This is a genomic window from Candidatus Chlorohelix allophototropha (assembly GCF_030389965.1).
GTDB classification, from domain to species: domain Bacteria; phylum Chloroflexota; class Chloroflexia; order Chloroheliales; family Chloroheliaceae; genus Chlorohelix; species Chlorohelix allophototropha.
Window position 1 is genome coordinate 1,326,446 of the sequence record NZ_CP128399.1, and the last position, 57,671, is coordinate 1,384,116.

The 57,671-nt window shown below is 46.8% G+C and carries 48 protein-coding genes (2 of these 48 running past the window's edge); 29 read left to right on the forward strand and 19 right to left on the reverse strand.

Features of this window, described 5'->3' with window-relative positions; translation table 11 throughout:
- On the forward strand, positions 1-693 hold the 3' end of the coding sequence (locus OZ401_RS05565) for a glycosyltransferase family 87 protein (RefSeq protein WP_341469715.1). It extends 1,620 nt beyond the left edge of the window; the window shows 693 of its 2,313 coding nt (coding positions 1,621-2,313); its start codon lies beyond the left edge, outside the window; the stop codon is at positions 691-693.
- Positions 694-717: 24 nt separating this feature from the next.
- On the opposite strand, the gene OZ401_RS05570 is transcribed toward OZ401_RS05565, so the two are convergent.
- The 7 genes from OZ401_RS05570 to OZ401_RS05600 all read right to left on the reverse strand — a co-directional run bounded on the left by OZ401_RS05570 (position 718) and on the right by OZ401_RS05600 (position 10,907).
- On the reverse strand, positions 718-1,545 hold the full coding sequence (locus OZ401_RS05570; protein ID WP_341469716.1) for a hypothetical protein: 828 nt from the start codon (positions 1,543-1,545) through the stop codon (positions 718-720).
- Positions 1,546-1,880: 335 nt separating this feature from the next.
- Complete coding sequence (locus OZ401_RS05575) at positions 1,881-2,735, reverse strand: fumarylacetoacetate hydrolase family protein (RefSeq protein ID WP_341469717.1); 855 nt, start codon at positions 2,733-2,735, stop codon at positions 1,881-1,883.
- A 48-nt stretch (positions 2,736-2,783) separates the two neighbouring features.
- Positions 2,784-3,926 carry an MraY family glycosyltransferase gene (locus OZ401_RS05580; protein ID WP_341469718.1) on the reverse strand — a complete coding sequence of 381 codons (1,143 nt, stop codon included), beginning with the start codon at positions 3,924-3,926 and terminating at the stop codon, positions 2,784-2,786.
- A complete protein-coding gene (locus tag OZ401_RS05585) occupies positions 3,923-7,135 on the reverse strand; it encodes an O-antigen ligase family protein (protein ID WP_341469719.1) in 3,213 nt (1,070 codons plus the stop codon). Before OZ401_RS05585 ends, OZ401_RS05580 begins: the two co-directional genes overlap by 4 nt.
- The gene (gene recN, locus OZ401_RS05590; RefSeq protein WP_341469720.1) at positions 7,132-9,057 is read right to left on the reverse strand and encodes a DNA repair protein RecN; all 1,926 of its coding nucleotides are present in this window, start codon (positions 9,055-9,057) and stop codon (positions 7,132-7,134) included. Before recN ends, OZ401_RS05585 begins: the two co-directional genes overlap by 4 nt.
- 79 nt (positions 9,058-9,136) lie before the next feature.
- Positions 9,137-9,844, reverse strand: a complete 708-nt coding sequence (locus OZ401_RS05595) for a hypothetical protein (RefSeq protein WP_341469721.1) — start codon at positions 9,842-9,844, stop codon at positions 9,137-9,139.
- 124 nt (positions 9,845-9,968) lie between these two features.
- On the reverse strand, positions 9,969-10,907 hold the full coding sequence (locus OZ401_RS05600) for a Ppx/GppA phosphatase family protein (protein ID WP_341469722.1): 939 nt from the start codon (positions 10,905-10,907) through the stop codon (positions 9,969-9,971).
- Between the two features lie 286 nt (positions 10,908-11,193).
- On the opposite strand from OZ401_RS05600, the gene OZ401_RS05605 reads away from it, so the two are divergent.
- The 8 genes from OZ401_RS05605 to OZ401_RS05640 all read left to right on the forward strand — a co-directional run bounded on the left by OZ401_RS05605 (position 11,194) and on the right by OZ401_RS05640 (position 21,235).
- Positions 11,194-12,993, forward strand: a complete 1,800-nt coding sequence (locus OZ401_RS05605; protein WP_341469723.1) for an ABC transporter ATP-binding protein — start codon at positions 11,194-11,196, stop codon at positions 12,991-12,993.
- A gap of 508 nt (positions 12,994-13,501) precedes the next feature.
- Positions 13,502-14,656, forward strand: coding sequence for an ABC transporter ATP-binding protein (locus OZ401_RS05610; RefSeq protein ID WP_341469724.1), 1,155 nt, complete (start codon positions 13,502-13,504; stop codon positions 14,654-14,656).
- Between the two features lie 5 nt (positions 14,657-14,661).
- Complete coding sequence (locus OZ401_RS05615; protein WP_341469725.1) at positions 14,662-15,642, forward strand: NAD(P)H-quinone oxidoreductase; 981 nt, start codon at positions 14,662-14,664, stop codon at positions 15,640-15,642.
- A 117-nt stretch (positions 15,643-15,759) separates the two neighbouring features.
- Positions 15,760-16,821, forward strand: a complete 1,062-nt coding sequence (mltG, locus tag OZ401_RS05620; RefSeq protein ID WP_341469726.1) for an endolytic transglycosylase MltG — start codon at positions 15,760-15,762, stop codon at positions 16,819-16,821.
- A 121-nt stretch (positions 16,822-16,942) separates the two neighbouring features.
- Positions 16,943-17,851, forward strand: a complete 909-nt coding sequence (gene aroE / locus OZ401_RS05625; RefSeq protein WP_341469727.1) for a shikimate dehydrogenase — start codon at positions 16,943-16,945, stop codon at positions 17,849-17,851.
- Positions 17,791-18,732, forward strand: coding sequence for a prepilin peptidase (locus OZ401_RS05630; protein ID WP_341469728.1), 942 nt, complete (start codon positions 17,791-17,793; stop codon positions 18,730-18,732). The genes aroE and OZ401_RS05630 overlap by 61 nt, the downstream gene beginning before the upstream one ends.
- A gap of 315 nt (positions 18,733-19,047) precedes the next feature.
- Positions 19,048-20,532: a carboxylesterase/lipase family protein gene (locus OZ401_RS05635; protein WP_341469729.1), complete on the forward strand. Its 1,485-nt coding sequence runs from the start codon at positions 19,048-19,050 to the stop codon at positions 20,530-20,532.
- A 319-nt stretch (positions 20,533-20,851) separates the two neighbouring features.
- Entirely contained in the window at positions 20,852-21,235 is a 384-nt protein-coding gene (locus OZ401_RS05640) for a hypothetical protein (protein WP_341469730.1), read from the forward strand.
- A 2-nt stretch (positions 21,236-21,237) separates the two neighbouring features.
- On the opposite strand, the gene OZ401_RS05645 is transcribed toward OZ401_RS05640, so the two are convergent.
- Positions 21,238-22,263, reverse strand: a complete 1,026-nt coding sequence (locus OZ401_RS05645; RefSeq protein WP_341469731.1) for a lysylphosphatidylglycerol synthase transmembrane domain-containing protein — start codon at positions 22,261-22,263, stop codon at positions 21,238-21,240.
- Positions 22,264-22,382: 119 nt separating this feature from the next.
- Here OZ401_RS05645 and OZ401_RS05650 point away from each other — a divergent pair, with 119 nt between their 5' ends.
- Genes OZ401_RS05650 through rimI form a run of 5 tightly spaced genes read left to right on the forward strand, consistent with a single transcriptional unit; the run spans position 22,383 to position 25,686 of the window.
- The gene (locus OZ401_RS05650) at positions 22,383-23,534 is read left to right on the forward strand and encodes a glycosyltransferase family 4 protein (protein WP_341469732.1); all 1,152 of its coding nucleotides are present in this window, start codon (positions 22,383-22,385) and stop codon (positions 23,532-23,534) included.
- A gap of 15 nt (positions 23,535-23,549) precedes the next feature.
- Positions 23,550-23,762: a hypothetical protein gene (locus OZ401_RS05655; protein WP_341469733.1), complete on the forward strand. Its 213-nt coding sequence runs from the start codon at positions 23,550-23,552 to the stop codon at positions 23,760-23,762.
- 21 nt (positions 23,763-23,783) lie between these two features.
- Positions 23,784-24,326 (forward strand): tRNA (adenosine(37)-N6)-threonylcarbamoyltransferase complex ATPase subunit type 1 TsaE, encoded by a 543-nt coding sequence (gene tsaE, locus OZ401_RS05660; RefSeq protein WP_341469734.1) that lies wholly within the window; start codon positions 23,784-23,786, stop codon positions 24,324-24,326.
- Entirely contained in the window at positions 24,323-24,991 is a 669-nt protein-coding gene (tsaB, locus tag OZ401_RS05665) for a tRNA (adenosine(37)-N6)-threonylcarbamoyltransferase complex dimerization subunit type 1 TsaB (protein WP_341469735.1), read from the forward strand. The genes tsaE and tsaB overlap by 4 nt, the downstream gene beginning before the upstream one ends.
- Before the next feature lie 11 nt (positions 24,992-25,002).
- On the forward strand, positions 25,003-25,686 hold the full coding sequence (rimI, locus tag OZ401_RS05670; protein ID WP_341469736.1) for a ribosomal protein S18-alanine N-acetyltransferase: 684 nt from the start codon (positions 25,003-25,005) through the stop codon (positions 25,684-25,686).
- Positions 25,687-25,709: 23 nt separating this feature from the next.
- Here the strand turns inward: rimI and OZ401_RS05675 are convergent, their stop codons facing one another.
- Both OZ401_RS05675 and OZ401_RS05680 read right to left on the reverse strand, forming a co-directional pair.
- Positions 25,710-26,147 carry a MaoC/PaaZ C-terminal domain-containing protein gene (locus OZ401_RS05675; protein ID WP_341469737.1) on the reverse strand — a complete coding sequence of 146 codons (438 nt, stop codon included), beginning with the start codon at positions 26,145-26,147 and terminating at the stop codon, positions 25,710-25,712.
- 12 nt (positions 26,148-26,159) lie between these two features.
- On the reverse strand, positions 26,160-26,606 hold the full coding sequence (locus OZ401_RS05680; RefSeq protein WP_341469738.1) for a MaoC family dehydratase N-terminal domain-containing protein: 447 nt from the start codon (positions 26,604-26,606) through the stop codon (positions 26,160-26,162).
- Positions 26,607-27,033: 427 nt separating this feature from the next.
- Between OZ401_RS05680 and deoC the strand changes: the two genes are divergently transcribed.
- On the forward strand, positions 27,034-27,699 hold the full coding sequence (gene deoC, locus OZ401_RS05685; RefSeq protein ID WP_341469855.1) for a deoxyribose-phosphate aldolase: 666 nt from the start codon (positions 27,034-27,036) through the stop codon (positions 27,697-27,699).
- Between the two features lie 79 nt (positions 27,700-27,778).
- Here deoC and OZ401_RS05690 read toward each other — a convergent pair whose 3' ends face one another.
- Positions 27,779-29,581: a DUF3352 domain-containing protein gene (locus tag OZ401_RS05690; RefSeq protein ID WP_341469739.1), complete on the reverse strand. Its 1,803-nt coding sequence runs from the start codon at positions 29,579-29,581 to the stop codon at positions 27,779-27,781.
- A gap of 390 nt (positions 29,582-29,971) precedes the next feature.
- On the opposite strand from OZ401_RS05690, the gene glsA reads away from it, so the two are divergent.
- The 5 genes from glsA (at position 29,972) to OZ401_RS05715 (ending at position 35,808) form a co-directional block, all read left to right on the forward strand.
- Positions 29,972-30,979, forward strand: a complete 1,008-nt coding sequence (gene glsA, locus OZ401_RS05695) for a glutaminase A (protein WP_341469740.1) — start codon at positions 29,972-29,974, stop codon at positions 30,977-30,979.
- Positions 30,980-31,009: 30 nt separating this feature from the next.
- A complete protein-coding gene (locus OZ401_RS05700; RefSeq protein ID WP_341469741.1) occupies positions 31,010-31,786 on the forward strand; it encodes a MinD/ParA family ATP-binding protein in 777 nt (258 codons plus the stop codon).
- Between the two features lie 10 nt (positions 31,787-31,796).
- On the forward strand, positions 31,797-32,576 hold the full coding sequence (locus OZ401_RS05705) for a Crp/Fnr family transcriptional regulator (protein WP_341469742.1): 780 nt from the start codon (positions 31,797-31,799) through the stop codon (positions 32,574-32,576).
- A 164-nt stretch (positions 32,577-32,740) separates the two neighbouring features.
- On the forward strand, positions 32,741-33,010 hold the full coding sequence (locus tag OZ401_RS05710; RefSeq protein WP_341469743.1) for a hypothetical protein: 270 nt from the start codon (positions 32,741-32,743) through the stop codon (positions 33,008-33,010).
- A gap of 155 nt (positions 33,011-33,165) precedes the next feature.
- Positions 33,166-35,808 (forward strand): cellulase family glycosylhydrolase, encoded by a 2,643-nt coding sequence (locus OZ401_RS05715; RefSeq protein WP_341469744.1) that lies wholly within the window; start codon positions 33,166-33,168, stop codon positions 35,806-35,808.
- A gap of 52 nt (positions 35,809-35,860) precedes the next feature.
- On the opposite strand, the gene OZ401_RS05720 is transcribed toward OZ401_RS05715, so the two are convergent.
- The 5 genes from OZ401_RS05720 to OZ401_RS05740 form a co-directional block, all read right to left on the reverse strand.
- A complete protein-coding gene (locus OZ401_RS05720; protein WP_341469745.1) occupies positions 35,861-39,322 on the reverse strand; it encodes a CHASE4 domain-containing protein in 3,462 nt (1,153 codons plus the stop codon).
- Between the two features lie 109 nt (positions 39,323-39,431).
- Positions 39,432-41,825, reverse strand: a complete 2,394-nt coding sequence (locus OZ401_RS05725; RefSeq protein WP_341469746.1) for a hybrid sensor histidine kinase/response regulator — start codon at positions 41,823-41,825, stop codon at positions 39,432-39,434.
- A gap of 285 nt (positions 41,826-42,110) precedes the next feature.
- Positions 42,111-43,475, reverse strand: a complete 1,365-nt coding sequence (locus OZ401_RS05730) for a serine hydroxymethyltransferase (protein ID WP_341469747.1) — start codon at positions 43,473-43,475, stop codon at positions 42,111-42,113.
- A gap of 12 nt (positions 43,476-43,487) precedes the next feature.
- Positions 43,488-44,168 carry a GntR family transcriptional regulator gene (locus tag OZ401_RS05735; protein ID WP_341469748.1) on the reverse strand — a complete coding sequence of 227 codons (681 nt, stop codon included), beginning with the start codon at positions 44,166-44,168 and terminating at the stop codon, positions 43,488-43,490.
- Between the two features lie 208 nt (positions 44,169-44,376).
- Positions 44,377-45,015 carry a class I SAM-dependent methyltransferase gene (locus OZ401_RS05740; RefSeq protein ID WP_341469749.1) on the reverse strand — a complete coding sequence of 213 codons (639 nt, stop codon included), beginning with the start codon at positions 45,013-45,015 and terminating at the stop codon, positions 44,377-44,379.
- A gap of 147 nt (positions 45,016-45,162) precedes the next feature.
- Here OZ401_RS05740 and OZ401_RS05745 point away from each other — a divergent pair, with 147 nt between their 5' ends.
- Entirely contained in the window at positions 45,163-45,756 is a 594-nt protein-coding gene (locus tag OZ401_RS05745; protein WP_341469750.1) for a TetR/AcrR family transcriptional regulator, read from the forward strand.
- Positions 45,757-45,864: 108 nt separating this feature from the next.
- Here the strand turns inward: OZ401_RS05745 and OZ401_RS05750 are convergent, their stop codons facing one another.
- Positions 45,865-47,226, reverse strand: coding sequence for a Rieske 2Fe-2S domain-containing protein (locus tag OZ401_RS05750; protein ID WP_341469751.1), 1,362 nt, complete (start codon positions 47,224-47,226; stop codon positions 45,865-45,867).
- 348 nt (positions 47,227-47,574) lie between these two features.
- Here OZ401_RS05750 and OZ401_RS05755 point away from each other — a divergent pair, with 348 nt between their 5' ends.
- The 5 genes from OZ401_RS05755 (at position 47,575) to OZ401_RS05775 (ending at position 52,364) form a co-directional block, all read left to right on the forward strand.
- Positions 47,575-48,321: a response regulator transcription factor gene (locus OZ401_RS05755; RefSeq protein ID WP_341469752.1), complete on the forward strand. Its 747-nt coding sequence runs from the start codon at positions 47,575-47,577 to the stop codon at positions 48,319-48,321.
- The gene (locus tag OZ401_RS05760) at positions 48,308-49,903 is read left to right on the forward strand and encodes a sensor histidine kinase (RefSeq protein ID WP_341469754.1); all 1,596 of its coding nucleotides are present in this window, start codon (positions 48,308-48,310) and stop codon (positions 49,901-49,903) included. The genes OZ401_RS05755 and OZ401_RS05760 overlap by 14 nt, the downstream gene beginning before the upstream one ends.
- Positions 49,904-50,251: 348 nt before the next feature.
- Positions 50,252-51,100, forward strand: a complete 849-nt coding sequence (locus OZ401_RS05765) for a PHP domain-containing protein (RefSeq protein ID WP_341469756.1) — start codon at positions 50,252-50,254, stop codon at positions 51,098-51,100.
- Positions 51,101-51,161: 61 nt separating this feature from the next.
- Positions 51,162-51,698 (forward strand): hypothetical protein, encoded by a 537-nt coding sequence (locus tag OZ401_RS05770; RefSeq protein WP_341469757.1) that lies wholly within the window; start codon positions 51,162-51,164, stop codon positions 51,696-51,698.
- Positions 51,699-51,797: 99 nt separating this feature from the next.
- Entirely contained in the window at positions 51,798-52,364 is a 567-nt protein-coding gene (locus OZ401_RS05775) for a hypothetical protein (protein WP_341469758.1), read from the forward strand.
- 98 nt (positions 52,365-52,462) lie between these two features.
- Here the strand turns inward: OZ401_RS05775 and OZ401_RS05780 are convergent, their stop codons facing one another.
- Positions 52,463-53,479 (reverse strand): aldo/keto reductase, encoded by a 1,017-nt coding sequence (locus tag OZ401_RS05780; protein WP_341469759.1) that lies wholly within the window; start codon positions 53,477-53,479, stop codon positions 52,463-52,465.
- Between the two features lie 356 nt (positions 53,480-53,835).
- On the opposite strand from OZ401_RS05780, the gene OZ401_RS05785 reads away from it, so the two are divergent.
- From OZ401_RS05785 to OZ401_RS05795, 3 genes are all read left to right on the forward strand, one after another.
- On the forward strand, positions 53,836-54,228 hold the full coding sequence (locus OZ401_RS05785; RefSeq protein WP_341469760.1) for a hypothetical protein: 393 nt from the start codon (positions 53,836-53,838) through the stop codon (positions 54,226-54,228).
- Between the two features lie 315 nt (positions 54,229-54,543).
- The gene (locus tag OZ401_RS05790) at positions 54,544-56,271 is read left to right on the forward strand and encodes a sialidase family protein (RefSeq protein WP_341469761.1); all 1,728 of its coding nucleotides are present in this window, start codon (positions 54,544-54,546) and stop codon (positions 56,269-56,271) included.
- Between the two features lie 335 nt (positions 56,272-56,606).
- Positions 56,607-56,909, forward strand: a complete 303-nt coding sequence (locus OZ401_RS05795; RefSeq protein ID WP_341469762.1) for a thiamine-binding protein — start codon at positions 56,607-56,609, stop codon at positions 56,907-56,909.
- A gap of 118 nt (positions 56,910-57,027) precedes the next feature.
- On the opposite strand, the gene OZ401_RS05800 is transcribed toward OZ401_RS05795, so the two are convergent.
- Positions 57,028-57,671: the 3' portion of an ATP-dependent helicase gene (locus tag OZ401_RS05800; RefSeq protein ID WP_341469763.1), read on the reverse strand. Its footprint extends 1,585 nt past the window's final position; only the last 644 of its 2,229 coding nucleotides appear in the window; its start codon lies off the right edge, out of view; it ends in the stop codon at positions 57,028-57,030.

A 57,671-nucleotide genomic window follows, 5' to 3' on the forward strand; every position in this document is an offset into this window, starting at 1 on the left:
GGGCTGCTTTTATTTCCCGCTGCGCTGTCATTCTATTTCGTTCTCACCAAACGCTGGCGCGGTCTGGTAAGTTTGGGAGTAGGTTTTTTGGGAGTGGGGTTGTTAGGGCTAATAGCAATGGGCTGGGATAACTTTATTCTCTATTTCAGAGCCGTTGGTATTATCCTGACAAGACCGGACATGGATATTTCTAACCAATCAATCTTCGGCGCATTGGCGCGATTGAGCATTCCCGAAATAACCTTGAGCTACCGAGGTGATTATCCTTTCTGGGCATTGTTTATGGGATATGTTTGCTCATTTGGGCTAATCGCTTTCACCATTAGGCGGCTATGGCAAATCCGGCACGAGGTGGATAAGCCCTCTACGGCAAGGTTACTGCCCGGTATTCTAATCCTGACCGGACTGATTGTGCCACCTATTGCCCTGATGAATAATGAAATGTTGGCGTTACCGGCGTTGGCGCTTTTATTGCAAGTGTTGAGCAACGCAAAGACCCCTCGCTGGCAGTTATTGGTGTTTGGGGTATGTTTCGGGCTGTTGGGATACGGCAGTACCTATGATTTCTTTCCGGGTGAAGCGGTAGGTCTGGCGCGACTCGGCGCAAGTTATCGCCTTGCCGCGCTGCTAACCCTGTGGGGCTTGTACCTGTGGCTGATTAGGTGCTCTAATCAGAATAAGAATAGATACTAGCGAATCCGTGCTTCGATTTTCTTTCTAATCCTCGCTAGTTTTCACAATGAGTTTTCTTTCTCTTAGCTCATTAACAAAATCACCAATAAGCTTGATCGACATTTCCTTGTAGTCACTATCGGGCTGACTTTTCAGCCCCTCTAACTCCTGAATAAAGAATAGCCCAATCTGTGACCAAGTTGCAGCACCTAAAACCAGTTGCCCAAGAGTTTCCTCTACCGCCGGTTTAAGTTCTTCGTAGGGGGCTAAAAGTTTTGGCGGCAGCAACTCATGCAGTTTGTACTTCAGTTGAGCCAAATCAAACAAAGCACTAGAGCCTGTAAAGAACTTTTCTCGCTCAGCCTTATTCCACTGAAGCCCAAGCTCTTTTTTCGTTACAAAGAATAAGCAAGGCTTTTTAGAGGGGGAATTGATTTTATTCCAGTGCGCCAGAAGCAGGATATATTTAATAAACTGCTCTACTTCAATAACGGCAGCTACTTTTAGTTCCAAAAATGTTCTTGTTTCCGCGCTCTCCAAAGTGACATCCGGTTGTATGAAGTCTATCTTGGAGTCAATTTGCTCAAGAAAATCAAAAATAGACCATGTACTAGGATTGAAGCTTTTTTGTCCTTCAATCTCAAAGCAATTCAAGAACCTCGTAATCGTACTGCTGGGCAGTAGCCTGAGTAAAACCGTCAGAACCCCATTAAGTGGTACTTCCGAGCGGTAGATACCCTTTCTCAGATCCTCAATTGAAGAAGCCCGATTGAAATGTTGACGCTCCCAGTAATAGTGTTCGATAAAGTAATGATAACTATGCTTAACCCATGAGTTACCGACTATACCTTCTTTGTGTCCATCCGTATCCATCCAACTACCTCCCTTTTTTCATTTATAGGTGTTGCGATTACTAAGTTACTACTATGCTACTCTGGTGGAATCTGGCAGTTTTTTGGAATATTAACAATAAAAACTTTTTCCTAAAGCATGGGACACTGGTTTACCAAAGCTACCCATCCAGTTCAAGAACGTAGGGAGCAAAAAGGGCTGATGCAAAAATAGCGCATTGCAGTGCTACAAACTAGTATAGCCTAAGTAGTCAAGCATAGTTCATTATATGTAGGTTAGAATGAATAATGTGTGGTTCAGGCGAGGGGCAATAACCCCTCGTCTCGAAGTACATGTTGGCAAAGGTTGGCGTATTGCTAGGCTTCAGGCGCAACAAATAAATTTCTTAGCATGCCCAATCCCTCAATCTCTACTTCACACACATCACCGGGTTGCAAATAACAGGGAGGGTTGAGAGTAAAGCCGACTCCCGGAGGTGTACCGGTCAAAACAACATCGCCCGGTTCAAGAGTGATGCCATCGCTGAGAAACGCTACTAGCGCGGGAATCTTGAAGATAAGCTGCGCGGTGTTTGAATCCTGTCGGGTTTGTCCGTTTACCCGGCACTGGATTCGCAGGTTATGGGGGTCGGAAATTTCATCGCGAGTGGCAATATAGGGACCAAGCGGGCAGAAGCCGTTAAGCGACTTGCCGCGCACCCACTGGCTTTGCGAGAATTGCAGGTCGCGTGCGCTCACATCGTTGGCGCACAAATAGCCCGCGATGTACTCGAAAGCGTTTTCCTCTTTTACCTGATAAGCAGTTTTACCAATTACAAAAGCTAACTCTGCCTCATAATCCACCCTCTGAGTAGCTTTATCCACTACGATTTCCTCAGTCGGTCCCGACAACGTGTTGTGCCATTTGGAGAAAATAACCGGCTCAGTGGGTACTTGCGCCTTAACCTCAAGCACATGATCCATAAAATTCAAGCCTATACAAATTATTTTACCGGGCGTTGGTAATGGATTATGTAAAGTCACCTCGTCTAAATCCGGTAAGGTCGTTACATCCAACGCATTTATTTCGCTTAACATCTGCTCAAGTTGGGCATCGCTCAGGTCATTATAGCCGCCGGAAACAGGTGCAACCTTCTGACCGCTTGCGGTCTCTATTAAAGCCCCGCGCTGTGGGCGAGGGTTTTTCTTAGCGCTAAAGCTCACCAGCTTCATAATATATCTTCTCCTAAAATTTATTTTGGTTTTTTAAGCTTGATTAAATTATTTAATTTCTGGTTTTGTCGTTTCTGCATTATTTTTCAAGCCTTTGCCGCTTCCTTTTACCGCCGGGTTGGTATTCACCAACGGGACATGCTCAAGGCGCAACACTGCCCATCCAGCAAGCACCGCCACTACCCCACCCACCACATAACCATCCCGTACTGAAGCGCCCATAATAACCAGCGCAGCAACGCCCAACGCACCGCTCGCCATCCAGAGGATCAGCACCGCCTCACGACTCGACAGCCCCAACGCTACTAACCGATGGGAAGTGTGGTCTTTACCGCCTCGCGCTATGGGCAAACTGCGTCTGAGCCTCGATAATGTGACAAGCGTTATATCGAACAACGGCACACCTAGCACCAGCACCGGAACCATCCATGTTACAAAATCGGTATTGGGAAAGCGCAATTTGATGCCGCATGCTGCTAACAAGAAGCCCATAAAAAGTGAACCACTATCACCCATAAATATTTGGTGAGGCGATTTCTGCGAGAATATCCCGAAATTATGATAAACAAAACCTGCCCCTGCACCCGCCAACGTTGCACCCAATGCCCCTACCAACCACTGCCCACTCTGGTAGGCGGAAAGGAAGAAAAATGCAGCGGCGATTACGCTAACGCCACCTGAAAGCCCATCCATATTGTCCAGAAAATTCATGGCGTTAGTAATAGCCACTACCCACAAGAGCGTAATCAATACATTTAAAACCGAGACGCGAAACACCTCAATTTGTACACCGCTGATAATCAGCCACAAACCTACCCCCAGTTGTGCCAACAGCTTTACCAAAGGGGGCAAACCATACTTGTCATCCAGAAACCCAGTAATACTCATCAAAGTTGCGCCAAACAAAATCGCGGCTAACTGCAAGAAATAAAACGGCAGTATCCAGCCGGTCAAGCCCAACAGCGCCAGCGTAAAGGCTAGGTAGATTGCTACTCCACCTAATAAAGGTACGGGCGAGCTATGTATCTTGCGAAGACCGGGCGCATCTACAATCCCGGACTTTAGCGCAATCCGGCGCACCAGAGGGGTAATCAACAGCGCCAGCAACAATGCCCCCACAAACAACGCCAGATAAAAACCCATACCCGGATTTTCGGGAGCAGACTGAATTGTCGCCTGCTGATATATCATGCCTTAAAATAGTTGGACAGGAAGCCTTGAATTGTCACTTTTGTATCGGTGTTTTGCGCCGAAAGGTCTAAAGCCTTCTGGTACTCTTTTTGCGCCAAATCGGTACGCGCGGTTTTCTGGTAAATTGCAGCAAGGTAAGCGTGTGTATAAGCGCTGGTAGCATCTAGCTGGTTAGCCAGATTTAGGCGTTGTTCTGCCTCTGACAGCCGCTCAAGATGGAACAGGTAAATCCCGGCAGTTTGATTGTAATAGGCTTTATCCGGGTCGGTAGGAGGGGTTGTCACGTAGGGTCTGGGTATTTCCAAGCAAGAATTGGTAAATTGCCCGATTTGAGAAGATTGGATTGCAACGGGAGCAAGCGGCTTTAACAAGGTTTGAACCATCAACGCTTGATCGATCTGCTTACTTTGCGCCATAACCTGAATTCGCTGCAAATAGCGTTGGTTATTGATTAGTTCTTTTGGATTCAGGTCGGATAGGTAGCCGAATTGGATTGCCGCATCGTCATTGCGACCAGCACCAAGATAAATATCGCCTAACACCCAACGCCCGAAGTCGTAACAGCGGTCTATCTTCACCGACTCCTCACCCGTCTTGATAGCGTGATCCTGTACCGCTTGATCAACTGAGCCATCGGTAGCACGACTGGAGTTGATCAGAGCAATTGCATATTCCGACCACACCCGAACATTGCGGGGGGCATATGCAACCGCTTTATCGTACCAATCAAGTTGTTTTGCGACCAGTTCCTTACGTTTTGTCGGTTCATAGGTTACCCATGAACCATACATACGCGCCAAGTTGGAATAGTGGTCGGGATTCAGGGGGGCGAGGTCACGGGCGCGAAGCAGTTCGTTTTCGGTTGCGTGCAGATAGCCAAGAATCTGGTTTTGAGCATTGGGGTCAGCTTGTTGGTTTTGTGCCTTTTTTTGCTGATCAGCTTGTCGTACTTTATCGGCAAGATCAACATAGGCTTGACCCAAAAAAAGCGCATAACGGTCTTCAGTAGGAGCGGTGCTGGCAGCTTGCTTGTAATAAATAGCGGCTTCTTCAGAGCGTTTGGAAAAAAACAGGTTTTGACCCTGCTTAAAGGCAACATCGGCAACTATCGGCATCCAGTTGATAACAACCGTAAAATAGAGCGTAAGGACAATAACCGCCCCGCTTACAGTCCAGAACCATACCTTGAGGCTAGACTCCGGCACATTCAGCAGCGCGGTATCGAAATAACCCTGACCAGAAACCGCCGAAGAACCACGCACAGTTGTGACACGCGCAGGCGCAACGACTCGTTCATTTCCGCGAGTGCGCTTCGAGCTTGCCGCAACCTTTTCAACTACCTTCTCCTCTACCGGAACGGGCATAGTTGCTTCCACGTTAGAGGCATGGCTACCCTGTACCAACCCACCCAAAACTGCGACCAGTCCGGCAAACAGGAAAAACATCATGAAGCTACTGACCACTTGGATTCCGGTAAATATTTCCACCAAATGCGAAAGCATGCCCGCTATAAGGCATGCCAGCAAAACCCGATATTCATATCGGCGCGAACGGCGCAAGAATTTTACACTGTAATAGAAGAATAACAGCACAAAGCCCAGATATGCCACAAATCCAAAGATTCCGGTATTCACCAACGCATCTAGATAGGCATTGTGCGAACGATCGGGAATAGCGTTGCGAGCTTCAAACCAGCCTAGTTCCGGTTGATAAAATTGGGGGGAGATGTAATACATAGATTCGGGACCATGCCCAAGCAAAAGACGCAAAGGGTCTTTGGCAGCAGTATCACCCAGTAGTTCAAAATCGGTCTGCCAAATCAACCGCCTAACCCTACCGGTACCGTCCTCTGTCTGTAAAAACTCGCCAAAGCGGGCAATTTCCGGGTTCTGTCGAAGTGTAGAAAATACTGGCTCAAGCGGGGTCGAGCCTTGCGGCAAGTTAAAGAGCAGCAGCAATACACCACCGAGTATTCCCACCCCCAACCAGCCCGTCAACCAACGCCAGCGCTTATAGGTAGCAAATAGGAGCGGAGGTAAAATATACAAGCCGACAAGCATACCGGCAAGCGGTCCGCGACTTTTGCTGAATACTATTACCGCTAGTATCAGCCCTAGTAACAAGATATAACAACCAAACTCCCCCAACCGGAACAGGAAATTATTATCAGTATCCTTGCGCTTGACCGTAAACATGAAGAATATGCCAAAGCTAATCAGCAACACCAATGGAAGTGACCAAATAGGTCCGATAGAAGTGCCACCCACAAGCTGATTAGAATTTCCGGCGGCGGTATTGGCTTGGTCGATCAATTGCTGTGTGGAATTCTGCGCTACCCCGGTGGATTCGGGGCGGTAGTTAGCGTTCAGGTTGAGAATTACATAGAACAAGCCCAACTCAAAGATAAAGAAAAAAGCGTAAAGCCCAAACCAACTAAAGGCAATGTTTCGAGCGCGTCCGCTGTTAGAACGGCTTGCATTGGCGCGATTTTCCAGCAACCAACGCCCGGTAGTAAGGATTCGATACACCACGATAGGTACTACCATTATCAGGTAAGCTGCTATAAAGATAGCATTACCCATCGTGCTGGTAACACGAAAGGTTGTATCGCCCTGCCACGGCAGCGGGTCAGCTTTGTAGTGCTGCATCACCCCATAAATACTAACGGGCACATTGGTAAGCAGGATAAAACTGATAATGCGCTCTATCTGACGACGTTCGCGTAGGTTAAAGACTATAGCGAGAAAGAACACCACATAACTGAGAAAGGTATAAGTACCCTCTAAGCGGTCATAGCTACCCCATAAGCTGACACCGGGAACTACCGAAATGAGGGTAGCGGCAATATAAGCAAAAGTCAGGATATAAGCGGGCAGAACAAGGGGGCGCGTGGCAATTCGTTGAAATAAAGGGAGGTTGTCAGGTCCGATTACCTCACCATCGGGCAGGAATTCCTCGCGAGGGGGTCGAGAAACCCGACGTGGGTTAGCGCGAGTCGCAACAGTTACATTCACGGCAGCACGCAACGCCACCGCTTTAAGTAGCCATGCTACCCCTATTATCAACACCAATGAGCGGAAAAGCGCGATTTTGTCAGGCTCAAAGACGCGGCTGGTATAGATGTTAAAATAAAGCGGAATTGACACCAACGCCAGCAGCCAGGTAACTTCCATCACCACATTGCAAACCTGGATTACGCGCCTTGTCATGTAGTTTTAAGTTCCTCCCACAATTGCCCCTGTCCGGTAGCTTGATTGGAATGGCGTTGCGCCAAAAATTGTTCGAGTGTGCCATTATGCACCGCTTCTTTCCAGCCCTTCACATCCTTCAGCATTTCAACGGCGCTGTTGCGCATAGAATCGCTAACGGGCAACCCGCCCAGCATCGCCGCTAATTCTTCGATAATAGCTTCATAATCTAGCTGTCGCACAGTGGTAAGGGTGCGGTCGTCCACCACCTTTTTCATTATATTGAAGTGCGAGTCACCGAAAGCGGCAATCTGCGGCAAGTGGGTAATACATATTACCTGATGGTTGTTTGAGTTGGTAAGTTGCCAGAGCTTTTCGCCCACTACCTGACCGCTACGCCCACCCACGCCCACATCCACCTCATCAAAAATCAGCGTAGGAACAGAATCTGCGCTTGCCAGAATAGATTTGAGCGCCAACATCAGGCGGCTGGTTTCACCACCGCTGGCAACCTTCTGTAGCGGTTTGGGAGGCTCACCGGGGTTGAGGGAAACATAAAACTCCACGCGATCCACCCCATGCCCATCAAAAGCGAAAAGCCCTTTACGCCCATCGAGAAGCGTTACGGGCGCGCCGGAGAAGTCTTCTCTCTGCGTGATATTGACCTCGAAACGAGCACGTAACAGCTTCAAATCACGCAGAGATTGCTCTACTTCCTGCGCTAGTTTGTCGGCGGCGCTACGGCGAGCTTTCGAGATTTCACCCGCCAACACCCCAATTTGTTGTAACAAGTCTTGTTCTTGCGCATGCAACTCTGCCAACCGCTCGTCGCTGTGTACGATTTGTTCCAGTTCGGTAGCAGCTTTTTGACGATACACCAGTATTTCGGGGATGCCGTTGCCGTATTTGCGCTTGAGAGAGCGAATCATTTCAAGCCGCTCTTCAATACCCTCCAAGCGTTTGGGGTCGTATTCCACGCGGTCGCGGAAATCGCGCAAGGCATGCGCTACATCTTCCAACTTAATGGCAGCTTCCTGCACTGTTTCAAGGTGTTTGCCAATCTCAGCCTCAAACTTCAGCAAATCGCTCAGCAATCGCTCGATTTCAGCCAACGCTGCGTGTACCGCCATTCCGCTACCACGCCCACGCTTGCCATACCCACCTTCTTCTCCGCCCTCTTCAAAACCTTCGTACAGCAATTTATAGGCGCGGTCAGAAACAGCGGTTAGTTTTTCTGCACTGTTTAAAATCTGCCGCTGCTTGAGCATTTCTTCTTCTTCACCGGGCTGGAGGCGTGCCGCATCAATTTCTTCAAGCTGAAATTTAAGCAGGTCAACCCTACGCGCCATTTCCCGCTCATCCCGTTGCATTCCATTGATGTCACGGCGCACCATGCGCAATTGCCCCACCAGATCGCTCAACCGGATACGCCGCTGAATCACCCCGGCATATTGGTCGAGCAATTCCAGATGTTCGCTGACGCGCAATAGTGAGATATGCTCGGTTTGCCCGTGAATATCCACCAATGCCTCGCCTACTTCGCGCAGTATATCCTGCCGTACCGAACTACCGTTGATTCGGCAAACCGAACGCCCACTGAGATTCACTTCACGGCTAAGGTTTAGGCGAAGGGTTTGGTGAGCATAATTTTCATCTTCCAACAGATTCTCACGCTGTAGCAATTCCAACAGGTGGCGAAACCGCTCATCCTCAAGCATTTTGTCGGACATCGCTAACTCGTAGTAGCCTTCCACCCGCGCCTGATTCTGCCCATGCCGAATAAATTCTGCGCCGGTTTTCGCGCCGAGAATTGCGCCCACCGCATCGATGATAATAGATTTGCCCGCACCCGTCTCCCCGGTAAGCGTATTAAAACCGGGCGAAAAACGCAGCGAGAGCGAATCTATGATGGCAAAATTGGAGATATTTAACTCTACCAGCATATATGTATATTACTCATAAAACTATCAATTATATCTGTATATATTATAATTGGATTTTCCAACGGGCTACACAAATTAATCATTTATTGGGCTGTGTACGTTGGTATTGCCAAATTAGGTAATCCAGTTTACGAGGCGTTAGAGTTGGGTACTCAAGCTTAAGTTCAGAGTTTACCGCCGCAAGAGCTTGCTGAACCGTATCTAATTTTATCGGATAACCTAATGCCTCTCCCATAAATCTGAGTACCATTCTGTCGGGCTTTACCAAATCATCCGAGCCTGCCAGCATAAAGAAATACTGTAATGAAACACCACTATGCTGTCCCGGTATTTTCTTGATAGCCGTCTCGAAAGCCTCGTTTCCTAGCACCTTGCTAATATCCTGGAAATAATTCACCTCAAACTGTTCAAGAACTTGAGCGAATTGTAATACTGCCTCAGCTTTTAGCAGACCGTTCTTTGGTGATGTCCGCTGCCGATTTTGATACACCTTTTCTGCCATTTCCTCAACTCCTAATCGGGTGTATAAAGCTGTAAAAACCGATAGGGTAAGTTGATCAGAAAAGGCTGGGGGGCGCATATCAGCATATCGTTCCAAACCAAAGTAATTGCAAAACCGTAAAACAGTATTAGAAGTTGAGGTATAAGTAACACCGATTGAAAAAACCGCATCTATCACACAAAGCGGTAAACTGCGATAAGAATATTCGGGCGGTAAACTGGAGTTTTCTAGGCTCAAGACCTGTTTACAATACCCTGCTAGTTTCGGGATTTCAATATTTTGCATAAAGATCGAGAATACCTTAACTAAATTCCAGCAAAGGGTTTTAAGATATTAGCGGAGTTCTTTCCCCAACCAAATTTTAACTCCGAATTCCGAACACGTTTTCTAATAAAGCGGTTACATTTTATCATACCGCTAGCGAATCTCGCCAGCCCTCATGGAAATGCGCATATGAAAGTAATAAGCCCTCGCGGATACCGTAGCGGCTTACCAACATACTATTCAGCTTGAATTTATCCATAATCGCATGGATTATCAGCGCACCGGTAGAAAAGGTTTGGGCGCGGCTGGCAACGAGGTTGTATTCTTGCGCGATTTGCTCGGATGATTTGGACATCGCTAAATTAACCGCTCCCAATAGCTCGGCAGAACGCAAGAAGTCGCCACGCCGCCCTCGATTGAAAAGACGGGTGACAGCTTTGGCATTCCCACCCGCCACTATCCCAAAATTAGGACCAAGTGGAAGGCGCGGCCATTGGGCAGCACCGAATATCTCACCGAGTCGGAACTGGGCAGCATGCACTTGCGCCTGTGTAAGGGGGTCTCCGGCGTTACACAAAGCGCGCAACTTAATCGAACCTACCGGCAACTTAATTATGGATTGAATCTGGTGGAAATTCACCACCACAATTTCGGTGCTACCACCGCCCACATCCGCCATCACAAAGTGAGAGGGCAAATTTATATTGAAAGTTGCCCCTCTAAAGCTAAGTATTGCTTCTTCTGGCTGAGACAGCACATTGATATTGATGCCCAGTTCTTCGCGGGCGCGTTGTACCAGTTTGATAGAATTGCGGGCTGCTCGTAACGGTTCTGTGCCTGTTACCACTAGATGGGCGTTGCGGTTATCGGAAAGCTGGCGATAGTTTTTTAGGAGGTTCATGGTTAATTCCAGCTTGGGGGGCGAAATTTCACCTTGATAGCTAACGTCATCACCAAGACGCGCCATCTCTTTCTGGTCTTCCAGAATTTCAATTTCGGTGCCATCAGTACGGGCTATGACAAGATGCACCGTATTACTGCCAATATCAACTGCGCCAACTGTAACCGTTTCAGCAATTTTCATCCGTTTGCAGTAGTCCTCCCTCAATAACCGAGTTCTGATACGTGAGGCTAACGACAGTTATTGATTATAAAGCCTGAGTTAACTAATCGCAATCCAGCGGGGTTCAACATTTAGGGCTATACAAACCTGAATCTTTTTTGAAAATAAGATTAGAAACTTCTACTCCACTTATACGTAATCTATATGTGCTTTTGCCCTCTCAAAGCTGATATAAGCCTATAATATTTAAGCGTAGTGTATTAAAAGAACCTTATTTAAGAAAATTTAGATGGAAACATTATAAAATATGGCAACAAGAATAGAAAAACGCGAATTGCGCGAGATAGTAGATAGAAAACCACAAGCCCGACCTCGCCTTCAACGCAACGAATTGGTGCGTTTGTTGGCTTTCGCCAAACCATACTGGGTGTGGCTGGTAGTAGCGGCAATTGCGATGATAATCGGAAGTGTGCTTGGTCTGGCGCTACCGGCGATGGCAGGTGGCTTGATAGATACTGTTTTTGTTAAAGCTGATCGCAACGGTCTTAACAACATCGCCCTGATTCTGCTGCTGGTATTCGCCTTCCAAGCGTTTTTCATCTTCCTGCAAAGTTATCTGCTGAACAATGCGGGCGAGCGTATCGTCAACGATCTGCGAGTAAAGCTCTACAGCCACCTGCAAACACTGTCACTCGGCTTCTTCAACGAACGGCGCACCGGCGAACTCATGAGCCGCCTTACTAATGATGTGACGATGGTACAGAATGCCGTCACTACCAACTTGATAAGCGCGGCGCAAAGCCTTCTGACTCTGATTGGCGCAATTGTCATGATAGTGACACGCGATTGGCGTATGACGCTGCTTATATTGGCGTTGATACCGATACTAACTGCCGTTGCCATAACTGTGGGCAAGCGCATCCGGTTTCACTCTAATGAAGTACAGAAGTATCTGGGCGAGACCACCACGATTCTGGAAGAAACCATTAGCAATCAGAAAACCGTGATGGCTTTTACCCGTGAAAGCTACGAGATAGGTCGCTACAAGAGCGGAATCGGTCAGGTGTACGCTGCTGCCATGCGCCGTATTCGTTTACAGAGCGGTTTTGTGGCTTTGATCACCTTCCTCAGCTTCAGCGCCATTATTGTAGTGCTGTGGTTTGGCGGACAGCAGGTATTAGATGGACATCTCACCCCTGGCGAACTGGTTTCAATCCTGATTTATATGGGCGTAGTAGCAGGTCCCATCGGCACTCTTACCGGGCTATTCAGCGAGTTCCAGAAAGCGTTGGGCGGGGCAGAACGTATCTTCAATCTACTTGACGAACCCGCCAGTGTAACCGATTTGCCGGATGCAAAACCGCTAGCACAGGGAAGCGGCAATATGCGCTTTGAAGAGGTCTTTTTCGATTATGACGAGCGCAGCAGTGTATTACGCGGTGTAAGTTTTGAAGCAAAACAAGGTCAAGTTGTCGCTCTGGTTGGACCAAGCGGCGCAGGTAAAACCACTATCGCCAATCTGATACCGCGTTTCTATGACCCTAAAATGGGACGTATCACGCTGGATGGGCATGATATTCGGGACGTAACCCTAAAAAGCTTGCGCGAGCAAATTGGTATAGTCCCGCAAGAGCCAGTATTATTTGGCACTACCGTACTTCAGAACATTGCTTACGGAAGGCTAGAAGCAAGTCGCGCAGAGATCGAAGAAGCAGCACGCGGGGCTAACGCCCACCAGTTTATCGAGAAATTACCGGATGGCTATGAAACGTTGGTGGGTGAAAGAGGGGTAAAACTTTCCGGTGGGCAACGCCAGCGCATTGCTATTGCCCGCGCCATTCTACGCAACCCACGTATCCTGATTCTGGATGAAGCCACCAGTTCGCTAGATAATGAAAGCGAGAGCTTGGTGCAGGAAGCGCTGGATCGGTTGATGAAAGACCGTACCACCATTGTGATTGCACATCGCCTTACCACTATTGAGAAGGCAAATAAAATCGTGGTGATGGATAAAGGCGAATTGGTAGAAGAAGGCACGCATGCGGATTTGATAGAGCGAGAGGGTTTGTATTACCGCCTCTATACCCGTAATTTTCAAGACGACTGACAAAAAAAACCTCCCTGGAAACTAGGAGAGGCTTTGAAGAATTCGTGGAGAAAAAACTTAGAAGAAAACGGTGATGGAGATGAAATATGTATGCTACAGTAAACTAAAAGAGCGCGAAAGGCTAGGACGTTGTTGTGATTTGGTTGCATATAGCTAGGTTTGTGCTGCGACTTGACTAAGAATATATAATGACTAGGCTGGTTGATGGGACGTTGCTGCATTAGTTGCCAAGACGTTATCTGATTTTGAGTACGATGGTGCTATAGCTATAGTGAAACGTAGTGCCTCATATGTGCCCATTAGTAGTAAGACGATGCTGCGGCTAGAGTGTGTCGTAATTAGATAGTTAGTATGACTATGTTGAATAAAAACGTTAGTATGATGATTAGGACGATAACTGTATTTGTTAAGTTACGTTCGCGCTCTTTTGTTTACTGACACTTTTAATTTAACAGAAAAACATTACGAAAAACATTACTATGGTACCAAAACACATTAAATGATTTTTATGCCTGATAACTCATCTCTCTTACTTGCAACAAAAAATCTTTATAAGAGTTATGTTTCCGATGAGGGCTTGCTGAGCATTCTCTCCGGTGGCAAACGTATTCCGGCGCTCAACGGCGTTTCTCTGGAAATCCAAGAAGGAGAAATCCTCGGCTTAACCGGGGAAAGCGGCAGCGGTAAAAGCGCGCTAGGTAGAATTATTGCCGGGCTGGATAAGCCTGATCGTGGTGTTGTAATGTTCATGGGTAAGCCCTTAAGCGGACAGAGCGAAGCCGAAGTCAAAAAGGCGCGTCGTTATTTGCGCTTTATCTCTGAGGAAAATTTTAGTGGGTTGAACCAAGTTGCCAAGAATCGCCTGGATAACTTACTCTATGAGATGGTTGATCGCTATTCCGGAGCAGGTGGTAAAGCGGAAGCGCACGCTCTTGCCGATGAACTAGTCGATAAATTCGGTATCCCCCAAGAATTTTTGAGCCGTTATCCAAACCAAATCAGTGGTGGTCAGCGACAACGTTATGCCATCGCCCGCGCCTTTGCCACACAACCCCGTCTAGTAGTAGCGGATGAACCGGTCAGCAATTTGGATTTGAACAGTCGCACCGAAATTCTGGATAAAATGCTGGCGGTCGGGCGCAGGTTTGGTACTGCTTTCCTATTTATCTCTCATAATCTTTCGATGGTACGCTACTTCGCCGCTAAAGGACGTACCGCTATAATGTTTGGCGGACGTATCATGGAAATCGTGCCAACCGCACGCCTATTTGAGTTTTCGGCGCATCCCTATACCCGCAATTTGCTTGAAATTAACCCATCCCCTAGCCCTTTGCCCGGTGCAGCCCTCGACCCGGCGCAAGCATTGGCGGAATATGAACATTATCAGGAAAACGACCCGGCGCTTGCAACCCTAGAATCAGAAGCCAGCAACCTAAGCTTTCAGGGTAATTTTGCAGCAGCCGCACAACTTACCGCTGCCAGTCAGCCCGGTTGCGTGTTCTATCGCTGGTGTACCGAAAGAGTTGAAGAATGTGGCAAAGTATCCCCAACGTTATCTCCGGTCGCTTTCAAACGCGGCGACAAAAGTACGCCGATACCTCTTTCTGAAGCAGAAGCCAACCCTCACCATTTGGTAGCTTGTTTGCACTACGGCAAGGAGTAGAGCGGTTGAAAGCAATTGTAATTACTCATCCGGGCGAACCGGAAGTCCTCGAATTGCAAGAGGTAGCCGATCCCATACCCGCAACGGGCGAATTATTGGTGCGAGTGCATGCTACCGCCTTAAATCGCGCCGATACGTTACAAAGGCGTGGATTATACCCGCCACCGCCCGGTGCCTCGGAAATTCTCGGACTGGAAATGGCAGGAGAAGTTGTAGAGGTAGCGGCAGATAGCGGAGGGCAAGTGGGACAGCGCGTAATGGCGCTTCTGGCAGGTGGAGGTTATGCCCAATACGTGACCATTCCTGCGCCGATGGCAATCCCTATCCCGGACGGCATGGGCTATGAGGAAGCGGCAGCTTTGCCGGAAGCCTGCCTTACCGCCTATATGAACCTGTTTATGTTAGGCAAGTTACAAACGGGTGGTGTAGCATTGGTGCATGCGGCAGGCAGTGGCGTAGGCAGTATTGCAGTGCAGATGGCAAAAGCCGCAGGTACAACGGTATTGGCAACCGCCCGCAATGCTTCCAAACTTGAGGCGGTGCGTAAATTGGGCGCAGATTTTACCTACGATACCGGAAACGCAACCGATTTTTCTGGCTGGGTGTTACAAAGCACCGAAGGGCAAGGGGCAGATGTTATTCTCGATTTTGTGGGCGCACCTTACCTGAGCGAAAATCTGAAAAGCCTTAACCTGAACGGCAGACTGGTGTTGATTGGACAACTGGGTGGAAGCAAAACCGAAGTTGATCTCGGCTTGGTGATGCGCCGTCGCCTGCACATTCTCGGCGCTACTCTGCGAGCGCAACCGCTTGAGCGCAAAATCGAGATTACCCGCCGCTTCTGCGAGTTCGCCACACCTCTACTGGCACAAGGTCGCCTTGTCCCTGTAGTTGACCGAGTATTTGAACTTGCCGAAGCAAGCGCGGCACACCACTATATGGAGAGCAACGCCAACTTTGGAAAAATCGTGCTAAAGGTTTCCTAATTCACAACCCTACAAAATCACGCACTACTATATACACCCTCAAATCCTTTTTCACGGCTTGCCCTTTGATTCACGGTTTGTTACAATTAGCGGGCTTACAATTAAAGGAGACGTGGTTTGAATATCATCTCCCGGCTATCCGGCATAACCCTCAAAATCATTTTCGGTCTAATAATGATAGTAGTAGTGGTAGTAGCAGGATTCGGCGTATATTTCTTTATGGAAGTAGGCTCACGCCCAAGCTCCAGCACCGATGTAGTGCCTTTTAACATCAACGTCGGGGAGAGCTTCAGCCAAGTTACGGGGGATTTATACGATGCCAAGTTGGTGCGTAATACCTTTGTCTTTCGGATACGCGCCCGTTTGTTAGGGGCAGAAGAGCGCATACAATCAGGCTATTTCTACTTGCGACGGGATATGACGATGGATGAAATCCTCGAAACCATCACCAGCGCCCGTTTAGTAGAACGACAAGTCACTATCCCAGAAGGGCTGCGACTGGAGCAAATAGCCGCCCGCCTTGAAGAAAAGGGCTGGAACAAAGAAAAGTTCATCCAGCTTGTCAAAAAGGGCGATTACCAGTTTGGCTTCTTGGACGACAAGCCGCCGGGCGCTTCGGTAGAAGGTTTCCTGTTTCCCGATACCTATCGTATACCCGCCAGCTATACCGAAGACGACATTATTATCATGATGCTCAAACGCTTCGGCGACCAATATAGCGCACCCTTGCGCGATAAGGCGCGTACTGGTATGGGCATTTACAAAGTCGTGACCATGGCTTCGCTGATAGAACGCGAGGCGGTGGTAGCGTCCGAACGTCCTATAATCGCCAGTGTGTTTTACAATCGCCTAAACAAAGGAATGATGTTACAATCAGACCCAACCGCTCAGTGGGCGCGCGACACCGAAAATGCCCGGAATAACCTGAATTTTAGCAAATGGTGGGATAAGCCTGTACCCAAAGACCTTGAAATAGACTCACCCTATAATACCTACAAAGCGAAAGCTTTACCACCCGGTCCAATCTGTAATCCGGGTTTGGCTTCACTCAGTGCCGCTACCGAACCTGCCACCACCGATTATTATTACTTTGTGGCAACAGGGGACAAGGAAGGCACGCACGATTTCTCACGCACTTACGAAGAACACGCCCTAAAAGTAAAGCAGTATAGCAGTTAACCATACATGAAAAACCGAAATTATAAAAAAGTCAGGATTTTCGCTCGGAACTGGATAAAGAAAGGGATTTAAGCCCTTTGCCGGAAGCGAAAATCTTAAAGCTGAAACATTAGGTGAGCAAATGACCCAGTTGCCGGAAACAACCAAACGTCTTTATCGCGCCGATGGAACACCCCGCCCGGTTGGTGTCATCGGATATCCAGTCAGCCATTCGCGTTCGCCCCAATTCCAGAACGCTGCCTTCGAATATTACAACTTGCCGCATCGCTACGAAAAATGGGAAGTAGCGCCGGAAGATTTGGCTGCTTTCCTGCTAGAAATGAAAAATCAGGATTTTTTGGGCTTAAATGTAACTATCCCACATAAGGAAAGTGTACTAGATCATCTGGAAACCGGTACGCCTGAAGTGGGCGATGTAGGCGCAGCAAATACTTTGTTCTTACATGAAGATCAATACATGGCAGGGCACAATACAGACGTGGGCGGTTTCCTACAAGTTCTGAAAGAGGAAGGTTGCGAAGTAGCAGGTATCCGGGCGATGGTGCTTGGCGCAGGAGGGGCAGCACGCGCCATAATTTACGCCTTGGCAAAGGCAGGCGCAATAGAAATCTCCATAGCAAACCGCACTATCGAACGCGCCGCCGAGCTATGTGATGTTTTCGCAGAACAGTTCCCTAATTGTCATATTTTCCCCTTGCCCTTTGACTCGGCGGGTTGGCCTCCCAACCGTAACCCCCGCAACCTGATTGTAAATACTACTTCCTTTGGCTTAAAACCCGAAGATAAGGATAAACCTTTCCCCTTTACCGCTTGGCAATTGAGCGGGCATCACCCTGATCGAATGACTTATTTCTTTGATTTGGTCTATGGGGACACCCCGTTCCTGAAGCAGGCGCGTAGCGAGAAAGCGCAACACATGATAGACGGTACGAGTATGCTGGTGTATCAGGGTGCGCTCAGTTTTGAGCTTTGGACTGGCTTGCCCGCGCCCCGCGAGGTTATGCTCGCGGCGGTACAAGCGCCACAGTAACCGGGCTTAATTTGGAGATTCTGGCTTACATATTGTGCGGTCTCGCCGGATTGGGAGCAGGTTGGGTAGCCAATATTGTGGCTAATCGCTTCCCGATTGAAGAACGCGCTCTTTTCGCTCCCCTGCGTTGTATGAAGGGGGGCGAACCCTTGCACTGGTACGATCATTTCCCTGTGTTCGGCTTTTTGTTACAAAAAGGGGTTTGCCGCCATTGTGGGAAGAAACTCCCACTCCGTTTCCCACTACTCGAATTGTTATTAGTTGCCTGCTTCGTCACTGCATGGGCGCGCTTCCAAAATGCTCCACTCTATATTTATGCGGTTAGCGTCTTCTACATTACCCTGATGGTGGTGGTTGGCGCAATTGATCTGCGTCACCGTTTGATATTTCCCGCCATGATTTACTTGGGCTGTCTGGTGGCAATCCTCACCGGCATCCTGAGTGGTGCACACCCTGACGGTTTTTTGCCGGACGGAATTGGAAGTGGGATACTAGGCGCGCTTTTCTGCGGCATAACCTTCCAATTGCTCTATTGGCTGGCAATCGCGATCTACCGAGTCAGGGCGTTAGGCTTTGGCGATGTGCTACTGGCAGCTTTGATGGGCTTCATACTTGGCTTTCCCGGTTCGGTGGCGGCACTTTTTATGGGTGCGGTGCTTAATGGAATCGCGGCAGGGCTGGTGATGCTTCTCGGTAAAAAAGGGCGACGAGAATTCATCCCTTATGGTACTACCCTGTGCCTCGCAACGATGCTAACCATAATGTTCGGCGAAAGTGTCTGGCGCTGGGGACCTTTAGGCATACTCACGGACTTGCTTGGTTTGCTATTTGAAATAATCTTCCGTTTTATGCTCAATATCCTCGGCGTGCAGGCAAGCTAATTTAGGCATTATCACTGCAAGCGTTGAATATTGACTCCGCTTTACAGGACTGTTAGGATAAATTAAGCTAACAACCCTATTATTACAAATAGGTTGTAAATTCGCCTCACTTTCCATTTTATCAAAATAAATATACAGAAGTGTTCGTTCCTTTTTGCTGCGAAGAGATAGCATTTCAATTGTGTCGGTATACGGATGCGAGTTACTTTTCCCATTCCCTTGTACAGGTTCATACTTGTACTGACTTTCTTATGGCAAAAGGAGTCGAAAGCCCCTTTCTTGTGGTTTAGTATGAGCGTTGCTTATGGAGGTCTCATGCCTGACTTAGTTGTAAATACCAAATATGGAGCCGTGCGTGGTGTCAGCATTGATAATGTAGTTGCATTCAAAGGTATTCCCTATGCTGCCCCGCCCTTTGGCGCAAACCGTTTCAAAACACCGCAACCGGTTGTAGCTTGGGATGGAGTGCGAGATACTTCAAATTATGGACCGACAGTGATAAAACCGCCATACTTCCCACCTTTCGATTCTCTTTTTGTAGAACCGCAGTACCCCGGTGAGGAGTGCCTAAATCTTAACATTTGGACTCCCGATTTAGGACAAGCAAGGTTACCGGTTTACGTCTGGGTGCATGGGGGTGCCTTCGCTAACGGTTCAAACGCTGTACCAGCTTATGACGGGGCGAAGTTTGCCCGCGATGGAATAGTATGCGTAGTTATAAACTATCGATTAGGAGCGGACGGCTTCCTATTTCTAGACGATGGTATTTCTAACCTCGGAATACTTGATCAGGTTACCGCACTACGATGGGTACAAGAGAATATTCGCGCCTTCGGGGGTGACCCAGAAAATGTGACAATCGGGGGCGAGTCAGCCGGAAGTTTTAGCGTGACCACGCTGCTTTCTATGCCACTTACCAAAGGCTTGTTTCGTCGAGTAATTGCGCAGAGCGGGGCGGGACATCATGTGCTATCAACCGGAACCGCCAAAAGGGTGGGGGGCTATCTTGCCGATAAATTGGGAGTTGCACCCACCCGCGAGGCAATTGCTGCCGTATCCTTTGAAAAACTTGTAATGGCGCAGGCACGATTAAGCGGGGAGGTCTTTGCAAACCCGAATCCCGCAGTATGGGGTGAAGTTGCCGGAAACGTTATGCCTTTCGAGCCAGTGGTGGATGGTGATATAATCCCCGCCCGCCCCATTGACGGGCTTTTTGCCGGAGCAGGAGCCGGAGTTGACCTGCTAGTTGGAACTAATACCGAAGAATACAGGCTATTTATGGTGCCGAATAACTCAATTGCCTATATCAATGATACCTTTCTGTCGAGGGCAATTATGGCATATGGATTGCCGCTACACGAAACGTTGTTCACCTATAAAGAAAAACGCCCTGAAGCGAGTGCAGGAGAGTTACTGGAGGCAATAGCTACCGATTGGTTCTTCCGCATTCCTGCTATTCGCCTTGCCGAAGCGCAGCAGAATCAGGGAGGCGCAACTTATATGTATGAATTCAGTTGGCGCTCTCCTGAATATGATGGGCGACTTGGAGCTTGCCATGCGCTAGAAATAGCCTTCGCCTTTGATAATCTAGACAAGGATAACGGACGCTTGGGAACGGGCAATCCGCAGCATCTTGCCGATAGTATGCATGCCTCTTGGGTTTCGTTCATTACCACCGGAAATCCCGGTTGGCAACAGTACGAACTTGACCAACGCGCCACTATGAATTTCAACCTTACTAACCAACTCCAATTTGACCCACGTTGGGAAGAGCGGATTCTGTGGGAAGGTAAACGCTAATTTGCAAAGGGTTGCGCATAATACAATAACTTTGGCGCAACCCTTTCTCCTTCAGTAAATTTCAAACCGACAAGCTGATAGTGTAACTCTGAATACTGCCTCTGTTCAGATCACTCGCCATTATCCCTAATAAATAGCCGCCTCTATTCTTACTGGTTTTCCTTAACTAAAAATAACGATTTGGAATACCACTTTCATGGATTCTCAATTCATATTGTGAAATTTTTATCAAAGTCTTACTTATTATTAACCTAAATTTCGTGATTCTAGTTGTACAATATTATTGTTAATAATTTCACAATAAAGGGTGAGGGTGTCTATGCGTAACTCTGCTTATGTGTTTAGTTGGTTGTTTTTCATTATCAATATTATGTTAGTGATAGCACTGTTTTTTTGCTGGTTGGTTATGGCTGTTACCAATCAGCCTAGCGAAGCATACGTTGGCGTATTCTGCACAATGCTTATTGCGATGATTTTGCTAGGTATGGTGCATCATGTGGCGAGTCTGCAAATCTGGATGAGACCTGTGCTAGCAGGAGCTATCGAGTTTATCCCGGCTATTTTATTCATCGGCTTATGCTTCATTTCGGGGCAAGCGCTATTTCTGGCGTTAGCATCGCCTCATCTGATAGTGGGGTCTATGACGCTACTCTCGGCAGATGAGAAGTTGGAACTTGTTAAGCTAGAGGACAGAATGCGCTAAAGTTAGCGCATTTTGATTTCAGCAGCAGGCGTTGTTAATGATTCCTGTTCTAAAGTTTTATCCACTTTGCCCAGTTTCAAACCTTCGTGCCAAGTATAAAACGCGCCCAGCAAAACTACCGGCAGGAAGCCCACGATATGTTCGAGTAGAGCGTAAGTAAATACGAGGTCACGGTTAGCGTAGGCAACATTCAACGAGGCGGGTAACACCGCCAAAATCACCACTTCAAAAGTACCGATGTAACCGGGAGCAGCTGGTACTACCATACCTAAATTGCTGGCGATCATCACCATCATGCCGACCTCGAACGACATAGGCAAACCCACCGCCCAAGCAACCCACAGATATACCAACGAATTGAGAGTCCACTGCACCATCGATTGAATAAACAAGATAAACGCAAGGCGAGGGTCGAGTAAGATTGAAACGGCATCCAGTACTTCTTCGGCAAAACCGTACAACTTATTGCCAATTTTCGCAGGTAGCAGTTTTAGTACAAACTTGATAAATTTCTCAGCCCGATTGCGTTGCCAAGCCATTAACAAACAGACTAGAAACGCCCCCACCATTACACTACCCAACAGTAATACACTGGTCTTAAAGCCATCTTCTATCGAAAGGAAAGGAATAAGCCCCAAAAGAAGTACAAAACAAGGGATAATGTCTAGAATTTTTTCCAGCAATATGGCGGAGAATACCCTAACCGTACCAATCTTTTCGGTACGAGCTACGGTATAGGCGCGTACCACCTCACCCAAACGCGCCGGTAAAATAGTGTTCCATAGGTAACTGATCATCAGCGCGGTGAAAAGACGATATTTATGTACGTGGTCGGGCTTTAGCAATATTTGGTTGCGCCACACTTTCAAGTAGATAACTATCGCAGTGGGGATACTAATTGACAGAAGCCACCACCAATTGAGCGTGCCAAGCGCATCGCCTACTTTAGCAAACTGAATATCCTTGATCGCCAACCAAAGACAAACGCCGCTGATCAGTAACCCGATTACAAATTTGAGATACTTCATTAGGTTTAAGATTCCTTTTCCGGCGCACTTTCTTGAGGCAACCGTGAGCATGAGTTATACTATGGCGCGCTGAAAATATCATAGCATTACAGGCTTGTCAAGAAAAGGGCATTATTTAAATGCGTTTCGCAATTAACGCTCATCTGGTAGCGGCTAATTCTACCTACCGTCAAGCGGGGGTCAGCCGCTATACCGAACTTCTAATCAACAACCTCGCCGAACTTGATCGGGAGGACGAATTCATTATCTACACCGCGCCGGGACAACAACCGCCCGGTTTCGCAGAAGCACCCAATTTTCGGTTGGCGATTAGCCATTTGCCCACCGTTAGACCTCCGGTACGAATCGGCTGGGAGCAATTTCTCGCCCCGTCCATACTATTAAAAGACCGTCCGGCGTTGTTGCATTGTCCCGTGAATGTCGTTCCGTTGGCAGCGCCCTGCCCTACCGTTCTGACTATTCATGATTTGGGCTTCCTGCGCTTCCCAGAGCGTTACAAAACCGCAAAACGCCTGTACCTAACCACTGCCACCAAGCTTTCGGCGAAACGTGCCGCCCATATCATCACCGATGCCGAAGCAATCAGGCAAGAGGTTATAGAGTTGCTGAAAGTACCGCCCCACAAGGTGACAGCCATTCCGCTCGCTGCCGACCAACGCTTCAAGCCAATAACCGACACGGCACAACTGGAAGCCTTCCGCCGCGAAAAAGAATTGCCCGCCCGTTTCGTGTTATATGTAGGAACGCTTGAACCCCGCAAAAATCTACCCTTGCTGTTGCAGGGCTTTGCCCGTTTGCGCCACGAACAGCCCCATACAGTAAAAGGGGTGGAACTGGTATTAGGAGGGGGCAAAGGCTGGATGTACGAGGAGATTTTCCGGTTGGTACGCGAATTGGGACTTGCGGAAATAACTCGCTTTCCGGGCTACATTAGTGATGCTGATTTGCCCTTATGGTATAATATCGCAGATGTAATGGTGTACCCAAGCCTTTATGAAGGTTTTGGTTTTCCACCTCTGGAGGCAATGTCTTGCGGAACGCCCGTAATTACCAGCAATACCAGCAGCCTGCCAGAAGTGGTAGGAGATGCCGGTATTACAATAACACCAACGGATGACAGGGAACTAGCGCACGCGCTGGCACGTATTCTTACTGAACCCGGTTTGAGCGAAGATTTGCGCCGTCGAGGGTTGGCACAAGCCGCCCGGTTCAATTACCGTGAAACTGCACGCAGAACTCTGGAAGTTTACCGACAGGTTGCATCGAAATAATAGGAATAGAGATTAATGGATCCCTCAATTATTTTCATCGTAATGATGGTAATCGCGGTAATTATTTTTACAGTGATAAACAGCCGCAATAAGGGTGGACGCAATGTCTGTACTCGTTGTGACGGCACCGGCGAAGTTCACGAGAAATGGCCCGACCCCAACGCTCCTAACGGCTGGCACATTCTGGACGGGATTTGCCCCAAGTGTAAGGGCAAGGGTAAGGTTTAGGTACTGCTGGAAGGAATTACTTTGACGCAACCCTCTCCGTCCACCTCCGGATTCTCCCGCAAAAAAAACTTCGACCCGGCTACGGTGGTAGATTTTGTAAGCCATTCCGCCTCACAAACTCGCTCTACCGGAGTTGTGCTAGGTAAGTTGGCGCAACCCGGCGATATTATTTTGCTGGCGGGCGAACTAGGCGCAGGTAAAACTACCCTTACCAAAGGTATAGCCGAAGGTCTGGACATCAAGGGTATCGTTAATTCACCTACTTTTACGCTGGTGAACGAATACCGCGGAAGAATCCCGCTTTACCATATGGATTGTTATCGCCTTGAAAACGGACGTGACGCGCTCGATTTCGGAGTGGAAGAATACCTGTATGGGGATGGTCTGACGGTTATAGAATGGGCAGAACGCATTGAGGATGTTTTGCCGAAAGAAACCCTCACGGTGCGCCTTACTACACTGAATGAAACCAAGCGGGGAATACGCCTTGAGCCGATAGGGGAGCGTTACATCACTTTTGTTGCTAGATTTAAGGAAGAAGCCTTCGGGATATACAAATCATGATTATCGCTTTCGACACTTCAACCGCATATGCCGGAGTAGCGCTGTTCCGCGAGGATGGGCTATTGGCAGAATGTAACTGGCGCGCACATCGCGACCAAACCACCCAGTTGTTACCCATGACCAAAAAATTGCTCGAAAGCCAAAACCTGAAGCCCGATACCATAACCGGGGTAGCGGTAGCATTGGGTCCCGGTTCATTCAACGGTTTACGGGTAGGAGTCAGCACTGCAAAGGGCATGGCGTTGGCGTTGGGCTTGCCGCTTTACGGAGTAAGCAGCCTTGATATGCTGGCATACCAACACAGCTACCTGAACGGCAACCTTTGTACTATCATTGAAGCAGGAAGAGGCAGGCTCGGAATCGGATTTTATAAGGTGAAAAACGGCAAGTGGAACAGGCAGGGCGACTACGAGAATGTAACGGCAAGTGAATTGGCAACCAAAATTAGCGTCCCTACCTTTATCGCCGGTGAACTTACCGTCGCTCAGTTGCAAGAATTAGAGAGTTTAACCGGAAAAAATGTCCAGATATTACCCGCCGCCGCAAGCCTTCGACGCGCTGGTTATCTGGCGGAAATGAGTTGGCTAAGGCTAAAACAGGGCGATATGGGCGATGATATTGCCGATTTACAACCTATTTATTTGCATCAACCCGTCAAGCAGTAGAGGAGTACAGGATGCCTTTCTTGATCGAGTCTATGCGAGTTGAAGACATCCCCGAAGTGGTGGAAATTGAACGAATCTGTTTTGCCACGCCTTGGCCCGCCAGTGCGTACCGACGTGAACTGCAAAATACCAGTTCAACCCGTTACGTGGTAGTTCGTCAACTTGAAAACGAGTCAGAAGCGCCCACCGACACCGAACCGCCTTTTCTCGACCGCCTGATGTCACACTTGGATAATACCCGCCCCGATAAACCATCCCCCGCCACTGCTAACCCGGTGGTTGGTTATGCCGGACTTTGGATGATGATGGATGAAGCCCATATAACAACAATCGGGGTTCACCCTTTATACCGAGGCAAGCGATTGGGTGAGCTAATGCTGGTGGGCTTGATTGATATTGCCATGCAGTTGGGTTCAAGCTGGCTAACCCTTGAGGTACGAGTCAGCAATAACGTGGCGCAAAACCTCTATCGAAAATATTATTTCGATGTTAAGGGAGTGCGCCGCAAATATTACACCGATAACGATGAAGATGCCTATGTAATGTGGACTGATAATATTACTACCCCAGAATATCGGCAGCGTTATTACCAAACTAAACGCGAGCTTCTTGATTCACTGGCAAATCAAGGTGAAGTAACGCCTGTTCCAGATGCCTTTGCGCCGCTGGTAGACTCTCCTTCGCCCGCTTCGTAAAAAGCCGAGCGCGGGGCACAATCTTAAACTAAAGCACGCAACGACAAAGTAGCGATAAAGCTACCTGCTACCTTGCGATCTCCCGTAGCATCCACCGCTTGCACTTGCGCCTCAATATAGCCCTTACCCGCCTCTTCATATTTGCTAACCACATAACCGCTACAGGTTATTACATCGCCAAGGCGAGTCATGTTCTGAAAGCGCACCCGAAAGCGGCGCAAATTCGTTGGGTCACCCAGATAATCACTAACCATTTGACCTACAAAGCCCATAATCAGCATTCCATGTGCGATAGTACCGCCAATACCAACCGCCTTGCCAACATCCGAGTCGGTGTGGAGTGGGTTAAAATCGCCTGATGCGCCCGCATAGCGCACCAATTGAACATGAGTTACGGGCGCTTTGGTAAGAGAAGGAAGTTGATCGCCTATTTGCACATCCTCAAAATACAGTTTGTTCATGTGCTTTTCCCCCTAACGCGCCACTACCACCTGATGCCCATGTAAAACTTCTTCCCCACGCTGGTTAGTATGCACTACCTCGAAAAGGATTATTTCCAACTTGCCGGTATTGCCCTGTTTTTCCTCGACACTTTTCAGGGTGATAGTGCTGGTAATGGTATCCCCGGCGTACACCGGCGCAAGATAGGTATAATCTTCCTCGCCATGCAAAAGGCGCGGACTTGGCACACCCAACGCATCTGGAATAGAAAATCCTTCATTATTACCCCAGATATTTACCACGGTGGGAAAGGTGGGCGGCACCGGGATAGCAGGATAACCGGCGGCGTGTGCCGCTTCCTCGCTGCGATAAATAGGGTTGGGATCACCAATTGCGCTCACAAACTCACGAATTTTGCCCTTCTCAATCTCAAAGGTATAGGTAGACAGAACCTTACCGATTAACTCGCGATTAACCATTCTTCCTCCTTATTTTCCAAACAGGGGTATTTTTGATGGCACGAATGTTAGCAGAAGAGAAGGCAGGCTGCAAACTTGTATGAAATAAAAAAGGACCGGTATCGCCGGCCCGTTGGGAAACGTAGTTGGGTATCTGTCTGGTGAATAGTTCGTGTTGTGTATCACTGCACTATTGGTTCGAGCGTTGGAAACTTTTTATTTTTTCTTTCGCCCACTAACACTATAGCGCTGGAATGTTACGGGGGTTTTACGGGAGTTTTACAGGAGTGTGACGAAACTATAATGTTTATTACAAAATAGGGTTGTGTTATACTAATTAAAAAGCGTTACGCACATATTGGAGGAAAACACCATGTCTGAAAACCCGACCGATGTAGTGACCGAAGAAACTCCAAAACTCAATGTTGAACCTGGAAAACTAGTTACGATGATAGACCATACGTTGCTAAAGCCCCAAGCAACCGAAGCCGACATCAAACGACTATGTGAAGAAGCACGTTTCTACGCATTCGGCGCTGTATGTGTCAATCCCATCTATGTGAAGTTATGTGTAAGGGAATTGGCGGGTTCTAATGTAAAAGTTTGCACAGTAGCAGGTTTCCCATTGGGTGCAAACGTGGAAGCCATCAAAGTTTCCGAAGCGCAAACCGCTATAAATCATGGGGCTAAAGAAGTGGACATGGTTATCAATATCGGGTTGCTCAAGGCGGGTGAATTTGATCTGGTAAAGCGTGAAATTTCCAGCGTGGCGCACCATTGCCATACCGGACGCTCCATCTGCAAAGTCATAATTGAAGCCGCGCTATTGGAAGAAGCCGAGAAAATCAAAGCCTGTGAACTGGCAAAAGAAGCGGGCGCAGATTTTGTAAAAACCAGTACCGGTTTTGTACCGGGTGGCGGCGCGCGCGCAGTTGATGTACGCCTAATGCGCAACGTGGTAGGTCCGAAGATGGGTGTAAAAGCCTCTGGCGGTATCCGCAACCTTGATGATGTGTTAAAGCTCATCGCAGCGGGTGCAACTCGTCTCGGCACCAGTAGCAGCGTAAAAATTATGCAGGAATTGCTGCACCCTAGCGAACCCTCAGAAGAATAAAAATTTGGGCAAATAAAAGGGCGCACCTTGCGATGCGCCTTTATACTAATCTTGAGGTAGCGGTTAGCCAACCGCTTTTTTATTTCACCGGGAAGTGAATATAAATCGTGCTATTAGACTCGGTAGTTCCGGACTTGCTACCGCCCACCACACTCTTAAGATCGGTCAGTTTGCCACTGATTGCGGTTAACTGTTGCTGGTTTTTAGCATTATCGGGGGAGGATGGCATACTTGCCGCTACCGCAAAGGCTTGCTGCGCATCCACGAAGAAATAGCCTTTGTTGCTATCCGGCACGCTGGCTTTTACTTTGGTGAACTCGGCATAGCTTGCGCCCTTGCTAAAGTTCGTACCACCTGTAGCAGAAGTGATAGTCGCCTCAGTTTGGTCAGATGCGGTGCTGATAAAGACATAATTGCCCGCCACGCCCATTTCTAGAGTAGTAGATTTGCCGTTGTTTTTGGTGGTATCTTTAGGAGTCATCACGCCGGATTTATAGGTTACACCACCAAAAGTTTTCTGGTCGAACTTGACGGTTGCATCGGGCGATTTCTCAAGCGCCGCCGCCAATTTATCCAGCGAAGCCTGTGCCGAAGCCTTATCGGTCACCGCGGTCAAGAAACCAACGCCCACTTTCTGGTCAGTGGTAGAAGGCACGGCAAATACCGCGAATTCGCCCGCGAACAGCGGCGCAATATCCTTTTGGATACTCAACCCGGAGTTAGTTTCAAATTTGGTAAGTGCGTCGGTAATCTGTTTAGTCTGGTCGCTCGGCATCTGCGACAACATACTATTTAGCTGATCGTACGCGCTCTTGCCATCCTGCCCATTGGCAAAGAAGAAGGTCTTTTCTGGCAACGCCTCAAGAATTTTGCCAGACACAGCGGGTTTGCTCAACGAGGCTTTAATCTCAGGGGTGAGCTTGCTTTCGTCATAAGCCTCGTACACATCCACCTTCAAGCCCTCGTCGGCAGCAGAAAATGCCATGCCCATGCCCTTCAAGTAATCCTTATTCATTGAAGTCGTGCTCTGGGACATATTGGGTATCGCAGACATTGCGCTAGAGGCACTAGCGGCATCTGTGTACATAAAGCCGAGATTTGTGGTTGGCAATTTGGCAGCAACCGCTTTGTACTGAGCATTCGCGGAAAGGCTAGTTCCGGCAGTCTGGTCTATCGCATTTTTAGCAGCGGTAGAACCAAGCGTCAGGAAAAGCTTATCATTTCCTACCGCCACCGAAAGCTGGAGTACAAACAGGTTCAGATTGTAAATGGTGTAATCCTTATAAGTTTCGATAGTCGGTTTGATATTCAAACCGGAGGTATTGCCACCAAGCGCTGAACCGAGTAACTTGTTTACAAAGACATCGGCTTTAGCTTTATCTTTTACCTGCACTGCCACCATCAAAGGAATATCAAACGAAGCCATAGCCATATTGGGGGTCGGGGTCGGGCTGCTACTGGATTTTCCGGTCATACTGCCAAGACTACCGACGAGTTTCCCTAGCTTTTGCATATCGGTCACACCAATTGCGGCCTCATTGCCAAGCCATGGGCGTACATCTTTCTCAAAATCAATCTGCCCGGTAGTGGTGGAAGATGCCAGATTTAAACTCTTGAGCGAATCCTGAATCTCAGGAATTGCCGAAATATAATCTATCATCTTCTTTGCGCTTAGGGATTGTGCGCTATTCTGATCGGTGTTCAGACTGACAAAAAGCGAGGTAGTGCCGGGGAAGTTGGCAGCCAACGCGCTGTTATAGCCCAGATTGGAATTTTGAGCCGGACTGGTTTGGTTATTATCGCCGCAAGCTGCCAGTAGCAGACCGAGGCTTAGTAACGCGACCAGAAACAGGCTAAAGCGAGATGCTTTTCGGTAGGACATATCTTAATTCTCCCATTTCATTACGATTCATCTAATGTTCACAATCATGATATACGTTCGTGCAAGCCAAATCGTTTCTCATTTCTCTTTGATTTGCAAAACATTAATCTAGCTAACCGATTTGTGCTAATTGTCCTAAAATCACCGATTAATTTCTGTCAAAATGACAATTGTTATTAACAGTAGAAATTGTATATTCTTACCTTTAAGATTAATTTTGAAGCCTACTCCAAAATCCCAAAAGTTGTTTCAAAAAATCCTACTCAATATGAGCTTGTAATCAGGAATGAGTTGCCTGACACCTCCTGTTAAAGCTATATCTAACTTCCTAAAATTGTTCGGGTTATAAATTCAAGCTACACACTTTATATATCATATCAGGAATCAAGAATGAATAAACAAGACGATCGTAACGACCTCGAAATATTAGTAAGTGAAATGAAAGCCATCAAATCTCCCTTACGCCGCTATCTAAACGAATTGTATGCCAAATACAAAACCTTAGACGAGGGTAAAGTGGCAGATTATATACCCGAACTGGCTAAAGCTAAGCCAGATTGGTTTTCTATTTGTGTGGTAAAAACGAATGGGCAGGTTTTTGAGGTGGGTGATAGTCGCCAGGACTTTACTATCCAATCTATGTCCAAACCATTTATGTACGGGCTTGCGCTCGAACAACATGGGCGCGAATTTGTAAGCACGAAAGTAGGGGTTGAGCCTACCGGTGAAGCTTTCAACTCCATTATTTTAGATGAAGCCTCTAACCGACCTTTCAACCCGATGGTAAATGCCGGAGCAATTGCTACTGCGGCTCTTATCAGGGGCGAGGATCCGCCCACCCGGCTCAACAGGGTGCTTGATATGTTCGAACGCTATACCGGACGAAAAGCAAGTGTGGATATAGCAGTTTTCGCTTCGGAAAAGCAAACCGGGAATCGCAATCGAGCTATCGGTTATTTGATGCTTAACTTTGGAATGGTTCCGCCAAACCTAGATGAGTCACTAGACCTTTATTTCCAGCAATGCTCTTTATTGGTCAATTGCCGCGATATGGCTGTTATGGCTGCAACCCTAGCCAACAACGGGATTAATCCTACCACCGGGCAACGCGCTGTAGAAGCACAGTATATTCCTGATATTCTCAGTGTAATGTACACCAGTGGAATGTATAACTATGCCGGGCAATGGGCTTACAGTGTAGGTATTCCCGCAAAAAGCGGGGTAAGTGGAGGAATAATAGGGGTAGTACCGGGTAAATTAGGGATTGCCGTATTTTCACCGCTCCTTGACTCTCAGGGAAACAGCGTAAGAGGCATAAAGGTATGCGAACAATTATCTCGCGAACTGGGATTGCATATTTTTAATTTGAGCAACCAACAAAGCGAGCTACTGGATTAGAAATAGTGATAGGTTTAGGAACAGGAAAACATGGGTAAAATTATTTCGATTCACTCTTATCGGGGCGGCACCGGTAAATCAAATATAACTGCTAATCTGGCGGCTACAGTGGCTATGCAAAGGCAACGTGTTGCTATTATAGATACAGATATTCAATCGCCCGGAATACATATTCTTTTCGGTATGGACGAGGATGATTTATCGCCTTGTCTCAACGATTTTTTATATGGGAAATGTAGTATCAAAGAAGCGGCACACGATGTTACTTCTCGGTTAGTAGATTCGGAAGGGACTGATATATCAGGGGGTGGGAAGCTTTATCTATTGCCGTCCAGCATCAAGGCAGGCGATATTGCCCGAATATTGCGGGAAGGTTATAAGGCGCATTTGTTAAATGATGGGTTAATTGAGTTAATTGAGGTGCTTAACCTTGACTATCTATTCATTGATACGCATCCCGGCTTAAATGATGAAACCTTGCTGTCTATCGCCATTTCAGACGATTTGCTGCTAATTATGAGACCTGACCGACAAGACTATCAGGGAACTGCCGTTACTGTGGAAGTAGCCCGCAAATTGGATGTAGAAAATATGCTGATGGTGATAAACAAGGCGCTGCCAGAGATGGATTTTGACGGTCTAAAACATTCGGTTGAGGAGATTTATAAAGCAGAAGTAATCGCAGTATTACCCTCTTCGGATGACTTGATTCGAGCCGGTAGCGCTGGTCTGTTTAGTCTGAAGAATCCGCAGCATCCTTTCAGTCAAGGAATAACTGCTATTGCAGCGCGACTGATAAGGCAGTAAGGGGTTAGAAGTGGTAAAAACAACCGAAAAGATAGAATTTCTTCGGGGAGTGGGTATCTTTGGCGATGCTACCGATGAGATGCTCCAAGAGATGCTGAACCTACTGGTTGATGTGGAAGTGCCTATCGGGCAAACCATTTTCCAGAAAGGAGACCTCGGGGACTCCATGTTTATTGTTCGGGAAGGAATCATGCGAGTCCATATAGATGAACATACCCTCGGTATTGTCGAAAAGGGTAACTTTTTTGGTGAAATGGCGGTGTTGGACTCTGAAACCCGAAGCGCTTCTATTACCGCTATAACAAATACCCATCTTTGGTGTCTGAGCCAACAGAACCTATACTCCCTAATGTCCAAAAGGCAAGAGGTAGTACAAGGAATAATTCAATTGCTGTGTTCGCGCCTTCGCACCCGTATTAAAACCAGTTTTGATGACTTCCAGTATATGCAACAGTTTTCAAAGGTAATCAACGCTGCTATCGCCCTAGAAGATGGCAAATACCAACCTGAGATTCTTGATGGGGTAATTCAGCGCACCGACCCACTAGGACAGCTTGCCCGGATTTTTGGGCATATGGCACAGGAGGTATATAATCGTGAGCAAACTTTGAAACGACAGGTGCAAGAGCTAAAGATAGAAATCGATCAAGTGAAGTTAGCGCACCAAATCAGCCAGATTACCGATAACGATAATTTCAGCGATTTGCAAGCTCAAGCGCGCGACCTTCGCAAAAAAAGGTTCACTTCAAACAAACAACCCTTTGAAACCGATAGCCTGAGCGAGTTATAAAGACGCTGGTTACCAATCAATAAGGTTATTTTGCAGAATTATCCAAAAGAAGAAAGGCACATCGTCTGCTGGAGATGTGCCTTTCTTGTGTAACATTTAGTAAAAACGGTTAGATCAGGATATAATGGGAAAACTCTAGCAAAATCATAGTAGGACGAGCAGTAATGATTCCCGATGCTATTGTAAAGATTTTTGCTTTTGTTCTTTTCACTATCCTGATAGTGTTTTTTATTGCTATCTTTTTGATGCTCCTCGTTCTACCTTTTATCGCTACTGCATGGTTAACATTCGGAGTGGTCTGGCTCATCAAGGCTAAGCCCTCACGTACACGAACCACTCTACTGATATTGGGGTTGCCACTTTTGATAGTTGCTTTAAGCGGAATACTCTGGGTATTCTTTAATTTTACCCGCGTTATTATAACCGGACGTTAAATGTTGCCTATTCTAAACCGCCGATTTGATGGCTGCAACGCGAAATAAAAGCGTAAAGGTATTGCCTGTGAAATAGTTTTATGTTAAACTGACATTGCAATTATTACTTATGTTGAGTTACATTTCCCGTATTAAGCTCACAGGTACGCACCCTGATGAAATCTGGATATAATAATCCTCGCCGGGGTCCCCAAAAAAATAAATCAAAAAATAAATATGTACTGGCGTTTTTCTCACTGGTTGCGCTGGTGGGTATTTTGATACTCTGGAATTTCTCCTCAATCCCAGCCTTGCACCCTTACTCGGTAGATGCCGCTTACTTGCCTGAGCCAACCTATGGTCCGGTGCGCTATGAAATTGCGCCCGTCACTCCGCAAGCCCGCACCCAGAATCCGGTACAAGCGCAATCTGATCCAAACCAGAATCCGATTATCAAGCCCACGCAGAACTCGCAGCAGAGCTATTTACCCGCTTTGCCGACCTATGGCGTGCCACCCACTATTGCGCCGGGAGTGCCGATTAACCCCATTCCTACCGTTCCGGGTAGCAACAGTACGGTCGATTCTACCGCTTACCCTGTAATTTTTGACAAGCCGGTCTACACTCAGCCGGTTGCGCCGATTAGTGTCAAAAACGGGCAACTGGTGGATGGTATCGGGGCGCGCTTCTTCCTAGCAGGGGTTAATTACGAGGGAGCTACCGATCGCGCCTGGGTGATGTGGAATAATGACCGCTTCGACCCCGCCTTAATCCAGAAAGACTTCGCCGCAGCAACGGCAGGCGGCTACAATACTGTACGCATATTTGTGCAAACCCAATTGCGGGATGATATTCTCAAGGGCGATTTCTCCAAGTTGGATAAAGTGCTGGAATTGGCACGCTCTAATAATCTCTTTATTTTGCTCACCTTCGCCGACTATGACGAGATGGATTTGCGCAAACTATCAAAAGTAAATGCGCTGGTAGCCGAACGCTACGTGAATCAACCCTATATGCTCGGCTATGATCTGAAAAATGAGCCAAATTTTGTGCATATTGCCGGAGCAATTTATCCTGATAGCGTGCAGCCACCCTTCCAGACCGACTTGCTAATCAAGACTTACGGTGAGCGCATGAACCAAACTGCCGCCGATGCCTATCGCCGTACCAATGTAGGCTGGCATACTGTTGGGGCGGCACTCGATTCACGTCTGGGGTATTATGCCGCAAACGCCTATGTATTGTATGAAGAATATTTGGGAGATGCCTCAACGTGGGCGGTAAAAAACGGCACAACCACGCTTGATTATATGAGTTCGCCTGAAGCACAAGGCAAATGGAAAGTATTTCTTGATGCTGCTAATGGCACGTTGCAAGCTTGGTATGATTCGTTGCTCAACCCCATTCGCCAGTTTGACAAAAATAAGCCGGTAACTGCCGGGTTTAACAGCACTTTCTGGGCGCGTCTTTCCGCCGGAGATAGCCTGAGCTTTGTCTCGATCCACCGCTATGCTCCTTCCGGTACGGACGGCTTGAAAACCACCTTCGCAGTGATGGACGCGCTTAAACGAGCGTTTCCCGGTCGCCCAGTTTGCCTAGAAGAATTTGGCTATAGCAACTCGGATTATTCTGGACGTGCAACCTCTAGTTTGACTACCGCTGCACATGAAACCGCACTCTGGCTCTACATGTATGGCAAAGGCTTCGCCGGAGGCTACAAATGGATGTTGCGGAATTTCAGTATCGGCGCAAACGTCTATGAAAATAACTTCGGGTTGTCCGACGATAACAATAATCCCAAACCGGCGTTCTTTGCCGCGCGTGCCATTTTACGCATGACCGATGCGAACCGTGCGCCGAGTGGTGATTTTAACACCCTCGAAGATAGCGACAACGGCAATATCAATTACTTCTGGACTTCCGGCAATAGTTTCTTTGGAAATAGCGCCAGCTTTAAAAACAGCCGAGTGCAACTTGACCAGAAAGAACGTGCGCCTTGGGCGGTTTGGTGGCCTAGCAATGGATTGGGACAAGTCTATGTAATTACCAGTTCACCCGCCCACGTTACCCTAGATTTACGCGCCTTTTTCCCTAGCTGGAATCCAAAACTTGCCCCGGTTTTGCAGGTACAAGACGGGCAAGCGCCTTCAGTGGATCGCACCGCCGCCGGTTTGCTCTCCTTCGATGCTACCGCAGGAACGGTGTACACTGTCAGTCTGCCGGTGCCACCCGCTACCTTTGCACGCACCGAATCGCTAGGGGGTTCGAACACCCTCTATTTCAAAGAAACAGGACATAACCTCTCCAACTCCTTCAAGCGTTTCTGGGAACAACGCAGCGGTTCGACTCTACTAGGCATGCCCATCAGCGAGGAATTTCAGGAAGGCGGTCTCACAGTACAATACTTTGAACGCGCGCGACTTGAGTATCACCCCGAATACAGTGGCACCAGCGCCGAGGTACAGCTTGGTTTGCTCGGCAGGCTAGTTTCGGCGGGCAGACGTGAGTCAGACGCACCCTTCAAAACTATTGTAGCTTTCCCTAACTCAACCGATCGCATCTACTTTAAAGAGACCGGACATAGCCTGTCCACCGGGTTCAAGGTTTTCTGGGAAAAATACGGGGGGCTTACTCAGTTTGGCTACCCTATCAGCGAGGAATTTACCGAAATTAATCCGGTTGATGGCAAAACCTACAATGTTCAGTATTTTGAACGTGGCAGGCTGGAATACCACCCCGAAGCTAAAGGCACACCTTTTGAAATTCAGGTGGGCTTGCTTGGCATGCAGGTACTCAAAGCGCGAGGCTGGATTCAGTAAGCTTTAGTTATCAGTTATCTGGTTCTAGCCCATAGTTTCGAACCATTTCGAATTAAACTTGCTCTTGGAACACTCCCTGTAGAATCTTGCCAAGATCTACCAACCTATAGGGTTTAGCCAACCTTCCCACGAAACCATACTCTAAATAATTTGCCATTATTGGATCTTCTGAATAACCGCTAGATACTATTGCCTTTACTTTACAATCAATTTCTCGTAGCAATACTACAGCTTCCTTTCCGCCCATCCCGCCGGGTATAGTCAAGTCCATTATTACCGCTCCAAAGGGGTTCTCCTCTTTTAAAGCTGCCTGATAGCACTGAATTGCGGTAAGTCCATCTGCAACGATTTCTACTTGGTACCCCAACTTACTGAGTCCGGCTTTCAGTGCCTTCTGCACCAATACTTCATCTTCTAAAACCAGCACCCGCCCCTTCCCTTGTAAAATCGGTAAGGTTACTACTCCGGTTGGCGCTGAAATTTTAGCGGAAGAGGCGGGCAAATAGAGATGGAAGGTAGTACCTTTTCCCAATTCTGATTCCACCGTTATTTGTCCCTTGTGTTTCTTTAGTATTGAATAGCAAATGGCTAACCCAAGACCATGCCCTTGCCTTTTTGTTGTAAAGTACGGGTCGAATATCTTGGCTAAGTTCTCCTTGCTTATGCCTATACCATGATCTTTTATTATTATTTCCACATACTGACCTGCTTCAAGATGCAGAGCAGAAGCTGAAGGCAAGGTAAGATTATTCGCCTCTATCCTTAAAACCCCTCCGCCGGGCATAGCCTGAACCCCGTTGATAACCAGATTCTGAATCACTTGACCCAGTTGCCCCTTATCAGCCAGCACATGCCATAAATCTTCTGGGAGAGTAAAAACAGATTGCACATTGGAACCACGCAAAGCAAAACTAGACGAATCCCGAATAATCTCGATTAGGCTAGCAGTTTGGCGAATAGGCTCACCCCCTCTGGCAAAAGTAAGCAATTGATGTATCAGGTTTCTGGCTTGCACAGAAGCTTTTTCTGCTACTTCCATCGAAGTGTAAAGGTCACTTTCAGGCTCGGTTTCCAGCATTACCAACGAAATGCTGCTTAGAATTGCGGTCAAGAGGTTATTGAAATCGTGAGCAATACCACCCGCCAGTATTCCGAGACCTTCCAACTTTGAGGCTCGTTGCATTTCTTCCGCTTGTTTTTGCCTTTCCGTAACATCGCGGAGAACCATCACTGTACCAAAACTTTGGGGAAGAGGGGCAATGCTATACTCAATAAAACTTTCGACCCCTGCAGAAAAAATATGCAAAGGAGTTTGGCAAACTTTTCTCTCCCCGGTGTGTATTACTGCGTGGGACAAGTTTAGCAATGGTAACCATTCCGGTTCAGAAAATACATCCGATAAGGACAAATTCTTAAGCGCAAGGTCAGGCTTGTCTATGATACTTTCAGCGCTCTTATTGATCAGTAAGATCATCCCATTTAAATCAGTCTTTATTACGCCCTCATCGAGAGACTCAAGTGTAACAGCCAAACGGTCTTTTTCGGCAACGACTTTTTCTTCTGCTTCTCGGCGTTCTAGGTCTAGGGATAATGCCCCGGCGGCTGCCTGTAATAGCGCTACCTCCCACGGAGCATATTGCTCATCACTATCAAAGCCCATAAAACCATAAAACTTCCCATTTACAATCAGTGGTAAGGCTAGGATTGATACAAAACCCTGAGAATTTAAAATCTGACGTTCTGATTCAGGTAAGTTTTCTACCAAGCTTACAATTGGCTGCCCGCTTTTCAGAAGTTGTTCCCAGCGAGAAAACGAAGGAGCATAGTGCCCGTTTTGAAAAGAGCAAAGCGCTTTTTCAGTAGAACTGTCTTCAATGCCCCACTCGGCAACCTGTTTCAAAAAAAGCTGTCCCTTAGAATCTTGCAAGTTCCGAAAAATACAGGCTGTACGTGAGCCACAAGCTTTACCCAACCAAGCCAAAACTTTAGAAAGCTCAAGCTCATTATCATGGTGTGACAAAAGAAGACGTTGTACTTCAATCAAAGCTGTATGGTAGAGTTCGCGCTTTAGTAGAGCGTTTTCGGCTTCTTTACGAGGCGTAATATCTCTCAGAATAAACAAAGTGGCAGGATTGTCGTTATATTCTAAGAGCAGCGTTACAATTTCAAGGGCAAGCATCTTGCGGTCTAGGCGCATAAAACGTATTTCAAAAGTTTCGTGAGGAGTTTGCTTCTGTTGTATTTGTCGGGCTAATGCCTCTAGGGAATCTCTAGAATCGGGATGTGCCAGTTCCAACATTGTTTTACCAATGAGTTCTTGGTTATTTGTAAAATTGAAAATCTCGACTGCCGCTTTATTGGCAAAATTTATCCCATTTTGGCTCTGAATAATAATTCCGTCTGGTGAAAGCTCTACCAGTTGGCGATATCTTTGCTCACTATCTTTAAGCTCAGATTGGGAATATTCTAGGGCTTGAAAGGTTTGGTTGATAACCCTAGCAAAAGTTGAGAGTTCGTCCTTTCCTTTCACCTCAAGCCGAACCGATAAGTCGGCAAGCGCTCCAATTTTGCTAATGCTTTTGCTCAGGAGAGTTAAGCGGTTAAGGAAAAATCTTTTAACAAGCACAACCCCTAGCAACTCAAACATAGCCCCCAGCAGTATTAACGAAAAAAGGAGATATTTCAGGCTAGTTTGCCCCTCCATATAGATGTCTCTAGAAGTGGTGACCTTTAAGAGCAAACTGGAGTTATCATAAATATCTTTTTCCACAGAATAGACCGAGATAGTATTTTCAGTTAAAGTTTTATATATAACCTCTCCACTCCTGTTCGCAAGAATTTGTGGAATAAGGGCGCGGGCGTCAGAGGGTAGTTCTTGACTGTCAACCCTGTATAAGCTTAATCCAGCTTGAATCGTTTCCTCCATGTCCTTTAGCTCTATCAAATCCAGATATTTACCCATTATCAATGCGCCTCGCATAGGTCCCTCACCTTGGCTAGTCAAGATTGGTCTAGAAACAATAATAAGAGGAGAAAGACCGGGCAGCGAAAGGATACCTGACAAGCTATTCTGCTGGGCAGGTAAACTTAATAGCAAGTTATCAGGGTTGAGAAGTTTCAAAAAAGAATCTGGAACGGGAGTTTTCTGTTGACTATTCCTGTCAAAAGCTGTTCCGAATACTACCTGCCCATTGTTATTAACAAATACTAGCAAATTTATTTGCAGGTTTGTTAATTCCTGCTCTGTTAGATTTATTTGCTCATAAATGTGATTGCTATCTGCGATATACTCATAAGTATCGTCCCAATCTGACCATTCTCGATCTAGAAGATTTAGATTAGCGGCTAGGTGAGAAATAAAAGTCTGAGTTCTGGTAATATTTTCACGACTTTCCTGTTCTTCCAGCCGACTAAAGCCGCTCAGCATTATATTTGAAAGAATCAGGTATAGAGAAAAAACCAAGAGCAATAGGGTGGAGCTAATAATCAGAATGGTTTTAGAAGCAATAGACATGACGTTCCACACTCCGTTGTGAAGAAGGCAAGGTAACTAGGCGAAACCTATCTGTACGCCAGAGGTGGGCTGCGCTTGCGAATGAAAATCCGAAAAACTCCTTGCCAATTTAGATACCAGTCTCCCTATCCAACATCAAACGCACTTTCCTTACAAGATCTATAGATGAAAAAGGCTTCTGAATAAAATCCGCTTGTGGGAATAAACCTTCATTACAGACCAAATCAGCCGAGTAACCGGACATAAAAAGTATTTTCAGGTCGGGGGAATATTTTACCAATTCTAAAGAAAGCTCTCCTCCGCCCATTCTAGGCATTATCATATCACTGAGCAAAAGGTGAATTTTATCCTCATAAAGTCGGTATTTTTCCAGAGCGTCAAAACCGTTTTCTGCCTCTAATACCGTATAACCGTTCTTTCTTAATAGCGTTCCGGCTAATTTGCGAATGAGTTTCTCATCTTCCACTAAAAGTATTGTTTCGTAACCTTTAGTCGCTAGGCTTATCGTCGGTTGCGCAACTACCAGCGGCGTTGGAATTCCTTCCAATTTTGGCAAATAGATTTTGAAAATAGAACCCCATCCGGGTTCACTGTAAACCGAAATATAACCTTGGCTTTGCTGCACTATTCCATACACTGTGGAAAGCCCAAGACCAGTACCCTTTCCAAGCTCTTTAGTAGTAAAAAAAGGCTCGAAAATATGGCTTAGCGTTTCAGAATCCATCCCAAAGCCCGTATCGCTTACCTCTAGCAAAACATATTGTCCCGGTTTAACAGTTTGATAGTAGTATTGTTGTTCTTCATCCAACTGGATATTGGAAGTTTTCAACTTGAAAGTACCACCTACGGGCATTGCATCTCTGGCATTAACCGCCAAGTTTATTATTATTTGCTCTATCTGAACCGGATCAGCCAGAATTGCACTTACGTAGGGGGTAAGTTCACATACTAGCTCAACATTCTCACCAATCACGCGCCGCAACATTTTCTCAATATCTAATACCGAATTATTGAGATTTAGCACCTGTGGTTGAAGTACCTGACGACGACCCAAAGCCAGCAATTGGCTGGTTAGGGTGGCAGCTTTCTGCCCTGCTCTCTTAATCTCCTGCGCACTTTCAAGTAGTGGATCAGATACTTGCAACCCGTTTTCTATTATTTCGGCATAAGATTGAATTATGGTCAGAAGATTATTAAAATCGTGCGCCACGCCCCCTGCCAACCTGCCGACCATCTCCATTTTCTGGGAATGAAAAAGCTGCTCTTTGTGTCTGATTAACTCATTCTGTGTTTGTTTTAGTGAGGTGAAATCGCGGGTGATCGAGAGTAAAGATACGAGTTGACCTTCGACGTTATATTCTGGAACTATACGAGTCTGAAGGTAAAACACCTGACCGTATATAGTTATTTCATAATCCAGCGCCTGCTCTTGCCCAGTTTCAATTACTTTTAGCGCAAAATCCTGCCAAGGTTGGAAAATGTTTCGGTCTATTCCAAGCTCATCGGAAGGTTTTCCAAGTAAAGACTCCGCAGAAGCACCGTATAATTGGGATGCTGCTGGGTTAGCATATAGCACCTTAAGTTCTTTATCGTGCCTGACGATAAAGTCAGGAGAATTTTCCACCAACGCCTTAAAACGTGTATTGCTCTGGCGTAAAGCTTCCTCCCCCTGCTTGCGCTTGGTGATATTATGCAGCATTGTTAGCAAATATTTTTCGCCGTTCAACTCCAGTATCTCGGCGTAAGCAAGGCAGTGGAGAATCTCGCCCTTGGGTGTCTGGATTTTCAAATCTAATTCACTAACGAAGCCCTGCGCCTGCATGACCTTTAGCATTCTTTCCCGATCGCTTTGCTCAAACCAAAGACCCAACTCCACTGAAGTTCGCCCTATCATTTCTTCACGGGTACAACCCAGCATTTTTAAAACACTTTCGTTGACCTCACGATAACGACCATCCGCTACGGTAGAAATAGCCATTGCTATCGGACTAGCCTCGAAAATCTTGGCAAAGCGGTACTCAGATTGGAGGAAGGCTTCAGCAAGGTGCTTGTAGTTCAATGTCGGGTCTGAGATAGAGTGAAGGTAGATTGATAGCCTCTCCGGCGAAGGGTAAAGCTGAAATTGAAACCAGCTATTAAGGAGAGGATAAAACCACTCAAACTCCACCGCTGCGCCTGTTTCTACAGCCTTATGGAATTCCTCAAAAATAGCAGTTTCGGCTAAATCTGGATATTCTTCCCAAATATTTTTGCCTACCAGTTGGTTACTTTTCTTAAGAAAGAAAGAGTCAGCCTGCTGATCAATATAGAAAAGTGTCCAATCTGAATTCAGCGAAAAAAAAGCAGTGTTGAAGCGCTGCTGGTGGAGGGCTAACGAGGCAAGTTGCTTGCCCGTTTCAGTGAGGGGTAGAGGACTTTCAGGCGTAATCAACCGAGAATTTAAAGTTGAATCTTTAAGCTGCCCCTGTTCCGTAACGTAAGCTGAGTTGGCTGGATTATTCATTTTTCGATTCTAACAAAATAAGTTATACAACAATGGAACCCTTATATAAAAAATTATACTCTAAAAAGGATTTCAAATCACTACTATTAACCTAACATTTGTATAAAAATTCTTCTATTTTTATAGAATTCAATTTAGTTAGTATTAAGGGTAAATGAAAACGGGTAGATTGCATTAAAAAACCCGCGCCATAAGCGACGGGGTATTTTTCAAGTATTGAGCAAGACTGATACCAGACCTTACTCTGAAAGACCGCCTACAAATTGTACGATTCTTCTCAACTAATCACCGAACACCAATAACGGCGGGATACTCGTTTTCAAAGCAGTAATAGACGGTTTGGTAGGGTAGCCGAAACTCGGTTACTTCCTTTTCTACTGCCTCTGGCGCTTCACCACCCACTAATATCCGGGAGATGAACTCAGCCACTTGTTCCATCTCGGAAGCGCCCATGCCCAACCGTGCTACTTCGATTGTACCCATTCGCAAACCGCCCGGTCTATCCCAATCCTCCGGTTTATCGCCCGGTATCAGGTTCTTGTTGGTAATAAGGTTGGCGCGAGCCAAGCGGTGCGCTACCTCCAACCCTCCCCCAAACTGTCGCACATCGGCAATTACCTGATGGGTACGGGTGTAACCTTTGTGTGATGCCAGTACCGGAATGCCCCGCTTTTCCAACGCTGCCCCCAAGGCTTGTGCGTTTTCCACTATTCGTGCCATATAAACCTTGCCATATGCCAGCAATTCGGCGGCTGAAACCGCCAGAGCCGCCACCCGATTGACTTGGTGAGTAGCTGCCAACACCGGGAATACCGCGTGGGTCAAGGGTTCTGTCAGAGCCGAGTCATCCCACACCATCACCCCGCTTTGCGGTCCGCTAAAGGTTTTGCCGGCGGAACCGGTTACAATATCTGCGCCTTCTCGCAAGGGGTCTTGAAACTGCCCGCACGCCACCAACCCTAATTGGTGCGCCCCATCGAAAAAGATTTTGCCGCCCCACTCTGCCACAATCTCGCTCATTTCCCGTAACGGAAAAGGAAAGAGGGTCATGGAAGCGCCCAACGCGACCAATTTCGGGCGCACCTGTCGTGCTACCTGCCGAAATCTCTCCAAGTCCACAACCAGTTCTGCTTGGTCAAAAGGTACATCTACGATGTTAAGACCGCGCACCCCTGCCGGACCATCCGAGCGGTTAGAAGAATGTCCGCCGACAGGCTGAGATAGGCTCATGATGGTGTCGCCCGGTTGGGTGAGCGCAGTATAGACTGCCATATTGCCGATCATACTAGCACATAGGCGATGGTCGGCGTACTTGGCTTGAAAGAGTTTCTTTAAGAGTTCCACGCACAACGATTCTATTTCATCAATATGTTTTGTTCCGGCAAACCAGCGATTTACCGCCCCGATGTGACCTTCTGCTGCTCTAGTACCCACCTCCGCAGATAGCAAGGTGCGTACAGTGGGGCTGGTGGGCGCTTCGGGAGCAAGCAGATTAACACAACTTTTGCCACGCCACTGCTCGTTGCGCCTGACTGCCTCTAACACTTCCTGCGCCATTTCACGGGGAGAGTTGCAGCTATCTATTAGTTGCCGCGCCTGTTGCAAAATTGCGGGGTCGTGGACTTCAAAGGTTTCCTGTTCCAAGGTCATCTTGTTACTCCTTCAGCTAATATGTATTTCTCGGTTTAAAACCGCTACCAACAATTCTCCCGCCTCTTTGATATGAACCTGCAATAGCCCCAGCGCTTTTTCGCTATCCTGCTGACAGCAGGCTTCCAGCAATTCACGGTGTTCCTGCTGCGAGCGGTTCTGGTGCTCGATAGCAGAAAGTACCAATCGTAAAAAGCGGTCAGCTTCCTGATGTAGAGAATTGATTATGCTTAACAAGCGGGGGCGGGCACAAGGTTGGTAAAGCGCGAGGTGAAACTTGCGATTAAGTTCACCCCAGCGTCCGACCTCAGTTTCCCGCTCCAGTTCCTCCAGTATCAAAGCAGCCTGCTCTAAATCTTGGGAGGAGAGCGTGGGCAAGGCAAAACGAAGGGCAGCGGTTTCAAGCGCAACCCTGATTTCAAAAAGCTCTTGTACTTCGCGGGGGGATAATTCCAGCACTTGCGCTCCCCGGTTGGGATAAATGGCAATTAGCCCTTCCGCTTCCAACTTTCTGAGAGCTTCGCGAACGGGAATGCGACTGACCCCGAAAGCAGAGGCGAGTTCTTCCTGACGAAGGTAATCACCGCCTTTGATTTCGCCACTGAGGATGGCTTTGCGTAGGCTATCGGCAATCAGGTCAGGAGAGGTTTTGTATTGTTTGATTTCATCGAAAACAAATTTAGATGTAGCCATACAAGGATTGTATACATGTATACAATCCTTGTCAAGTAATTTGATACTTTTATAGTCTACTGATGGTCGCTGCCTACCTTATTCCAAAATTGCCATTTTAAAAGGAGGTTTTGCTTATATTTTCAAGCCAGCAGTATTCGCTGCTCCTTTAGGACGATATAGGGAAATCAAAATAGGACAGCGTATTTTCCTTCTGAGATGTCTTTGGCTATTGTGCTTTTATACCCTTTGCATATGCCAATAACAATCGCCCGGTAGAATCACATTCCACTTCCTGATAATCAGCTTGCTTCATAAGCACGGCATAATTTCGGACATCTGTTTGCGGCATGGCATGGCTACCCAACAAATGTTTGAGAAAACCGCCAACTACAGGTAAGGAAGGCAAGTCAAAGTCTACTACCAAGCATCTGCCTCCCGGCTTTAGTACCCTTTGTATCTCGTTCAACGCCTGACGCTTCAGGTCACCCGGTAAATGATGGAATACCAACCGACTAATTACTACATCAAAGGTAGCATCCGCAAAAGGTAATTCTTGCGCGTAGGATACCTGAAACCCTACTTCTACCCCTTTTTCAGCCGCCTTTTTGCGTGCCAATTCTATCATCTCTGGGGCGGCATCAATCCCGAATACCTTACCTGTTTTACCCACGTGAGCTTTAGCTTTTAAGGTGAGACTACCCGGACCACACCCCAAATCCAGTACTGTAGCGCCCGTTTTAATTTCAGCCAGTTCGATAACTCTGTCTTCGCTTCCACTCAACAAGTGCCCGAAAATCGCGTCATAACGCTTAGACCAGCGAACAAGATTGCCTTTCGAAGCTGTTTCATGGGTATGTGCCATCATAGAAATCCTCTTTCTCTTATTTTTATCTGGAACATCATAGCCAATATTGAACAAACTGTTCATTTACTATATAATACTAATTAGCCAATAAATCAATAACCAATTTTGTAAGATTTGTTCAATACTGAACGGGAGAGCTGAAATTGTATGGAAACTAAGCCGACACAGACCGAAACAGCCCACAAATCAGCAGATCGGCGTATCCAAAGAACCCGCAACCTATTGCAAGAAGCCCTAATTTCGCTTATTCAGGAAAAAGATTACGATGATATAACAGTTCAGGATTTGCTTGATCGCGCAAATGTAGGACGCTCTACCTTCTATTCCCACTTTCTGGATAAGGATGAATTATTGATGAGCGGGCTTGAAAAGTTACGAGTTAGCTTTGAGGAGCAACACCAAAAACTGGGGCTGGAGTTGGGATTGAAAAACTCGGAAAGGCAAGTAAGCCTAGCTTTTTTCAAACACGCTCAAAGTCACTACCAAGTTTATAAGGCAGTAGTGGGAAAACGTAGTGGAACGATGATTACCAAAACTTTCTATGAGTACCTGAAGGAGATGTTCAGGGGATATTTAGCAAAAAATGAGTCACCCGGAGGAGTGCCATTAGAACTGGTAGTGCAATTTCAAGCGAGTTCGCTTATGGCATTATTAACGTGGTGGTTCGACAATGACCTACCCTATTCTGCTGAACAAATGAATAACTGGTATCATCAGTTGGCAGGGCAGTTTTTAGCATAGGCTCAGGGTTTTCGCCTAAAACAGAAAGTAAAAAATCTGAAATAAAAACAAGGGGCGTAAACCCCTTGTCTGAATAACCTCTTCAAGCGAAAGTCTCAACTAGCGTAACTATCCGTAGATAATGTTCCCGGCACTATCCACCTTGACCGTATATTTCTTCAGAGCGGTACGCGCTGGCATCGATGATGGGTTACCGTTCTGAGTATCGAAAGATACATCGTGGCGTGGGCAGTAAAGAGATTGGGTTGTCTCATTAAATACTAGGTTAACCGGTTCATGCGTACAAACCCCCCCGAAACAACCCACCGAACCATCCTTACGATGCACTACAAAGGCTCTTTGGCTGGTATCAGGCGTAGTAAAGAGCAAAGCTTTGCCAGTTGCTAGGGTGGCTGTTGTCGCCAGAACGGTCACTCCAGAAGCTATGGCGGTGGTGGTGGCTGCCTTGGTAGTAGCGCTAGCCGCTGAAGTTGCTGCTGCACTCGTAGTAGTGACTGCTGCACTTGAAGTCGCCACTGAAGTTGTAGCTGCATTGGTAGAAGTTGCTATAGCAGTAGTGCCTGCCGCCGTGTTTTCAGCTACAGTCGCCGAAGCCGTTTTCCCCTGAGAAGTTCCCAACAGAGCTATTGCGCTACCAGCGGTAACTCCCGTTATAAAAGCCCCCGCCCCAATTTTCAAAAACTGGCGGCGTGCCATATTCGAGGCGGTGGTTGCCATTACAGGCTGAGTAGTCAGGCTGGTAAGCGGACTTACAGGGGCGTTAGTCATCTTGCGCTGACGATTACGCACTACAGTTATGGCAATACCGATTGATTGAGCTACCAATACTCCCAAAGTAGCGATAGCAGTACCTATACCGAACCAAGCTTCACGCACGTTGTAAAACTGGAAACCAATGGTGTGGATTAATCCAAAACCAAAGACCAGATAGGTCAGGCGTTGCAAACCCTTCCAACGCTTCCCCTTCATCAGTTTCAAGGAAATCTGGTTTGAAGTAAACAACACAGGCAGTAATATTAGAAAAGCTATCATACCAAGGTCATTACTAACCCCGAAAACGTCGGTGCGTACCCCACCTGCTTGAGTCAAGAAATAAAGTAAAATTAGCCCTTTCTGGAAAAGCTGAAAACTAAAGAAAACGTGAATTAAGGTATTAATACCTGCCCAGATACCAATATCTCGGCGTAGGTCGATATTTACAGGATTGCGGCGCTGGTGCAATAACTTGTAAGGACCGATTAGCAAGGTAATCGCCATTAACAAAAGCGCGTAGTAACCGGTACCGATTGATATAATTTCACTGATGTCCGCGTCTGGTCGATATATTGCGGCAAGAATACAGGCGAGTATACTTGTAACCAGCATGACCACATGAGTTACCGGACGATTCTGACCGGATTTTACTTTCTTATTTGCTGGTTTGATAGGTCGGACAGGCGCTTCCACCTTTTCTTCCATTATGACTGGCATAGTTTTGTTCCTTTTGTTTTAATAAAATAAGCGTTTTAGAATACTTTGTAATTTGCTTAACAATCTAACTGCTACCAATATAGCGACCTAAGCTTGTGAGTCCCTTATAAAAAACTGAGAGTTTACTTAAAGAAAATGGGCTTTTCAGACTGGAAAAACCCATTTCAAGTTGAATTTTGGTATATTTACGATAACTTTGAACCTGTTTCCAATAAGTTAGTAGGGGACCGGAACTGATTATGAGGTAATTTCTCAGCAAATTCTAAGCAAAGCAAATGATTGTCTTAAGCTTATGGATGTAAAATTAATAATAGATAAATACAGAAAATCACAGTGTAGGTAAGCAAGATGAAAGAAACTGGAAAAGATCCCGGCAAGTCCGGCAAACCTCGCGTGCTGGTGATTGATGATGAGCCTAGAATGGTAGATTTTATCAAGCTAGGGCTAGAATACGAGGGGTTTGAGGTTGAATGCGCCTTCGATGGTAAAACCGGTCTTAAGATGGCATTAGCCGAGCCACCAGATTTGATTATTCTTGACCTAATGCTTCCCGGCATGGATGGCTTTGAGGTGTGCCAGCGATTACGAACCACCCACGATGTGCCGGTTATTATGCTAACCGCTAGGGATGAACTGAACGATCGGGTGCATGGTCTTGATTTGGGCGCGGACGATTATTTGACCAAACCTTTCCAATTTAAGGAGTTGGCGGCTCGTATCCGGGCGGTTATGCGGCGGAAATCTTCCTTGCCTGTAGAGCAAACCGGCAATGTTAAATTGCTACAACTGAACGATGTTACCCTAGACCCTAACCTGCGAGAACTACGGCGTGGCGCACAGACCATTGAACTAAGCGCTCGTGAATTTGATTTACTCTCATTATTGATGAGCCACCCCAATCAAGTGTTGACCCGTGAGATTATTCTAGAGCGGGTGTGGGGTTACGATTTTATGGGGGAAGGCAACGTGATCGAAGTATATGTCCGCTATTTACGCCAGAAATTAGGAGAGCCTAATTTAATCTATACGGTGCGCGGGGTTGGCTATGTAATGCGCTCCAAACCAAAAGAAAGTTTGAAGAATGAAATGGATTAAAGCCGGGCTAGGGCGGTTTGGAACTTTGCGCTGGCGGCTAACGCTTTTTTACACTTTCCTAGTGGCAACGCTGGTGGTAGGGTTAGGCTGGTTTATCTATTTCAGGCTGGAAAGCTTTCTATATGATGGGTTGCAAAACCGGATGCAAGACTATGCTGTAACTCAAACCTTTCTTCCAGCACGCGGTGGAGGTAACAGCGGGGGCGGTAAGGGCAATTCCCAACCGCTCCCTACTCTCAGTGAACTGCTTGCCACCAAACCGATGGGTGAAATTCATCCGCTGGTATTAAACAATCTGGGTGAAGTTATCCAGCCTGCCAATACCCTATTCACCCTAGACCCAGTAAGCGCCTTGCCGGATGCCGCGCAATTAAGCCGGGCAACGGGCGGCGGTTTTTTCTTTACTACCACCCTAACCGCCAGCAATGAATCGGCACAGGCTTACCTATATCCAATCGCTGATAAGAATGGGATTGTATATAGCCAGCCCGGCGTACCTATGGGATATGTGCTGTTAACCGCTTCTCTGAAATCGGCGCAAGATTTGCTTAGCGAGACCAGATTTTTGTTGCTGGTCGGGCTTGTTGGAGTTGCTTTTCTGGCGGTTCTGGCAGGAAACCCGCTTGCCCGGTTGGGCTTGCGCCCGCTTAAAAAAATCACCGCGATTGCCCGCCATACCCGCAGCACCGATTTCAGTCAGCGGGTTCCCCTGCCTTCCGGTGTTTCAACTAAAGTAAGCAGCCGGGACGAGGTATGGCAACTGGCTACGGAGTTTAATGCTATGCTAGATAAAATTGAGGAAGCTTTTACCGCCCAACAACTGAGTGAAGCGCGTATGCGGCAGTTTGTCGCCGACGCCTCCCATGAATTGCGCTCCCCGCTTACCATAGTGGGTGGTTATTTAGAGGTGCTTTCGATGGGCGCTAAAAATGACCCGGAACGCGCCGAGCATATTATTGCTTCTATGCAAATGGAAATAGAGCGATTAAGCCACTTGGTGGTTGATCTGCTGTTACTAACCCGCTTGGAAGCGGACGGGGAATCTGTCTTAAAATTGGTCCCGGTTGAACTAGAAGAATTGCTAACTCGTACACTTGAAAATACGAAGATGCTTGCTGGGGAACGCAACCTGACACTAGAAGTTGACCCGAAAACCACTCCAGTGTGGGTCAGGGCTGACGCTGACCAACTCTACCGAGTGTTGGTAAATCTGATTGATAATGCCGTTCGTTATACCGAACCGCAGGGGCATATCAGGCTTGCTTTGGGACTTGAGAAAACGGCTACAAATGAGGAATGGGTTACTATTCGGGTGAGTGATGATGGTTGTGGGATAGCATCGGAGCAATTGTCGCACATATTTAACCGTTTCTACCGTGCGGATCAATCTCGCACACGCCAAACCGGTAATGCCGGACTGGGGTTGGCAATTAGTAAAGGGATAATAGAGGGGCACGGTGGTAAGATTAAGGTAGAAAGTACGATTGGAAAGGGCGCCAGCTTTATAATTTTACTGCCGCTGTTAGGGCTTGAATCCGAAACAGACAACGAGCAACCGAGCCTCTCCACGTTTTTGATTTGAGGAATAAAGCATCAGCCTTAAAAAGACCCCAACATCGGACACGCCGCGAACTTGAGTAAACCATGATAAAAGCACATGACTTTAAACTTTGGGTTAGTTCGAGCTAACTTAAGAATTCTTTTGTGTCAGAGATGGCTCTCGTTAATGACTATATCAATTAAAAGTACTATATATTAACTAGCCCCGCTATTTTTTAGCTTTTCCTACGTTCTTGATAATAACAACAAAATAATTTCAGTAGTCCGCTTCTCTAGACCTTAACCAACGCAAAGGAAATATCACATATTCTTTGAAGCAGTTTGAAGCGGCTGCCAATCTGAAAATTATTATAGAACAGGGAGTTATCTTATGATAGTATTGGAAAAATTCAAGGCAAAGTCGGGTGTGGATCTTCACACCCACACCACCGCTAGTGATGGAACTTGGTCGGCGCTAGAACTGATTAAAGCAGCCAGCGCTCAGAAAATACAGACCTTAAGCGTATGCGATCACGAAACCACCGCCAACGTGAAGACCCTTCAGTTACTAGCCCGAAGACATGGGATGCAATTTATTCCCGGAGTGGAAATTGCAGTTCAACATAAAAATAAAAATTACCACCTTCTGCTATATGGCTTTAATCCGGAAAGCGTGAAGCTACAAACGCTTCTAAAAGAATCAAGGCACAAGCTATTTGAAAAAAGGCAAATAATGACGCTGTCCTTGCTAAAAAAAGGATATAGCTTGGAGGAAGTAACAGGAATTCATTCTACTTCCCCGCTATATGAGTTAGCCAACGCACTGGTAAAGCAGAATCCTGCCCTTACCTTCAGACAAGCTTGGGACATCTGCCGTTCGGTCGAACCAGCGATGAAGGTGGCACAACCCCTTGAGAAGGCTTTGGAAGTCGGGCGGTGTGCAGGAGCAGTATCTATTCTGGCGCATCCAAGGCGCGGAGGAACTGAAACCGCTATTGCAACCGATGAGGTTCTGAAAGAAATGGTAGATCTGGGACTGGAAGGCATCGAAGGTTTTTACTCAGGGCACACCCAAGTAGAAACAGATCGTCTAAGTCAGCTTGGACGAAAGAGAAAGTTGTTGGTAAGTTGCGGGTCGGATAGTCACGATGAACGTAAAAAGCCTATTTCTTGGAACCCTGAGTTGTGCCGTGATTTGCTGGAAAAATTAGGAATAGGAGCAAGCGCTAACGCCGCTTGAAGAGAATGTTGGCGTAATCAAAGTATTGGAAAACCATTTACTCTATAAGACAAGGCATAATATGTCACTTACCAAACCATTTAATCAATTGACTGCTCAAGTCACAAAACTGCCCTTTCCAGATTACAGGCGAACCGGAAAGATAACTGAAACTATGCGCACTGCGCTTAATGCCTTAGCCATTATTGCTCCTGATTGGCTGTGCCAGCACGTAACTTCCGAATGGTTTGATCGATACTTTCCGCAGATTGAGGAATATGGTATTCCCAAAAGTGAAGAAGCCCGCAAAGTCTACATCCAAACGGTTGGAACTGATGGTATTAAGCTACTGCATGCGGTCTATTCCGATATTACGCCACTAGGCGAAAAACTACGAGCGGTGGAAGCAGTCGAGGCTTTAAAACGGTTCTGGGCGCAGCATTTTTACTTTGAAAAAGATCAGTTACATTGGCGAGAAATCAAAGATACACCTCCCGCAGCCGGGTCAGTTAGTGCTAATGAAGCATACAACAATAAGAAACGAGTCACTAACCTGCTAGACTACAAAATGCAGTTGCCAAAAGGGTATGACAGGCAGCAAGTACAATTGTATTCTTAATGAACTACTTTAAAAATTTCCCATTCGATAATACGCTACTACCAAATCTGCTTAATTGACTAAATTGAACTGAAATAATATTTAGAGGAGGAGCACTTCATGCAGACCCATAACCAGACCCTTCAGCAGCAAAGCTATTATCAACAAGCGCCACAAGGGTATCCCACCCAAGTGGATTCCCAAAAACCTTCCAAAATCCTACAAAAGGACATGCGTACAGGCGTATGGATAGGGTTAATGGTTGTACCTTTACTGGCGTTAGCCGGGCTTTTTGGAGTAATCAACATAATCTCATCGGACAATAACCAAGCAGCTATGAAGGTAACCATAAAGGCTTTGAATGCCACTATGGAGAAAGCAAGCACTACCATTTTTAAGGCAAAGCAGCTTGCTTCTACTCCAAAGGTTGTTGCCTTCGATGCTTACGCCGTAATCCCGGCAAACACGCAAGTATTTGATGCGCCCACCAGCGATAGTACGGTAATCGAAACCACAAAATCAAGCGGGGTTGTAGGGTGGCAGAATAAGACCGAGAATGGTAAATGGTTGGAGCGAAAAGGCGGGGGTTGGGTTGCTGCAAAAAATTATACGAATTATTCTAATTTGGATGAGGCGTTAGCAGCTTTAACCACATCTGCCCCAAGTACGACTAATGCTGCAAGTTGAAGCAAGAACTCCATTGAGGCTATAAGACTGTTTTGTGAAATCTGCAAAAACCTTGAGGATTGCAGATTTCACTGAGCTTTATTTATTTGGACAGCACCCTAGCTAAGGGTGATCCGATCAATTTCTTCCAGTTCTGCTGCACTAAACTCTAGGTTTTGAAGCGCTGCCACATTCTCCTCAATCTGGGTTACTTTTGAAGCTCCAATCAAAACACTGGTTACTGCGGGTAAACGCAGAATCCAAGCTAACGCCATTTGTGCCAAACTTTGACCACGATTTTGCGCCAATTGATTCAAAGCCAGCAGTTTGGTACGAATAATCTGGTCGGTTACCTCCTCCACCTTGCCTTTACCCCACCATTCAGCAGCCCGTGAATCGGTTGGGAGCGCCTCTTTTAGATACTTATCGGTCAAAAGCCCTTGCGCCAAAGGACTATAAGTTATTACCCCCGAACCGTTACTCAAAGTATAGTTAAACAAATCGGTTTCAGCACTACGATCTAACATATTATAACGGGGTTGATGGATTAAAATCGAGGTCAGCCCTTTTTGCTGGGTTATTTTCACCGCTTGCTCATAAGCTGCCCCTGAGTAATTACTAACTCCGGCATAAAGCGCTTTACCCTGTCTTACAATAAGGTCTAGGGTTTCCATAGTTTCTTCAAGAGGAGTATCAGGATCAAAACGGTGGCTGTAGAAAATATCTACATAATCCAGACCCAGCCGTTTAAGAGATTGGTCGAGACTAGCAACCAAATATTTCTTAGAAGACCACTCGCCGTAGGGACCTGCCCACATCCGGTAACCAGCCTTTGAGGAAATAATTAGCTCATCCCGAGGCATTTGGCGAATAACTTTACCTACCAGTATTTCAGCATTACCGGGAGGTCTACCATAATTATTAGCAAGATCAAAATGGGTGATACCCAGATCAAAGGCGCGAAACAGGCACTCTCTCGCCACTTCCTCGCCTCGATATCCCCCGAAAGTTTCCCAAGCCCCTAGCGAAATCATGGGCAATAAAAGCCCTGAACGACCGCAGCGGCGATACTGTAGACGATCATAACGATCTTCCGCAAAGCTCTCAATCTGGTCGATTTCTATATCTTTACTCACCTCAAATTATCCCTTCCTCAATTACATTAAACTTCTATACAAGCAAGGTCAAGGTGGATAATTTATCCTTTAAACCCTATTTAAAAGGTGCAGAGTCCTCAATGATTAGAACAGCATAGGAGTTGTTTAGAACCTTACTGTCCATATTACCTCCTAAAGTAACCCATATACTGCACAACAAGGTTTATTTCTGACATCGCCCTATCTTGTATTATATAATATACCCTGACTAAGTAATTGTTAAGACGAATCCAAACCGTCAATCGGGAATAACAAATCCGAAAAAAGTAGCGCTTATACGGGTTGATAGGCGCAATTAGTTTCCTCTTTTATTCATCAAAGAAAGAATTCCGGTTATGCCACGTAAAAGTTTCAAAGAATACCAACGAGAAGGTACACCCCGTTCTCGCATGCGTTACAAGGCGTGGCAGCAAACTCAGCTTACGTTGTGGTTCAACCAACGCCTTGAAACGCTCAGGAAAGAGGCAGTAGAGGCGTTTTGGGCGGCAAATTCTACAGGAGAGGGTGAGCCTATCCCTGCTGAACTTGTGGAAAAACTAGAGTCCATCGAGCAAAAAGCTGAGGCTATTGCTGGGCTAGAGGTTGAAATATTCCAAGCAAGCGAACACGGTTGTTCTGCTTGTGCCAGTCACGGGGCTGCCTTTGCTTGGGAGAATGAATCGTCACGTTGCGAAGAAATCGCGCAACGTATTTTAGCCGAACTCGGCGAATATTCTCCTGAAAAATAGTTGCAAAGAGAATGTTTTCACGATAGCAATTTGATAGCTGCCACTTTAGGTTTAGAAGTAGTGAAAAGCTTATTCAGCAGGTATAGCAATACCTAAGCGCCTAAAATAATGCTTATTTGTAATGCCCCTTGTAAAAACATTAATATTAGATTAAAATAATCCCAACCTCTGTAATACACATCCAAAACCTACACCAAACTACAAGTATTACTCTCAAGATTAATCCTGAACAAGCTTATTATCCCCCGCCAAACGTGCATGAGTTTGTTGGTTATTTATCTTTACACACTGTTGTGAAAGGAGATATAGACCGTGATGATAGGAAATTATAAACAAGTCAGACTATACAGGTTTATTGCTCTGTTCTTATTAGTTGCGTTGCTTACCACCGGCACAGGTTTAGCTTTCGCCGATGGAAGCACAGCGCAGGGAACACGGAAAGCCAGCCCAAACCTGAAGTCTAGTAACAAGCCTACCCACATTAACAACGGTACGCTTAAAACACTTCTCGGAATGGATAGCGACTCGGACACTACCGACTCCAACCTCAGCCTCTCGGCGCTTTGCCAGTCACTTATCGGTCAAACCAATCTTTACAAAAAGCCCTCCCCAAATGTTGACATGATCAACGGGGACACTATCGTACAAGCGGGCACGCAACTAGGTTGTAATAGCGCCCAGAACGAGACTACAATTGCGGTTAACCCTGAGAACCCCAAGAATTTGGTAGCCGGTACTAACGACTACCGGATTTTCAACACTCGCGAGGGCAGAAACGACGGTTCCGGTTGGGCTTACACCACTTTTGATGGTGGCGCAACTTGGAAGGATGTTCAATTACCGCATCTAACCTTCCAGACCGGCGCAACCGGGGCACTTTCCGATATGGACTCGGCGGGTGATCCGGCAATCGCATTTGGTCCAGATAACACAGTCTATTACGCCAATATCGTTTTTAGCCGCTTAAATGCCGGGGGCGGTATTACGATTAGTGTGTCACATAACGGGGGTCTTACTTGGGGTGAACCGGAAATCGTCCAACTTGATGGAGTCGATTCGGCAGGAAACCCCTTACCCACCGACTTTTTCAATGATAAAGAATGGGTGGGCGTTGACCCCGAAACTGGAACGGCTTACGTAAGCTGGACACGCTTTGGGCTAGTAGATTCCCCAATCGTGGTTTCCAAACGCGACCAGAGAACCGGGCAGTGGTCTCCTTTTGTACAAGTGAACCCAACCTTTACGCCCGGAGGCATAACTTCTTATAGCCAAGGTTCATATCCACAGGTAGGCAAACACGGAGAGCTTTACATTGCTTACGAAAGTGCAGTTTGCCAGAGCCTTAACTGCGACCAACCCACCGACCATGATGCAATTATTGTGGCTAAATCTACCAATGGGGGTAGAACTTTTACTAACACGGAAGCAGCCGTTGATTATGATTTCCCGTACAATCCTGATACTGGTCGCTCTACTCTCACCGGGGAAAACTTCCGAATTAACAGTTTCCCCTCGTTCGCGATTGACCCGCAAACAGGTCGCCTTTACATCACTTGGGCGGATGACCGTAACGGGCAATACGATAGCTTTGGCAATTCCATCAAAACCAATGGGGATGTTTTTGTGGCTACATCCGGCAATGGCAACAACTGGAATCTCTATCAACTCGGCACAAGCGCCGATGAAGTTTACCCGGCTATTGCCGCTTATGATAGCAAAATAGCAGTTACCTTCTACACACGCAGTTACGATCGAAACGGAACCGGGCTGGATTATGCCTATGTGAAGGCGAACGGTTTGGGTAATCTTAAGCAAAATGATGTCACCCGAATTACCACGCAAACCTCAGACCCCGGAATTCAATTTGTTGGTGTCGGCGCAGTTTCCGGTAAGATATTGCAGGGTATATTCATCGGTGACTATACGGCGGTGGCGATGGGCAGCGACTTGGTAATCCACCCCTGCTGGACTGATTTCCGGGGTATGCCGGGACTAACCAGCCCTAACCAAGATGCTTACACCCAAGCCATTCCCTTAAAATAAAATTGGGATAACGCTTGAATCGTAAATCCAAAACCGGGCGAATCATCGTTTTCTCCCGGTTTTTCTGTTTGTAAAATCTGGCTGTATTTGCCGAACTGGGCGTACCCGCTATCGAGCGCAACAGGACATGGTTTTACGCGAGTTGCTATAATATAAGTCCATCACAAAAAGTGAGGTGAACAAAGCGCTCTATGCTAACCAGACTCTGTTCAAACTAGACCGTACTGAAGGCGCAAAACCGATCTGGAAGTTGCACAACAGCTAACAATGCTATGTTTTGTAACCGGCAGCAACGATTTGATTTCCAAAAAATAACTTAAGAAGGAGACAACACGGTGGTTATTGCTGATTTACAGGTGCTACCGAATCCACTGACCAATGACCCGGCAGAACCTTATGGTTTTGTGGACAAAGCTATCGCAGTGATAGAGCAATCCGGTCTCAAATATCAGGTAGGGCCGCTGGGAACGTGGGTGCAGGGAGAGCTTGAAGCAGTGCTGGCGTTGGTTCCAGCAATGACTAAAGCTATGCGCCTCGCCGGAGCAAGCAAAGTTATTACAATAATCAAAATCGCCGACAGTGGAGAGGAAAGCGAAAACCCGCTCGGCTATATGGACAAGTGGTTCGGCAAAGAATAGTGCTTCCTAACTTACCACAAAACAAGCGGTTACTTGAGTGGGACGGCAACCTCGGCACAAAACCGAGATTGCCCCTTCCCAGACTTGAGGGTTTTAGTTATTGCGGCTTGCCCTTTGCTCAGAAGTGGAGATATGTAATCGCCGAGAAATTAAGATTTTCTTTTTCTTCCACCCAACTCGTGAGTTCGCGGAACAAGAAATTTTCCGCCCTGCCTTTCATCTCCTTTATCACTTGCTCAGAATAGGGGGTGGTTAGGCATAGCTTACTTTTCGCCCTTGTCATTGCCACATAGTAAACAAAACGTTCCTCTGCCAACCAGCGCTTCTTTTGGATCTCCTTGTAGCGGGCAAGGTTGCTGCCTTCAATTCTTCCGTCCTCACCTTGATACTTCAAGATAGCAAAGCCCCCCTCAAATTCATACTCTAAATCCGGTTCGTAACTGAATAAGCGGTTTTCCACCCGGTACTGGCTGGGCTTTATCCCTGCCACAAACACGCTGTCAAATTCCAACCCCTTGGAGAGGTGTACCGTCATTACTTGCACCACTCCCGGTTTGGGGTCTTCTGGTACTAACAATTCTTCCTGCTCAGGCAAATCAAATTCGATCCACAGGTTGAAATACTCCACCATGTCCTTTAAGGTAGCTGCCTCCGTCTGTGCTTTCTCAAATTCATTTGCCAGTCGCATAAGTTTGGAGAGGTTGGCTTCCACCCGCTCCCGCTCTCCTGCCCGCCGACTTTCAAAGTATTGGCTATACCGTT

Bases quoted from the DNA above. Each gene is read 5' to 3' on its own strand.
- OZ401_RS05610 (WP_341469724.1), top strand. From the start codon at position 13,502: ATGCCTGATAACTCATCTCTCTTACTTGCAACAAAAAATCTTTATAAG.
- OZ401_RS05740 (WP_341469749.1), bottom strand. From the start codon at position 45,015: ATGATGGCACATACCCATGAAACAGCTTCGAAAGGCAATCTTGTTCGC.
- OZ401_RS05650 (WP_341469732.1), top strand. From the start codon at position 22,383: ATGCGTTTCGCAATTAACGCTCATCTGGTAGCGGCTAATTCTACCTAC.
- OZ401_RS05775 (WP_341469758.1), top strand. From the start codon at position 51,798: ATGCAGACCCATAACCAGACCCTTCAGCAGCAAAGCTATTATCAACAA.
- OZ401_RS05640 (WP_341469730.1), top strand. From the start codon at position 20,852: ATGCGTAACTCTGCTTATGTGTTTAGTTGGTTGTTTTTCATTATCAAT.
- OZ401_RS05600 (WP_341469722.1), bottom strand. From the start codon at position 10,907: ATGAAAATTGCTGAAACGGTTACAGTTGGCGCAGTTGATATTGGCAGT.
- OZ401_RS05575 (WP_341469717.1), bottom strand. From the start codon at position 2,735: ATGAAGCTGGTGAGCTTTAGCGCTAAGAAAAACCCTCGCCCACAGCGC.
- OZ401_RS05675 (WP_341469737.1), bottom strand. From the start codon at position 26,147: ATGAACAAACTGTATTTTGAGGATGTGCAAATAGGCGATCAACTTCCT.
- glsA (WP_341469740.1), top strand. From the start codon at position 29,972: ATGAATAAACAAGACGATCGTAACGACCTCGAAATATTAGTAAGTGAA.
- OZ401_RS05580 (WP_341469718.1), bottom strand. From the start codon at position 3,926: ATGATATATCAGCAGGCGACAATTCAGTCTGCTCCCGAAAATCCGGGT.
- OZ401_RS05585 (WP_341469719.1), bottom strand. From the start codon at position 7,135: ATGACAAGGCGCGTAATCCAGGTTTGCAATGTGGTGATGGAAGTTACC.
- OZ401_RS05645 (WP_341469731.1), bottom strand. From the start codon at position 22,263: ATGAAGTATCTCAAATTTGTAATCGGGTTACTGATCAGCGGCGTTTGT.
- deoC (WP_341469855.1), top strand. From the start codon at position 27,034: ATGATAGACCATACGTTGCTAAAGCCCCAAGCAACCGAAGCCGACATC.
- OZ401_RS05710 (WP_341469743.1), top strand. From the start codon at position 32,741: ATGATTCCCGATGCTATTGTAAAGATTTTTGCTTTTGTTCTTTTCACT.
- OZ401_RS05725 (WP_341469746.1), bottom strand. From the start codon at position 41,825: ATGAATAATCCAGCCAACTCAGCTTACGTTACGGAACAGGGGCAGCTT.
- rimI (WP_341469736.1), top strand. From the start codon at position 25,003: ATGCCTTTCTTGATCGAGTCTATGCGAGTTGAAGACATCCCCGAAGTG.
- OZ401_RS05605 (WP_341469723.1), top strand. From the start codon at position 11,194: ATGGCAACAAGAATAGAAAAACGCGAATTGCGCGAGATAGTAGATAGA.
- recN (WP_341469720.1), bottom strand. From the start codon at position 9,057: ATGCTGGTAGAGTTAAATATCTCCAATTTTGCCATCATAGATTCGCTC.
- OZ401_RS05765 (WP_341469756.1), top strand. From the start codon at position 50,252: ATGATAGTATTGGAAAAATTCAAGGCAAAGTCGGGTGTGGATCTTCAC.
- OZ401_RS05750 (WP_341469751.1), bottom strand. From the start codon at position 47,226: ATGCCAGTCATAATGGAAGAAAAGGTGGAAGCGCCTGTCCGACCTATC.
- OZ401_RS05755 (WP_341469752.1), top strand. From the start codon at position 47,575: ATGAAAGAAACTGGAAAAGATCCCGGCAAGTCCGGCAAACCTCGCGTG.
- aroE (WP_341469727.1), top strand. From the start codon at position 16,943: ATGACCCAGTTGCCGGAAACAACCAAACGTCTTTATCGCGCCGATGGA.
- OZ401_RS05655 (WP_341469733.1), top strand. From the start codon at position 23,550: ATGGATCCCTCAATTATTTTCATCGTAATGATGGTAATCGCGGTAATT.
- OZ401_RS05730 (WP_341469747.1), bottom strand. From the start codon at position 43,475: ATGACCTTGGAACAGGAAACCTTTGAAGTCCACGACCCCGCAATTTTG.
- OZ401_RS05785 (WP_341469760.1), top strand. From the start codon at position 53,836: ATGCCACGTAAAAGTTTCAAAGAATACCAACGAGAAGGTACACCCCGT.
- OZ401_RS05595 (WP_341469721.1), bottom strand. From the start codon at position 9,844: ATGCAAAATATTGAAATCCCGAAACTAGCAGGGTATTGTAAACAGGTC.
- OZ401_RS05735 (WP_341469748.1), bottom strand. From the start codon at position 44,168: ATGGCTACATCTAAATTTGTTTTCGATGAAATCAAACAATACAAAACC.
- tsaB (WP_341469735.1), top strand. From the start codon at position 24,323: ATGATTATCGCTTTCGACACTTCAACCGCATATGCCGGAGTAGCGCTG.
- OZ401_RS05770 (WP_341469757.1), top strand. From the start codon at position 51,162: ATGTCACTTACCAAACCATTTAATCAATTGACTGCTCAAGTCACAAAA.
- OZ401_RS05720 (WP_341469745.1), bottom strand. From the start codon at position 39,322: ATGTCTATTGCTTCTAAAACCATTCTGATTATTAGCTCCACCCTATTG.
- OZ401_RS05715 (WP_341469744.1), top strand. From the start codon at position 33,166: ATGAAATCTGGATATAATAATCCTCGCCGGGGTCCCCAAAAAAATAAA.
- OZ401_RS05690 (WP_341469739.1), bottom strand. From the start codon at position 29,581: ATGTCCTACCGAAAAGCATCTCGCTTTAGCCTGTTTCTGGTCGCGTTA.
- OZ401_RS05635 (WP_341469729.1), top strand. From the start codon at position 19,048: ATGCCTGACTTAGTTGTAAATACCAAATATGGAGCCGTGCGTGGTGTC.
- OZ401_RS05570 (WP_341469716.1), bottom strand. From the start codon at position 1,545: ATGGATACGGATGGACACAAAGAAGGTATAGTCGGTAACTCATGGGTT.
- OZ401_RS05700 (WP_341469741.1), top strand. From the start codon at position 31,010: ATGGGTAAAATTATTTCGATTCACTCTTATCGGGGCGGCACCGGTAAA.
- OZ401_RS05680 (WP_341469738.1), bottom strand. From the start codon at position 26,606: ATGGTTAATCGCGAGTTAATCGGTAAGGTTCTGTCTACCTATACCTTT.
- OZ401_RS05790 (WP_341469761.1), top strand. From the start codon at position 54,544: ATGATAGGAAATTATAAACAAGTCAGACTATACAGGTTTATTGCTCTG.
- OZ401_RS05760 (WP_341469754.1), top strand. From the start codon at position 48,308: ATGAAATGGATTAAAGCCGGGCTAGGGCGGTTTGGAACTTTGCGCTGG.
- OZ401_RS05745 (WP_341469750.1), top strand. From the start codon at position 45,163: ATGGAAACTAAGCCGACACAGACCGAAACAGCCCACAAATCAGCAGAT.